This is a genomic window from Sphingobacterium sp. UBA5670 (assembly GCF_002420705.1).
Taxonomy (GTDB): domain Bacteria; phylum Bacteroidota; class Bacteroidia; order Sphingobacteriales; family Sphingobacteriaceae; genus Sphingobacterium.
Genome location: NZ_DIIM01000002.1, coordinates 173,015 through 219,917 on the forward strand (window position 1 = coordinate 173,015; position 46,903 = coordinate 219,917).

Sequence of the window (46,903 nt, forward strand, 5' to 3'; positions counted from 1 at the left end):
AATACGCGGACCTTTGCCACAAAAGTGGAAAAAGTAAAAACAGTGCCAGATCAGCTGAAGCTAAAAGGGAATGAAAAGCCTTACGATGAACTTTCTTACAAGGACCTCATTTGGAGAAATCGTTTCATTCAGATACCTGTTTTCCGAAAGGAGAGGATCCGTTTTTCGGATGATGTAAAATCAGATTCTATTTTGCGGTTTGCCAATGGCACCGTGATCGTGAAAAAGGTGAAAATCCCCAAAATTAAAACAAGTGATAACATATTTGTCCAGTTGATCGAACAATCAAAGGGCGATGCCTACGATCGTACAGGTTCGGTATTTGTGATCCCGGTCAACAAGTCGCAGAGCTTTCTGGATGGTATGAAAAACGGGATGAACACGCTTCCGAAGTATGAAAACGGAAATGGTAAAACCTATCAAGGGATTGTGAAAACAGCTTCTTTTGAGCCGATTGTTGAACTGATGCGCTTCTTTACACCTTTTGGTGTTAAGCAGTTTAACTATCTTCAGTTAAAGGATAAGGTTTGGCAGGATTCGGTCCTTTATCGCCAGGATGTGTCTGAGTTGGCGGGTATGCTTAGTGAGCAGGAAGTCTATATTGGTGCCTTCATTGGCAACTACGATAAGAACGGACATGAAGTGAGTGTGGAATTAACCATCCATCCGGGGTTTGATGCTGAGTCGAAGGGTAACTTGAAAAAGACCATGTCTTTGTTCACCACTACCAACGTGATGGAAATGGGAGGCCAGGAATACGGATCTATGTTTGATCAGGAGAAAGGTGTTACTGTTGCGTTTCATTTGGATCAGGACGCTAAAAACGTGCAATTACGCTATATTACCACAGGACATGGAGGCTGGGGAAACGGTGATGAGTTTGTCCCTAAAGAAAACCGTATTTTTCTGAACGATTCCTTGCGCTTTAAATACACGCCTTGGCGCAATGATTGTGGCTCGTATCGCTTGTCGAATCCAGCTTCAGGCAATTTCGCTACAGGTCTGTCATCTTCAGATCTAAGCCGTTCCAATTGGTGCCCGGGTACGGTGACGCCGCCGATCTACATTGATTTGGGTGATTTAAAAGCCGGAGATTACAAGATGCAGGTGCAGATTCCACAGGGAGCCCCGGAAGGGACAAGTTTCAGCAGCTGGAATGTGACGGGTACCTTGTTGTTCGATTAATCACCGTTCATTGCTGTATTGGTCTCGATTCCTGTCTCAGGTCAATACAGCAATGATTTTTTCTGAAAATGTCTGATCCCATTGGCTAGAAAGAAGCTTATTTCGCTTTCGTTGCTGTCGGTGTCTGCGAAGTCATGAAGGTTTTGTTTGTCATACGACATTAAAGGGGGTAAGCGGTTTCGCTTTTTGTCTCTGATAATACGAAATAGGTCTGAACAGTGTTTACCTGAGGCAATACGGCCAGCCGATGCCGCAGAAAAATATGATAGGCATCCATATCTTTGGTTGCAATGCGCAACATAAAGTCATAAGAACCTGCCATTTGATAGCATTCCATAACCTCCGGAAATTTAGCTACCTCTTTTTCAAATTCATTTAACACTTCAAAAGTGTGCGCTTTGAGAAAGACCTGGGAAAAGGAGATCAGTCCAATGCCGATCTTATGTCGATCCAGAATTGCGACTGTTTTTTTGATATAGCCAAGTCGTTTAAGCTTTCTAACCCGCTCATGCACAGCTGCTATAGATTTGTTGAGTTCAAAAGATAGTTCTTTATTGCTCAGGGATGCATCCTGCTGCAGAAGACGTAATAATTTTACATCTATTTCATCCAATTCCATAATCTGAATATTTTCGGTACAGTTGTAAAAATACGCTATTGTTCTGAATTATTTATTGACTTGTGTAAGTTTTAATTTAATTTTTCTTGAATTTATTGCATTGTATTGAATATTATCTTGTCAATGGTCAATTTTGCAACAGAATAATCATTTATAAGAAATGGCTGAACAAGAATTATTAAGTGCATGTTTGTCACCAGCGTTGGACAAGAGATTCAAACATCTGTGGAGATTGGTAGGAAATACGCCTATGCTGGAATTACAGTATACTTACAAAGGTAAACCGGGAAGGATTTTCGTAAAATGTGAGAACTACAATCTAACGGGCAGCATAAAAGATAGGATGGCGCTATATATTTTGTATAAAGCCTATATGAATTGTCAGATCCGTCCAACGGATGTTGTCATTGAAGCAACAAGCGGGAACACAGGTATTGCTTTTTCAGCAATCGGTAAGGCCCTCGGTCATCAGGTAAAGATTATTATGCCGAACTGGCTGAGTAAGGAACGTACCGATATTATTCGGAGTATGGGAGCTGATATTCATTTGATAAGCAAAGAGGAAGGTGGATTCTTGGGAAGTATCCGTTTAAGTGAAGAGCTTGCGGCGCAAGGTGGTGTTTTTTTGCCGAGACAATTCGAAAACCAGTACAATGCCGAAGCGCATGAGAAAACCACGGGTTACGAGATTGTCAAGCAGTTAGAAGAACAAGGGCTGGTTGCAGACGCTTTTGTGGCAGGAGTGGGCACAGGTGGCACCGTCATGGGTGTGGGCCGGGCCTTGCGAAAGGTAAATCCAAGTGTCCGTGTACATCCGTTGGAACCGGCAGAAAGTCCTACGTTGACGACAGGACATAAAGTGGGCTCACATCGTATACAGGGCATATCCGATGAATTTATTCCTGCGATCGTGGATTTGGATGAACTCGATACCGTCGTATGTGCGAATGACGGTGACTCTATTATCATGGCGCAAAAACTATCGCGGCAATTGGGGCTGGCTGTTGGTATCTCATCGGGAGCAAATGTGATCGGAGCAATTAAATTGCAGCAAGAGTTGGGTGATGAGGCTGTAGTGGTCACTCTATTGTGTGATGATAACAAAAAATACCTAAGTACTGATTTGGTGAAAGAGGAGCCAGTAAAGGCGGGGTATCTTTCTACGGATGTCGATTTTTCAGGTTTTCAACCGATTTGTAGGCTGCCAAATCCAGTATTTGGCGCTTAAAAAGATTTAGTTTCATATGTTTATAGTTAACTCGGGGAGTCTCTAGCTCCTCGGGTTTCATTTATTCAAAAACCAATTTATACCTAAGAAAAACAAAAAATGAAAGTCAATTTCAAATTATTAATCCTTTTGCTGTTGCTGATTGCGCCTGCATACATGTTTGCAAAAGCAGATACAACGAACAATTTGGAGGGGGTTGAATTTACTGATGGTACAATAAGTCCAGACTCCCTGTCTTTTGAAGAATCTCCGGATACCGCTACAGTAAAAGCCGACTCGGTTAAGTCGGCGGGCCAAGCGGGAGCTAAGGTACACAAAGCCGTGCCTGAAGGAAAAAAGTCGCTGTGGAGTATTTTTATTGCGGGACTGATAGGCGGTTTTGCTGCTTTATTGATGCCTTGTATATTTCCTATGCTGCCATTGACAGTAAGTTTTTTTACCAAACAGGCCGGGAGCCGCGCAAGCGGTATCAGTAAAGCCTTGTTGTACGGCTTATTTATCATTATCATTTATGTTGCATTAGGAATGATTATCACGATCGCATTTGGATCTGATGCGCTCAATGCACTGTCGACAAATGGTGTTTTCAACTTCATCTTCTTTTTGTTATTGGTTGGATTTGCAGCTTCGTTTTTTGGTGCATTTGAAATTACCTTACCGAGCTCTTTCGTCAATAAAATGGATGCTAAATCAGATAAGGGCGGTCTGGTCGGCTTGTTCTTTATGGCCTTTAGCTTGTCGTTGGTCTCATTTTCATGTACAGGGCCAATTATAGGAACCTTGCTGGTGGAGGCAGCCTCAAAAGGTGAACGCTTAGGGCCAGCAATTGGGATGCTAGGATTTTCGATTGCCCTGGCAATTCCTTTTGGATTGTTTGCCATGTTTCCTTCCATGCTTAAGTCCTTGCCTAAATCCGGTGGCTGGTTGAATAGTGTAAAGGTTGTATTGGGTTTTTTGGAACTTGCTTTAGCGCTGAAATTTTTATCCAACGTCGATTTAGCTTATCATTGGAATTGGTTGGATAGGGAGGTGTTTTTGTCCCTGTGGATTGCCATCTTCGCTTTAATGGGACTTTACTTGATTGGCAAGATTAAATTCTCCCATGACAGCGAGCTGAAATTCCTATCTGTTCCGCGAACTATTCTGGCTATTGTTGTTTTTTCTTTTGTGGTGTATATGGTACCGGGATTATGGGGGGCACCTTTAAAATCAATTTCTGCTTTTTTACCGCCATCGGCGACACAGGATTTTGATCTATCTTCGGGTGTGGCTGCCAGTGCGAGCGCTCATTCAGATGGAAAAGTCAAGAAATATGCGGAGATTTTCCACGAACGCGGTACACCAAAAGGATTTGATCCTTACTATGACTACGATCAGGCCCTTGCGACTGCGAAAGAATTGAACAAACCGGTTATCATCGATTTTACAGGGTGGAACTGTGTCAACTGCCGTAAAATGGAAGCAAATGTATGGACCGACCCAGCAGTAGCCAAATTGCTTAAAGAAGAGTTTGTCATGGCTGAACTTTTCGTAGATGACAAGACAGAACTGGCGCCTAATGAACAATTTGTTTCAAAATATAGTGGTAAAAAGATCAATACTATCGGTAAGAAAAATAGTGATTTTCAAGCGGCTACATTTGATAGCAATTCACAGCCGCTGTATGTTATTGTCGATCCAGCCGGTAAAGTGCTGGTTCCTCAAAGTGGGGCCAACTATAATATTGAGGAATACAAAGCATTCTTACAGGCTGGTGTGGATGCCTTTAAACAAAAAAACTAACCATCGTCATATGCTAATTTTATCCTCCTTGTTGTAATAGGCCAGGGGGATTTTTTGTTTTTAAGACATGGCTTTTTGTGCTTCTACTGTTCATGCTGCTTTTGGGAATTGGCTTCGTACTGTGTTCGGACCATGTTCGGATCTTTCCCCGCTATTTTATACAAAAATCTTGATGGAAAGCGGTTAGCTGATGCTAGGCAAACTGCGGAACCTTCATGATTTTACGGGTACCAACAGTAAAGAAAGCGAAAGAAGTTTCTCCCTAGCCAATAGCATCGGACACTTTCAAAAAAAAGGCCGTGTCACACTCTCCTTGACACGGCCCAAATTATACTATAATTTATGGAAACTATTAAAAATCAAATTTGACACGAGCTCGAATACCCCAAGCCGGTGCATCGACGTGATCAAGATAGTTTAGACGTTTTACGTAGTCTACACGTAATATTTTAAAAATGTTGGATAGACCTATACTTGCCTCCATATAAGGTTCTGAACCGAAGGTATAGGAGCTCTGTACGCCATCAGCATTGTGCTGCCAGGTAAATACCTTTGAACCGTAATTCGGATCGTCAGGATCGTTTTCTTTACGCAGTCCACCATATACTCCTTTGAAACTAAATACTTCGCGCAACTTAAGTTTTTTGATCAATGGAATTTTGTTCAGCAGAAAACCATTCATGTAATATTGTACATTTATTGACGCATTATGGTCACTGACAAACTCAAGGAAGTTCATCAAGTTATATGAGTTCAATTGATAGGCATAAGTCTGGTTTGCACGATGGATTGTCAAGAAAGGGAATGGGATTTCTTTCCCTGCGATATAATTGCCTTCGGCAGTCACATCAGCATAACCAAATTGGCTCAGATAAAAACGTTTGAATGCACCGATATTAAAGTTGTGATAATTGTATTCACCTTTGGCCAGTCCTTTGATGCCGGCTGTGTAATTGAACGTAAAGATCGGATATTGATTGAAGATAGGTGTCCGATAGATTTTTCCCTGATAGAACTCTTCATGCGGAGCATATCTAAAATTGACAGATAATTCTGTCGAGTTCAATTCATTAAACAGTCTGCTTTCATTGTTGGCATCTACCATTTGGTAGGTCAGGCTTCCGGCAGGAGTCTGTCTGTTGATATTGAATGCTGCTCCAATAGCTAAGTGATTTAAAAATTCTTTTTTATACTCTAGGCCGTAATTTGTCTCATAGATGTAACGGTCATTATCGCCGCGTTTGAAAGACAACAGGAAGTTATCTTCCTGAATAAACTCCAGTTTTTGTCCAGGAATCTTGGTGTCTTTTTTATAAGAAGCCCTGATATAATGCATCGGGAAGGAGTAGACCGATTTGTTGTTGAACGCATAGGTTCCACTGAAAAAGTATTTCCATTTCTGATCCTTAAAACCATAAGCTGCATAAGATTCAGCATAGAAACGCTTGCTGAAAGACTCTGTGGTACGTCCGCCGACACGTAAACGAAAACCTTCTACCGGATTAAAACTATAGAATGTATTCACAGGACCAATTTCTACTGGCCCAGCTTGTTTGTATCCGGATAGCAATAGCGCAGCAATGTCCATGAATGTACGGAATGAAGGAATCTTCTGTAACGTGTCAATATTATGATAGATATTCAGTTCATTTTGCGCAAGAGCGAGTGGGCGTTGAGTTTCAAATAATGTCTTTGTCGCTTTCTTGTTTTCAACATTATAGGCGATAACCGTGGACGGGCCATCGTAGATGCTATCAGGTTGCTGAACACCGACCTTATAATTGTTGTAATCTACTGTTCGGCTTCCGCGGATACCCATTCCTTTCTCTGTTAGGGAGAAGTCTATCCCTAAAGTGCTCGTTTTTAGATAAAAACGGCTTTTGCTGTCTTTGTCAAATTTCAGTTGTATCTGTAAGTCACGCACAAAGTTTAAGTTGATGTCATCAGCAACGGTCATGTTGGCTCCCTGAACAGCATAATTGCCGTCTAAAGTAACATACAGCTGGCCTTTGAATAACATGTCAGCCTTATTGCGCGGAAAGAAACTTAACTCAACCAGCCAAGGCTGTACAGTTTTAATAGTATCCGTGATAAAGAATTTGTAAAACGTTGGAGCTGAGTTTGCGATTGGACTCAAAAACTGATTTGTAACCAGTGAAATGTTATTGTCGTAAATATCAACTTGCTCATACAATTTATTGAAGTAGGCGGTAAGACCGTCGTTATCGATAAATTTGGGATCAAATTGCGCGCGTTGGTCACCGAGTATATATTGTTTGGTTTTGCTCGGATCTTTACGGTAGTATACCTTCGACATTTTTTCTTCTATGAAAGCAGGAAGCACGTACTTGTTGGCGGTTTTCGCTGAGTCGTCCGTTTCAAAAAGAAATTGATAGTTTTTGAATATTTTTTTATTGACAAATTTCTCCGAAAGATTGCTTAGCCCTAAGGACATCTTCTCGTATTGGTCAAATTCAGCATATTGCTGACCTGAAAGCCTATTTTTTTCCTTGTTCTCGATGACCTTGCGAATCAATGCGACGGCAGGATTGTCTTTGTTGCTATATTTTTTCTTTTTGGCCTTAACAACGACTTCTTCCAGCATGTTGTCCTGTTGATCCATGAGGATTTCTTTTGTTTGCGTTGCATCATTCGTAACAAAAGCATCTTTACTGTCGTACCCAATGTAACTTGCTCTGATTTTCACATACGATGTCGGAAAGACCAATTTAAATTCACCGTTTGCATTTGTTGAAGTGGTGGTTCCTGCAGAAGCGGGGGCGCCAACGACAGCTACAGTAGCATAGGGGATGGGAGTCTTGGTCTTTGCATCTTTAACTGTACCGGTCACGGTTTTGTTTTGGGCAAAAGCCAAAGACACCGTTAGCACGAGTGTTATCGAAAAAAAGAGTTTACTTATGAAGGTTGTTGCGTTTATTTTAGCTTCCATTATATTGCTATAATCTTGAAAATTCAAAATTGTTTTCTTGTCTCTACTTTATTTTTGACTTTATAGGTATTAAAATCAAAAAATCAGTGAACAAAGGAAACAAAAAATTAAGAATAATTAAAATTTTATTGTAATGTAATAAAGGGAGGTATTTGATTTAGTTATCTTTGTAAACTAGTGTTTTTCAGTTATTTGTGGTTAATTATTGATTTAGGTCAATAATTTGCCAATTACTTTTTGACTTGCCGATGATTTTCCAATGGATTATTTGTTGACTTTTGTAACGATATAGTCAACGTTATTAAAAATCCGGTTCAATTTCAAAGGTCATTTCCTTTTTAAAACGGGGGTGAACGAAGGTAATTGAAGCGGCATGTAGGTGTAACCTGTTTGCTTTTGTACCATATAAATCATCCCCGACGATCGGGGTATTTAAGCCATTTGGGTGTACAGCGTGCATACGGAGCTGGTGTGTACGTCCTGTTAATGGGTAAAATCTGACTCTTGTTCGTTTGTTTTCTATCGCAATTTTTTCCCATTTCGTCTGTGCGGGTTTTCCATAGGTATAGCAGACCATCTGACGGGGCCGATCATCCAGATCTACCCGAAGTGGGAGATCAATGAAACCTGACGCTGCCGCTACAACGCCATCGAGTAAAGCAATATATGTTTTTTTTATCGTATGTTGTATGAATTGATCTTGAATGAACTGATGGGATTCTTTGTTTTTGGCAACTATCAAAAGGCCAGAGGTGGACATGTCCAGCCGGTGGATAATAATTGGACCCGCATTGGGGTAACGTTGCAGAATCCGGTTATAAACCGAGTCTTTCACATAAATGCCCGGAACAGATAGAAATTCTGCCGGCTTATTGATGACAATGATATCCTCATCTTCATAAATCTGAGGGAGTTCTACATCCAATGTTGTTTCCTTTTGCATCGGATTGGGGTCAATAGCCAATCCTTCCAGCATATAGCCTAAAATAGGTTCACATTTTTTTCGGCAAGCAGGATAGTAGTTTTGGTGTCTGCGTATTTCAGATGCTGGCGAACAGCCCCACCAGAATTCAGCCAAAGCAAGGGGTGTCAGTTCATTTTCATAAGCATATTGCAAGAGTTTGGGGGCAGCGCATTCCCCAGATCCAGCGGGAGGTGTTGTCTTGTCGAAATCATGGAATACTGCAACAACATTTTTGCGCTCACCTTTAGCATTACAGAAATTATAGTTGTCGAAAAGCTGTTTCTGCAGGTTTCCTGACCGTGTTTTTCGTTCCTCTTTCAATGCGGCAATTGCAGACAGCATCTGCTGTAATTGGTTACTTTCGGCCTCCAGTGCAAGATGCATATCATATTGAAAACGCTGCAGCTGCTGTTTGTCTTTTAAACTTTGACTACGCATATCTTCCATGAGCAGTTCATAGTCTTCATCAGATAGACTTGCCCGCAACCGCGTCCGGGTTTCTTTGCGCTCTTTTTTTTGAACTCTTAACTTTGTTTTTAATTCATCCAGGGACTTATCCCAGGTGCCTTTTAGTAAATCAAGATGACGCTTTGTACTGGCCAGTTCATCACTTTTTTCCAGTTGTTCAATTTTTCGGTTAAGTGTATTGAGATGCACTTCTTCGTTCAGAAAAAAACTGTTTTCTTCGAGCATGTCGAAGATAGGCGGAACGAAATACCGATGTTTGTTACTTCCCGCCAATTTTCCCGACACGGCAGCAAGGTAACCCAGTTGGCCATGCTGGTTTTTGACAACAAGGACACCGAACATTTTTCCAATAGCCAATCCTTCCGACTTTTCATCGAGACCAAAATTATGGCTCCAGTCTTCTTGATTTTCGAGATAATGTTGAAGTTCTTTTGCAGCAATGACGGCGAGTGGGTGTGGTTCATAGCAAAATGGAAAGGTAAATCGCGCCGGAAGTTCAATACCTGAAATATCTTTTTTGAATGTATGAAAATAGGTGTTGTTGTCCATAGTGCCCACAGTTTTCCCTCGAGATAAATATGTCGACAAAAGTACAATATTCTGTCCTTTAAATCACATAAAGTAGGACGTTTTATCGGAAAAATGTCAATTTATGGAGTTCGGCCTGCTGTTTCATGAACAAGAGCTTTTCAATAGTTATTTGGGGCAATTGACATAAATTTTTGCAGGTAGCCTTATTTGGTTTTTACCGCATTTTTGGGTAAATTTAAACAAGCGATTCATACATATAGTTAACAAAAGAATAGATATTGAAATATCCACGATTGCAAAACTTAAATACCGATAAACGTAATCCGGATATTCCATATGGCCTTTTAAAGAACAACGCGAGTATAACGAGTTCATTGGGACCAATGAAAATTAAATACTCTCAATAATTATTTAAATATGAAAACTTCAATTGGAATTAAAGATGCAGACTTGAAAAAAGTTGCACAGTTGCTAAATGTGCTATTGGCAGATGAACACATTGTCTATATGAAGACACGTAATGCGCACTGGAACGTGGAAGGTGCGGATTTTCATGCCGCTCATTTATTTTTAGAATCTCAATACGATGAACTGGCTGAAGTGATCGATGAAGTGGCAGAGCGCGTGCGTACACTGGGTCATTACGCTGTAGGCACATTTGATAAATATTTGAAGCTGACGCGCTTAACCGAATCTACATCGGAGAAGACAGATAGCCAGTCTTATTATAAAGAATTGCTGGCTGACCACGAAGCTATTGCAATGTCAATCCGTGCGGACCTTGCGGTGGTTGAGGACACAGCAGATAATGGTACGGAAGACTTTTTGGTCGGTCTGTTGGAAAAGCATGAAAAAATGGCTTGGATGCTCCGTGCGCATTTTGTCAAGTAGCTGTAGCCATTTATCTACAGTTGCAGGAAAAGATCCCACCTATAGGAATAGGCGGGATTTTTTTTTCTGTTTTGTTGCCGACGCAGGATTAATTTTCTATCTTAAAGAGGAATTAAGCCTTCAGAAACATTTTAACATATTACAACTATGCTTGAAGACGACAACCTAAATCAAACCACACTAAATGAGGAGGAAAATGATGGTACTTTGGAAAGTATGCATCATGTGAATAATCCGGTATTGGATCTGCCAAAAATTGAAAAGAAGTATCTGGAAGCTATCGTAGCCCACAATCAAAATGATAAGTCCTATTATTTTTCTGATGGTAAAGCGAAGGTGGAAATCAAAATCGTAACCGATGAAATTGTTCGGGTCAGGCTGGCACCCCAGGGGACATTTTTGGAAGACTTTTCCTATGCACTGGCCAAGAAAGACCACCGCGTCAGTATACATCAATGTAGGGAGGAGGCAGACCATTACCTAGTCCACACGAACACCATTTCCTGTAAGATTAATAAAAATGACTTTTTGATTTCTTTTTCCGACCGTGCCGGTAACCTGTTCAATGCAGATTTAGCACCGATGCACTGGGAAGAGAACCCCGATTTTGGCGGTTATTATGTTTACAGTACAAAAGTTGCTTTTGAAAGCGAGGCATTTTACGGACTCGGCGATAAGGCGACGAAATTGAATCTTAGAGGGAAAAGACTTAAGAACTGGAATTCAGATACCTACGCTTTTGCTTACGATCAGGATCCACTTTATAAAACTATTCCGTTTTATATTGGTTTAAAAGATGGTGAAGCCTATGGGATTTTCTTTGACAATACCTTCAAAACCTATTTTGATTTCGCGGCAGAAGATCCGGGAAAAACAAGTTTTTGGTCCGAAGGCGGAGAACTGCAGTATTATTACATTCATGGTCCGCATATTATCGATGTGATCCGTCGGTACCATACGTTGACAGGTACACATTATCTGCCGCCGCTGTGGGCAATCGGGTATCATCAATGTCGCTGGAGCTATTATCCCGAAGCCAATGTCCGTAAGGTTGCCGAGGAATTTAGAAAGCGGCAAATTCCATGCGATGCCATTTATCTTGATATTGACTATATGGAGGGGTATCGCTGTTTTACCTGGAATAAACAGTATTTTCCAAATCCTAAAAATATGATCAGCGATTTGGCAAATGACGGTTTTAAAACGGTTGTTATGATCGATCCGGGTATCAAGGTGGACGAAAACTATTGGGTATTCAGGGAAGGGAAGGAGAATAGATATTTTTGCCGTCGGGGGGATGATTATTTTATGGAAGGATTTGTATGGCCCGGGCGTTGTCAGTTTCCTGATTTTACCAACCCGGAGGTTCGCCAATGGTGGGGAACACTTTATCAGGGACTTGTCGAAGATGGTGTTGCCGGATTCTGGAATGATATGAATGAACCTGCTGTATTTGGGCGGGGAACTTTTCCAGACGATGTACGCCACCAGTATGATGGGCACCGGGGCTCGCACCGAAAGGCGCATAATATCTATGGCATGCAGATGGTCCGAGCGACCTATGATGGCCTTAAGAAATTATATAAAAACAAAAGGCCTTTTACAATTACCCGGGCTGCCTATGCTGGTACGCAACGTTATTCTTCGGTTTGGACGGGCGATAATCTGGCAAGCTGGGAGCATCTCAAATTGGGGACTTTGCAGCTACAGCGTCTGTCTACTTCCGGGATGTCTTTTTGCGGAACGGATATCGGCGGATTTACCGGGGAGCCTGACGGCGAATTGTTTACGAGATGGATGCAATTCGGTGTCTTTTCGCCTTTTATGCGTGTGCACTCTGCCGGCGATACGCGCGACCGCGAGCCATGGAGCTTTGGTGAAGATTGGGAAAAGATCAATAGGAAGTTTATCGAGCTTCGGTATAAGCTTTTGCCTTATATCTATACTTGTTTTTGGGAACAAACGAAATACGGTTACCCGATCTTACGTCCCATATCGATGGTCGAACAGCATATCCCGACCAATTGGCAGCGGGAAGAGGAATTCTGTTTTGGTGATAAGATTTTGGTATCGCCGGTATTGCAGCCTGGCCAAAAGAGCAAGATCGTTTATCTACCTGAAGGGAATTGGTTTTATTATTTCAGCAATGAAACCTACGTTGGCGGCAAAGAACATACGATAGCCACTCCATTGGATGAAATGCCGATGTTTGTTCGTGGTGGATCTGTTATCCCGGAGTATCCTGTCATGCAATATACTGGAGAAAAGAAGATTGAGGAGTTGCAGTTGAATGTTTACTTCGCCGAAGGGGTAACCCGTTCGTATGTGTATTCAGATCATGGCGATACCTTTGCATATGAGCAGGATATTTATCTCGAGAAATGTTTTACAGTATCGGGACTTAAAGATTCCTTGTCGATCAAGCAAACCAGCGATGGTCTTTTTACCGAACGGTACGAACACTATAAATTACAGTTAATTGGTCTACCATTCCAGATCAGGAAGGTCAAGACGGATGGTATAGAAACAAAAGTACAACAGGATGAAAAGGGGCGATATTGGATTAATGTCGCACGAGAATTTGATAACATATTGATAGAAGGTTAAAACATGGCCAATGAAGTAATTCCGCATAGTCTATTTTCTGAATTTGATGTCGCCTTATTCCAGTCGGGTAAGCACTTCAAATTATACGAAAAGTTCGGTTCACATGAACTGGAAGTGAACGGTGAAAAAGGCGTTTATTTTGCGGTTTGGGCTCCAAATGCAAAATCTGTTTCGGTCACCGGTGACTTCAATTTTTGGGATAAGGGGCGCCATGCGCTTTATGTGCGTTGGGATGGTAGCGGAATCTGGGAGGGATTTATCCCAGGACTGGGAAATGGTGAAGCATACAAGTATGTTATTCAGACCTATTCGGGCGAGCAGCTTGAAAAAGGTGATCCATTTGCGTTCAAATGGGAGGTTGCACCAAAAACAGCTTCAGTAGTTCACTCGACTTGGTACGAATGGAATGACAAGCAGTGGATGAAGGAACGGGTTCTAAAAAATCGATTGGATCAACCGTGGTCGGTCTATGAAGTACATCTGGGTTCTTGGTCTCGGGATCCCGAAAGTCCGGATACCTTACTCAGCTATCGCGAAATTGCCGTTCAGCTAGTATCTTATGTCAAGGAAATGAATTTTACGCACGTCGAATTTATGCCTTTGATGGAACATCCCTATTATCCTTCCTGGGGATATCAGATAACGGGGTATTTTGCTGCGAGTTCGCGTTACGGTTCCGCGCAAGATCTGATGTATCTGATCGAGGAATTGCATGCTGCTGGCATAGGTGTGCTTTTGGATTGGGTTCCTTCTCATTTTCCGGGAGATGCCCACGGTCTTTATCGATTTGATGGAACTAGCTTATACGAGCATGAAGACCCACGGAAAGGTTTCCATCCCGATTGGCAATCTTATATTTTCAATTATGGGCGCAATGAAGTGCGGTCTTTTCTGATCAGTAATGCATTTTATTGGCTGGACCGTTTTCATATTGATGGCCTTCGGGTGGATGCTGTGGCGTCGATGCTGTACCTGGATTATAGCAGAAATGAAGGTGAGTGGATTGCAAATGAATTTGGCGGAAATGAAAATTTAGAAGCTGTACAATTTTTAAAGGAGCTGAACGAGGCGGTTTATGAACATTTTCCGCATGTGCAGACAATTGCTGAAGAATCGACTTCCTGGCCGAGCGTTAGCCGGCCGACATACGCTGGTGGACTGGGATTCGGAATGAAATGGATGATGGGTTGGATGCATGACACGCTGGATTATTTTAAAGAAGATCCGATTAATCGAAAGTATCATCATGACCGGTTGACATTCGCTACGGTATATGCTTTTCATGAGAATTTTATGCTGCCACTTTCCCATGATGAGGTCGTTTACGGAAAACAATCGTTGATTTATAAAATGCCTGGAGACGAATGGCAGAAATTTGCCAATCTCAGGGCATTGTATCTCTTTATGTATACCTTTTCGGGAACTAAATTGTTGTTCATGGGCGGTGAATTTGGTCAGACCTCAGAATGGAATGTCAATCAGTCGCTTGATTGGCATCTATTGGAGTTTGCTCCGCATCAGGGTATGAAGCAATTTGTTTCGGATCTAAATGGTGTGTATCGTACGCAGCCAAGCCTTTTTCAAAAAGCTTTTGATGCTTCGGGTTTTGAATGGATCGATGCGGGTGACCGCGAAAATTCAGTTGTGGTTTATTGGCGGAAGGGATTTGATGCTTGGGACGACACCGTTGTTGTCCTCAACCTGACACCTGTGGTGCGGGAGCATTTCCGTATCGGACTTCCCTATGCAGGCGAGTGGGAAGTCGTTTTGAGTTCTGATGAACTGAAATATTTCGGCTCTGGAATTAACAATCCAGCTTTCCATAGCGAACATCTGCATTGGATGAACCATGTACAGTCGGCCCAATTGCATTTGCCTCCGCTAGGTGGCTATGTTCTCAAAAGGAAAAAAGAGGTCAAGGAAGTAAATCCAATTCAGCAAGGAGAGCGTATTCCTGTATAAAATATTGGTTGTAAAATTTCACGGTGTAAAAGAAGAATGAAAGTATTTCACTTGAGTGTTGAATGTTATCCTGTGGCCAAAGTAGGTGGTCTAGCGGATGTTGTGGGTGCATTGCCCAAATACCAAACCAAGCTCGGTTGGGCGGCGGCGGTTGTCATGCCTTGGTATGACCGGCCGTTTGTTAGGGATCATGATTTTAGCCTAGTTCACGAAGGTACATTTTACCAGGGATCTGAATTGTTGAACTATGGCGTATATAAGGAAAGCCAAAATACACTAGGGTTTGAACTTTATCTGATTAAGATTCCCGGTAAACTTGACCGCGAGGAAGTATATTGTTATCCGGATGAAGGAGAGCAATTTATTGCTTTTCAACATGCTGTTTTAAATTGGTTCAAGGAAAAAAACATTATTCCAACCATTGTGCATTGCCACGATCATCATGTTGGTTTAATGCCTTTTTTGATGAAATACAGCAATGATTATAATTTTCTGGCGGATGTTAAGACAGTAGCCACCGTACATAATGGGCAGTATCAGGGCTGGACACATTGGAGCAAAGCTATTTTACTGCCAGCGTTTGATAGCTGGAAATGGGGGCTTCTGGACTGGGATGGCTTAATCAACCCGCTCGCCGCATTGATTAAATGCTGTGATGCGTACACAACGGTATCCGAAGGTTATTTGGAAGAGCTCTATGTGGAAGCCAATGGTCTGCAACATTTGTTTTATGATGAACGGCATAAATCGGTTGGTATTGTCAATGGGATTGACTGGGAAATCTGGGATCCCAAAATCGATGATACACTAATGGAAAATTACGGTACCGAACAAGCTTTTGCGGGGAAGTTGAAAAACAAACAGGCCCTGGCACAGCAATACAAGATTAATCCCAAGCTACCGTTGCTGGTTTTTATCGGTCGTTTTGCAACGGAAAAAGGTGCTGATTTGCTGCCCGATATAATTTTGAATCTGACAGCGGAATATCGCGACAGATTGAGTATATTTATACTGGGTGCCGGAGACCCAGCTATTCAGTCGCGTGTGAAATCACTCGTCGATGATGGAATTGAAAATTTTGATGTGTTCTTTGGTTATGATGAAAATCTCGCCCATTGGCTGTATGCCAGTGCGGACTTTCTTTTAATGCCTTCCCGTGTTGAGCCCTGTGGGCTGAATCAGCTTTATGCGATGAAATACGGTACATTGCCTATTGTTCATCGGGTGGGGGGATTGAAAGATACGGTAATCGATCTGGAAAATGATGGATACGGTGTTGGTTTTGATGGTCTGGCAATAACTGAAATTACGGAAGCTATTGCACGGGCTATAAATTTTTACGAAAGTAAAAAGCAGTTTGAAGGGAATCAACGTAAAATGATGTGCTTAGATTTTTCTTGGGATAAATCTGCAGCGAAGTATATAAGTCTATATAACCAAATAATTTAATTTGATATGTCACGTCACAATGTAGTAGCTATCGTCTTGGGCGGAGGAAGGGGCTCACGTCTGTATCCATTGACCGATCAACGGTCTAAACCAGCAGTTCCTATTGCCGGGAAGTATCGCCTGGTGGACATTCCCATCTCGAATTGTCTCAATTCGGGTTTTAACAAGATTTTCGTGTTGACACAATTCAATTCTTCGTCGCTCAACTCCCATATTAAGAATACGTACAACTTTAGTATTTTTAGTAAAGGTTTTGTCGATATCCTGGCTGCCGAACAGACCAATGATGGTGATAAATGGTTTGAAGGTACAGCTGACGCCGTGCGACGTTCGTTCCGTAAGTTGGCCAGCATTGATTATGACTATGTATTGATTTTATCAGGAGACCAGCTGTATCAAATGGATTTTGATGCTTTGATTGACTTCCATGTTGAAAATGAAGGTGACTTGACTATTGCGACTATCCCGGTAAATGGCAAAGATGCGACTGGTTTTGGGATATTGAAATCGGATGAGAAAAACCATATTACCTCTTTTATTGAAAAGCCCAATGGTGAACAGCTGGTTGACTGGAGTTCAGAAGTGAGCGACCATTTAAAGAGTGAGGGGCGGGAATACCTGGCTTCTATGGGGATCTATGTTTTTTCAAAAGGCGTTCTGAAACGCATGCTTGAAGAAAATCGGGGAATGGATTTTGGAAAAGAAATTATTCCAGATGCAATTGATACAAGTCGGGTGCTCAGTTATCAATTTGAGGGCTATTGGACTGACATCGGTACAATCGGATCTTTCTACGAAGCCAATATTGGTCTGACTGATAATATCCCAGCCTTTAACCTATTTGACAAAAATACTGTTTTCACGCGCCCCAGGATGTTGCCGCCATCGAAAATTTCGGGGACAACATTAATCAATTCGGTCATTTCGGATGGCTGTATTATCCAGGCCGATAAAATAGATCGTTCTGTAGTAGGAGTACGCTCAAGGATCGGTACAGGTTCAGTGGTGCGCGGAACCTATATGATGGGATCCGATTATTACGAAGATCTCGTCGATATGGAGGATGCAAAGCGGAAAAATATACCAGTGGTCGGTGTTGGAGAGCGCTGTTATATCGAGAACGCCATCTTGGATAAAAACTGTCGTATCGGTAACGATGTCCGTATCAATGGCGGACCTCATCTGCTGAATGCTAATCATCCAACTTATACCATTTGTGACGGAATTGTGGTGGTCAAAAAAAATGCAGTTATTCCAAATGGAACGACTATAGGATTGACAACCCTCTAAAAATTTATAGAACAAGGGAGATAATATATTGTTATTATTGCAAGTTATTTTAATAAAAGTATGATGAAATGCAAGTGATCTGCAGGCAGAATCTGTCTGTAGTTGGAAAGAGTCATTTCATGGTACTGTCTTTGCTTTCTAAAAGCATTTTATTTTAATAAAATCGTATGCAATTGAGACAGATTATCTCCCTTTTTTTTATGCTATTTGTCTTGGTAGGTTGTGATACCTCCTTGATGGTTCAGGGTAGCGGTGTCTTGCGTGATGCCTCGCGGAAATTTGAGCTCCGCAATGGAGATCGAACAGTCGTTTATATCCCAATGCGGCATTTGGGAACACGTGTATACTATGATCAGATCCAGCGAGCTGTAGATTCACTTCAAAAATCGGGCTATGTTGTTTTTTATGAAAGTATCGCCTATCAGGTGGACAGCGCGGCACAGCGAGATCTCTATGATCGCAAATTCCGTAAGCTGACAGGCAATCGCCTCGGCTTGCAGCAATGTATTGAAACTCCGGGCGATACCACAAAGGTTCTTCGCGCACCGATGTATCGCAAACTCGGCCAACGCATTATTAGCCAGCCCGATTATTCCTTTTTCCTGGTTAACTATGAGACAGCAGTCAATGCGGATATTCCTAAGAATAAACTTCTTGATGAGTTTGAATACCTGTATGGCACCATTACACTTGATCCATGCGATTATAAAACGCCGCTCAATGAGCCTTATTCATGTAAGCCTGCAAAAACAAGCTTAAAGAATAAGTTCGATCGGGAATTTGTGATGAAAAAAAGAGAAGAGAATCTGGCTTCTTTAGTCGCTGATGCCCCGCAGCAGAAGATTTTAATCTTATTTGGAACCTCCCATTTTAAAGGCTTTTTGCGTAATTTGCAAGCTCGGGATCCCAAATGGATCAAGATCAAATAATATGATAGGAAAACTCTTCATTGTACTGCTTATACCAGTCACCATTTATGTCGTTTATTATTTATTAAATCGTACGGCCAAAAATAGCAAGGCCATCAAACGTGTGCTAAGCGACGAAGGCAAGGAAATTTTAGAAAAGGAAGTTGCCTATTACCGTAATTTATCGGTTGCCGATAAGGCAGAATTTGAAGCGCGCTGCCTAAAATTTTTGGATACCGTCAAAATCGAAGGTGTAGGTGTAGAGGTGGAACTAAAGGATTATATGATGATTGCGGCCAGTGCAATTATACCAATTTTTGCTTTTAAAAAATGGACCTATCCTAACTTGACAAATATTATGGTGTATCCCGCACAATTCAATACGGCCTATGAATTTGAGGGGTATGCCGATCGAAATATTATGGGCATGGTCGGAGAGGGTGCGATGAATGGACAAATGATCCTATCTAAATCAGCCTTGGAATATGGATTTAAGAATCCAAAGGATGGACAGAATACAGCGATACACGAATTTGTACACCTGATCGATAAAACTGACGGTACTGTGGACGGTGTTCCTACGCACTTGATGGATAAAGCTTCTGTGATTCCGTTTATGAATTTGATACGGGAAGAAATTGCCAAAATAAAGGAAAATAAATCCGATATCGATGTGTATGGAATGACCAATCCAGCGGAATTTTTTGCGGTTGCCTCGGAATATTTTTTTGAAAACCCGGATAAATTCAAGTCTAATCATCCGGAGCTTTATAAGGCACTTTCTGAAATTTTTGAACAAAGTTAGCTATCGATAAATAAAATTTTAGTATTTTTAAGGCAAACAGAAGTTGTTTGCCTTTTTTCTGCGAGCACCCGCTCCAAGGCTGGACAAATGCGCATCGCTTCACAAAAGTTTTGTTAATTATAACTGTTATGCCTAAAACTACAATTTATTCTACGATTGCCCTGGCTTGTATGCTGTTTTGTGGCAATAATCATGGCTTTTCCCAGCAGCATTATGCGACCGGGACCACTTTTACGGAAATGGCCGATCCGACAAAGGACACCTTATCCAATTGGTCGAATGTTAAGTCAGGACTGCATGCTTCGTTTGTATCGATAGACAAACGTTATCCCAAATCTGTTAATCCAAATCTGACCGTGCAAAGTACCGCGACAGTGGATGCATGGAAAGGTGAACAAGTATCGGCACAAGTACTGTTATGGACCAATGCTGCTGCTCCAAATGTAGCGGTATCTGCGAGTGCGCTTAAATCTGCGGCAGGTAAAGTGATTGGCGGCGATGCGGTACAGGCGCGTTTTGTCCGTTATGTCATGACCGACGAATTTGCAAGTGGCTGTGGCCACCGTAAACCGGAAGATTTTAAAGCTGCTCTTTCTGCGGATATGCTGGATGACCTAAAAAGCTATGATCTTGAAGCGAAGAAAGTGCGCCCTGTATGGATTACCGTAAAGGTTCCAAAGGAAGCGACGGCAGGACAATATAAAACGACAATCTCTGTTCAGCAGAATGGTCAAGTGAAAGAGCAGTTACAGCTCGTTGTCAATGTACAAAATCATGTGTTGCCACCATCTTCGGAGTGGACCTATCATTTGGACCAATGGCAACATCCTTCTGCAGTTGCCCGCGTCAATCAGGTGAAGATGTGGAGTGATGAACATTTTGAAGCATTGAAACCAACGATGAAGCAATTGGCTGCTGCGGGACAAAAAGTTATTACGGCGACCTTGAATAAAGATGCCTGGAATGTACAGACATACGATCCATATGCTGATATGATTACCTGGAAGAAGGCAAAAGATGGTTCTTGGACCTATGATTATGCTGTTTTTGATCGATGGGTAAACTTTATGATGGATCTAGGAATCAATAAACAGATCAATTGCTATTCGCTGTTACCATGGAACAATGAAGTACATTATTTCGACGAGGGCAAGAATGAGCTGGTCAATGTTATCGCGAAACCGGGAACAGCTATATTCGAAGAATTATGGACACCTTTCTTAAAAGATTTTAGCAAGCATATCACCGCAAAAGGGTGGTTGAAAATCACCAATATTGCGATGGATGAAAGGGGTCGGGAAGAAATGGATCCGGCGATAGCCTTGTTGGAACGTGTGGCACCTGAATTTGGGGTGGCTTTCGCTGATAACCACAAAAGTTACCAGCGCTATCATAAGAGTACCGATATCAGTGTTGCCGCGGGCGATCCTTTTGATCAGAAAGACCTAATTGAGCGTCGTAAAAAAGGATATATCACGACATTTTACGTTTGTTGTTCAGACGAATTTCCAAATCAATTTACATTCTCTGATCCGGCAGAATCCACCTATATGGCATGGTATGCGCTAGCAGCAGGCTTCGACGGTGCATTGCGTTGGGCATTTAACTCCTGGGTGGAGGATCCTCTGCGTGACTCAAGATTCCGTACATGGCCTGCAGGGGATACCTATATTGTTTATCCACAGGGAAGAAGCTCCATCCGTTATGAGCGTATGCTGGAAGGTATTCAGGATTATACCAAAGTCGGTATACTCAAAGCAAAGTTGGAAAAGGCAAAAGATCAAGCTAATCTAACAAAGCTAAATGCAAAAATTGCCAAACTAAATACTGCTAAACGCTATGCAGACTGGAATAAAGATCTCAATGACGCAAAGAATTTTGTCGATGAGCTGTCCAGGCAAATTAAATAGAAAGGTTTAAACCTTAAGGTTTTACAAAAAGCTGTTCCAATTAATTTTGGAGCAGCTTTTTTATTGATCGCTGGTGTTCTTCATTCTCGTTGGTTTTTTGTTTATAAGTAGATTCACTGCAGGTTGTACTAACAGCGCTATGGAATATTTATTTTAGACGCCTTCCTGATGGGGACTCGATATTAATCAGCAAGCAATCATTCCCAAACCATTACTCTAGATTATTGTTGTTATAAAGTAGCGACAGCTTAAACAGTACAACTTCTTAAACAGTACAACTTCGCTTTATGACATTCTAAAATTATAATATGGGTATGAAAAATGTAGCACATCAGATTGTTGACCTTTTAAAAGATGCGGGAATTCAGCGTATTTATGCCGTAACGGGCGATAGTTTAAATTTTTTCAACGAAGCTGTCCATGAAGACGGGACCATGCAATGGATACATGTCCGGCATGAGGAGGCTGGTGCTTTTGCGGCAACCGCGGAGGCTGATCTGCATGGAATTGCGTGTTGCGCCGGAAGTAGTGGACCCGGACATGTGCATTTGATCAACGGTGTCTATGAAGCACATAAGACCCGTGTACCCATGCTGGTGATTGCGTCCACTTGTGCAACATATGAATTTGGAACCGACTATTTCCAGGAAACCAATCCGATTAAATTGTTTGACGACTGTTCATGTTATAACCAAATGATCACTCGACCAGAACAGGTGCAGCGTATGGTTCAGAATGCACTACAACAGGCCATCTCCAAGCGGGACGTTGCGGTAATAGGTCTGCCAGGAGATGTATCTGAAATGGAAGCTGTGCAGATGAACACCTCATCGAAGGTGTTTTTTACAGAACCACAAATCAGACCTTCAGAATTGGAAATTGGACGCCTCGCTCAATACATCAACCAGGCGGAAAAAGTAACTTTATTTTGCGGTGTTGGGGCAAAGAAGGCGCAGAAGCAAATTGTTGAATTAGCACAAAAGATACATGCGCCAGTGGGCTATTCATTTAAAGCAAAGTTGGATATCCAGCGCGACAATCCCAATGAAATCGGGATGACAGGTCTTTTGGGAACGGCCTCCGCATTCCAAAGTATGCATCATTCAGACCTCATTTTACTATTGGGTACTGATTTTCCTTACAAGGATTTTATACCCACCAATAAAACCATTATACAGATTGATATAGAAGGCGAGAAGCTAGGACGTAGGTCGATCGTTGATTATGGTTTAGTGGGCGATATTGAGCATACGATAAAGGCCGTATTACCTTTTGTGGAAGCGCGTTCGGAGACTAAATTTCTCGAAAAACAGCTTGATGCCTATGCGAAGGTCAAGGAAGACCTTATGATCTATGTTGACGATTCAGGAAGTGAATGTGCTATTCAACCTGAGTTTGTCGCCCATACCATCGATCAAAAGGCCAGTGATGATGCTATCTTTTTGGTCGACACAGGAATGTGCTGTGTTTGGGGGGCGCGTTATATCAATCAGCAGAAAGATCGTATCATGCTCGGATCCTTTAATCATGGATCGATGGCCAACGCAATGCCAATGGCTATAGGTGCGGCATTGACACATCCTGAAAGGCAAGTGATTGCTTTTTGTGGGGATGGTGGGCTGTCTATGTTATTGGGCGATCTTGCCACAATAAAACAATACAACCTGCCGATAAAAATAATTGTTTTTAACAACCGAGCACTCGGTATGGTCAAGCTGGAAATGCAGGTGTCAGGTCTAAAAGATCAGGAAACGAATATGGTTAATCCAGACTTTGCTATGGTGGCAAAGGCGATGGGAATTCGTTCCTATACCGTGACTCAGCCCGAGGATGTCGATGGCGTAATTACGGAGGCCTTAGGCTTAACAGATGAGCCTGTTCTTATCGATATCTATACCAATCCCAATGCGCTGGCTATGCCACCAAAGATATCCTTCGGTCAAATGAAAGGTATGACGGAAAGTATGGCAAAGTTAATGTTATCTGGTCATTTCGAAGAAGTGTGGGATACCATCAAGTCTAATTATAAACATTTGAAATCGCTTTAATCTATTGATTAAGCAAGTGTATATAGAAAAAAATCCTCTTCATACAAAAATATGGAGAGGATTTAAGTGATAAATTAGCGTAAATTCATTGATTCCCAGTATTGGGCTGTCCATGAGTTTTTAGTCGGGATTGTAAGGTCATGTTCTCTCAACATTGACGTTGAACAAACCAAAGGCTTTTAAGTAATTCTTCTTTACAGCGCCTAAGTTTTTCAATTTTTGATTCGGAAGAAATTGTAACTTGCTCTTTAACAATAATAGCCAAGTCTGTTTCAATGGACAATTTTGTGAGTGATGTACATCCACTATCAAATTTCTTAAAGCTTACATCTTTCATACTAATATTGGTTAAGAATTCCTGAATTTTATACTGTACAATTTACTAATAAAAATTAGCTTTACAATAAACGAGTAATAATTTTATTGTTACTAAATTGTTTATTTTTAATGGCTTACCCTTATCTAACTTATAAACAATATTCACCACTTTTTTGTTTTCTCGATTTTTAAATTTTAAATGTTAGTTATTTAAAACAATATTTCTTTTGAATTGCTATATCATAGTGTCATAAAATAAAGGATATGAAGGCAATCAATATAGGATTAATACTGTTGATGTGCAGCACGGCCTGTCATCAAGAGCAAAAAAAGCAAGACACTACAGCTGAAAAAAGCGATACAGAAAAGATCGATCAGCAGCTGTCGGATACGGCAAGTTACGCGCATGGCAAAAATAATTACCGATATCTCAAGAACGGGGATACCATTTCATTGGCGATCACCATTGAAGGGGATAAGGTACATGGGGATCTGCTTTATGCGTGGAAGGAAAAGGATCGCAATAGCGGACATATTGATGGTGTATTGAAAGGGGATGTTGTAGTCGCAGATTATACCTTTTTATCTGAGGGGCAGGAATCTGTTCGGCAAGTTGTATTTAAGCTGTCCAAGGACCGTGCGCTTGAAGGTTATGGCACTATGGAAGAAAAGGCAGGCAAAATGTCTTTTGTTGATCCGCAAAAGGTGACATACGATGAGAAATTTCCGTTAGAAAAAGTAAACGCGAGCGATTGAAAATAGTTTCGGTATAAAAATAATCAGACCGGCCAATAGCGCGGTTAGGCTGCTTATCATGACCGCAGCTGCAGCAATATCTTTGATTCTTTTGATGTTTGGATTGTTTTCCGTGCACACGAAATCAGAGAGGTTTTCCAATGCAGTGTTTAGCAATTCGCAAACAAATACCAACCCGATCGAAAAGATGACGGCGAGCCATTCGTATGTACTGATTCGGAGTACATAAGACAAGAGGAGAGCAGCAACTGCGGCGACACAATGGACCCTAAAATTGTGCTCTTCCTTCCAGGCTATTTTCAAACCATTATAGGCATAGCGGAAACTCTTTAACCGAGCAAGGAGTGAAAAGTTGTTTTTGGCCATAGCATCCTGATATTTCCTGTAAATATAACCTTTTCCAACTGTCTTGTCTCGCTGTATCTTTCTGAAATGCTTGACGATCTGTATTTTCAATCTCACAGGGGATAAAATTTTCTGCTCTTGTCTACTGAAAAGACCTAATTCGCTGCATTGAAATCCTAAGGTTAGTGAAATTCAATCGCTAAGGATTAACTGAATTCAATATTCAATTTCCGGCAGTTAGCTGTATTCTGGCTCTGATGGCTAGCCGGATTCAACTTCTGAAGGAAGATGTTTAGTTTGTCGCGTTTTTTATTGTAAATGACCTGTATTTTTGATTAAATTGCTGTATGATCTATGATTTTGATAAAATAATTGTCCGCCGTGGTACTGATTCGGTTAAATGGAATCAGCAGGATTATGAAGATTTGATTCCACTATGGGTAGCTGATATGGATTTTCCGGCTGCGCAACCTATTGTGGATGCATTGGCACAAAGAGTTCAGCATGCTGTATACGGTTATGCCAAAGTTCCAGAGGCCTTTTATCAGGCTGTTTTAAATTGGTTTTCTCGCAGACACCGCTTTGCGATACAGCAGGAATGGCTTCTTCCTGTAATCGGTGTGGTACCGGCGCTGTCAGCTTTGGTCAAAGCACTTACAGAGCCAGGTGACAAGGTATTGATTCAGGAACCGGTATACCATTGTTTTTTTTCCTCGATCGAACGTAACCAATGCGAGGTAGTTTCCAATGATCTGATCTATCGGGACGGTCATTATGGGATCGATTTTGAGGATTTCGAGTATAAGGCAAGTGATCCGAAAGTGAAATTATTTATTTTATGCAGCCCGCATAATCCTGCTGGAAGGGTATGGACGAAAGCCGAACTTGAACGCTTGGGCGAGATCTGTCTGCGCCATCAGGTTTTGGTCATTTCAGATGAAATTCATTGTGATCTTGTTTTTGACGGACATACGCATATTCCCTTTGGAACATTGAGTCCTGAACTGCTCGCTCATTCCATTACCTGCATTGCACCAAGCAAGACTTTTAATTTGGCAGGACTGCAGGTCGCTACGATTGTTGCTGCTGATCCTGAACTTAAGAAGAAAGTCCAGCAGGCATTATTGGTCAACGAAATCGCCAGTATAAGTCCTTTTGCCATTACGGGCCTGATTGCAGCTTATGATGAAGGGGAAGAATGGCTAGATCAGGTGCTGGCTTATATCCAGGCGAACTATCTTTATTTGAAAAGCTTTATGGCTGAACATCTTCCTGCTTTGCAGGTACTTCCCTTGGAGGGAACCTATCTCGCATGGGTAGATTGTGCTGCCTTGGGAGTTTCTAGCCGAAAGTTGGGTGAACTGTTGTTGACTGAAGAACATGTTCAAGTCAACGTTGGGGCGATGTATGGAAAGGGGAGTAACGACTTTATTCGCCTGAATATCGCTTGTTCGAGGTCGGTATTAGCAGCAGGTTTGCTACGGTTGAAAGCTGTTTTCTCCACTTTACTGCAAGGCGGAAAACTTTAGGTCTTACTCTAGCGACCTAAGGGTTCTTTCTGGTCAATAATCTCAAACAATGTCAGAAAAAAAGCAGCTGTACCGGAAGCGTTACAGCTGCTTTTTAGTTTTAATCCGGCTGCGAATTAAATCCCCATTTCTTTTAGAATAAAATGTGCATTGTCAATTTTATCGGCAACCCAAAGCACATAGCGAATATCGACACCAATGGATCTGCTATAACTTTCGTTCCAGGCGAAATCATTGATTGTTGCATCATAAGCGCGGTCAAAATTGACACCAATTAATTCACCATTTTCGTTCATGATCGGAGATCCTGAATTACCGCCAGTGGTATCCATATCGTATAGGATATTTACCGGAACAGAACCTAAATCTTTCTGAAGGTAAGGGCCAAAGTTTTTATTCAGGTAAGCTGTTTTGATTTCCTGCGGATAGTCAAATTCTGCCAAGCCTAGATTTCCTTTTTGAATAATCCCTTCGATGGTTGTAAATGGCTTCATATAGGTTGCATCAGCAGGTGAGTAGCCCTTGATGTGGCCATAAGTCAAACGTAACGTTGAGTTTGCATCAGGGATAAAGTTCTTTGCCTGAAAAATTTCTTTGACGGCTACATAATCACCCATTAATTTATTGAGTACGCCCTCGCGTCTTTTTTGCTCAGCCGCAAAAGTCACAATGTCATTGTTCAGACCAGCCTGGAAGTTCAATAATCTGTCGTCGAATTTTTGAAGCGCATCCGCATTTGCTAAAACGGTATTCAGTACATAGTTTTGATCAGCAAGTTTGGTGCTATTGATAATTTCTGTGGCAAATCCCGGTGCCGTTTCACTGTTTAGTTGCAGTGTTTGAATAGCTGGCAATTGATTTTTACCTTGAAATGCGGCGGCATCCTGTAGCATTTTAGTCAGGATACGTTGATCAGCCTGTTTGTTGTAGCTTTCATAAGCTTCTTTAATACCCGTTTTAATCTTTTGGATATCGCGGTCGAAAAGCGCTTTTGCAGCTTGTGAAGTCTTTTCTTTCCCTAAAGCAATTTTTAATGCATTAATATCACGCGCGACTTTCAATAGGCTTGTGCTATTGTAAATATTATTGATCCAAAGTTCTTTCAGTGCATCTTGATTGCTGACCTGATAATACGATTCAATGTCAGCCAATAGACTGCCATACTTGTCTTTTAGTTCCGGTTTGCTCAGGATAAATGCAGCCAGTGCTTCATCCTCCTGCTTTTTGGTCGCCAGCAAGTCAATACCACGTAGTCCTTTTAGTTTACCGCGGTAATTTTTTAGAACATTGGCATTGCGTTTTATCCGTGTTGCTAGTGATAAAGCGATGTCGGTATTGTCTTTACCGGCTTCTTCCATTTGTTTATTTTGGAAATCATAGAGATTGGAAACATACGGCAATAAGTACTCCTGCTGATATTGGATATACTGTGCGGGCCGGTGTCGGAATGTTTTTCCGGGATATCCCAGGATAAAGGTAAAATCATTCTCTCTGACCCCATTTGCATTTACTTTAAGGTGTTTTTTCGGCTGATAAGGGACATTCTCTTTGGAGTAAGGTGCAGATTTTCCGTCTTTACCAACGTATGCTCTTAAAAAGGAATAGTCTCCGGTGTGGCGAGGCCACACCCAATTGTCGGTCTCGCCACCAAACTCACCGATATTCTGACGTGGAATATAGACTAAACGGACATCTTCGATCGTTTTATAGCGAAATAGGACATAGCTCTTGCCGATAAACATTTCGGACACCTCGGCTTTAATCGTCGGGTCCTGTTTTTCAGCCTGCTTAACTAACTCCTCCTGCTTACGTTTGATGGTGTTGATGCGTTCCACAGGATCGCTGATGTTCGCGACGGCATTTAAAATTTTATTGGATACATCCTCATACGAATCCGTAATTCTTATTTTTAATCCTTTCGCTTCAATTTCCTGCTCCTGATTTTGTGCGACAAAGCCATTTTTTAGGTAATTGTTGATCGCTGTACTCGCTAACTGAACAGCAGAGAAGGCACAATGATGATTGGTAATAATCAATCCGCGATTGGAGACAAATGATCCGGTGCATCCGCTGACTTGAACCAGCGCGTCTACTAATCCAACCTGACCTGGGTTGTATATATCCTTTTCACTGATCTTTAACCCAGCTTTCTTTAGTCCAGCTTTGTTCAACTCGCTCAATGGATACATTCCTTCATCAGGATTAGCCTTACTATAAGGACTGTTTGCCATGGTTAAGAATAAAGCTAGTGCAATTGTCGTACTATTAATAAACTTCATAGGATTTAACTATCAACTGTTGTAAATCTCCAAATTTAAGAAAAGGTTTTTGATGAAATCGATTTTTTATGCTAACTAATGTAACAATAGTGGATAGGCATTGGCTTTTTGGCAAGGTATTTATTGTATAATGGGCAGGCCAAATATCCATTCAGCTTTTTAAATTATCAAAGGATTTGATATGGGTTTACGACAGGATTCGTAATTTTGTGCTTTAAAGATAGTAAGATGACCTTAATCCAACTGGAATATATTATAGCTGTTGATACCTACCGAAGTTTTGTTGCAGCTGCTGAAAAATGTTTTGTCACGCAACCTACGTTGAGCATGCAAATACAAAAACTTGAAGAGTCTTTAGGGGCGAAGATCTTCGATCGGAGCCGCCAGCCTGTCATTCCTACAGAAATCGGTGAGAAAATTATTCTTCAGGCTCGGTTGGTGCTCACGGAAAGCAGAAAGATTAATGAGATTGTACAGGATAAAAAAGGCGAGATTGAGGGCACGCTAAAGGTGGGGGTTATTCCGACGATCGCTCCATATTTACTTCCGAATGTACTGACCACATTTATGGAAAAATACCCGAAGTTGCAATTGCAGATCTGGGAATATACGACAGAGCGAATTGTCCATGAACTGAAGGTCGGACTTTTGGATTGTGGTGTATTGTCGACACCTCTAAATGATCCGGGCATCTTAGAATCTCCGCTGTTCTATGAGAATTTTGTCGCTTACATTTCTACCAATAGTCCTTTGTTTGGGAAGAAAGTACTGAGTGGCGATGATATTGCGGACGATAAACTCTGGCTGCTCAATGAAGGACATTGCATGCGCGGTCAGGTGCTCAATATCTGTCATCACAAACACAATCAGGATCTGACAGGACGATTTGAATATAATACCGGTAGTGTGGAAACGCTGAAACGTATGGTTGATATCAACGACGGCATTACGATATTGCCTGAACTGTCGATCTGGGATTATTCCGATGAACAATTGGATAGGATCCGTTATTTCAAATCACCGGAACCTGTGCGGGAGATTTCCTTGGTGACGACGCAGAATTTTGTAAAGCGACATGCGATTCAGGCGTTGGAGAGAGAAATATTGGCTGTAGTACCGGATAAATTCAAAACAAAAAAGAAGAAGGAAGTGTTGAGCTTTCAATAGAAGATATGAGAAACCTCAAGGGACGTTTTTTTAGGAAAATAGATCAGATCAATCAATGGCGAATGAAGAAAGTTTCGAACAGAAATTTTATCATTCTATTGGCCTTTTTGGTTGGAATTGTTGGCGGTATTATGGCATCTGTCCTGAAAAGACTTACCCATTTTATTGCAACAACTATACAGGACGATATCGATTGGAAAGTAAAATACTCGGTGTACTTGATATTTCCATTAATTGGGATTTTACTCAGTGTATTTTTTGTCCGGAAGTTTCTGAAGGGGAAGAAGATGGAGCACGGAATCACACCAATTATCTATGCCATCAGCCGGAAAGGAAGCCGTTTGGACCCGAGCAATATCTATTCGCAGGTGGTGACCTCAGCCATTACGGTTGGGTTTGGTGGTTCCTGTGGTCTGGAGGCTCCAGTTGCTTTGGGAGGATCTTCTATTGGTTCGAATATTGCCCGCTTTTTTGGACTACAGTATAAAGAGGTAACGATGTTATTGGCCTGTGGGGCAGCGGCGGGAATTTCAGGAGCATTCAATAGTCCTTTGGCAGGAATGATTTTTGCGATCGAGATTTTACTGCCTGAGTTTTCCATTCCAGTGTTTATCCCTTTACTGATATCATCGGCTTTGGCTTCAGTGGTGTCTCGGGTACTTTACAATGAACCGCTATTCAGTACGTTCAATTCCGATTGGCAGGTTTCGGCATTATTGTTCTATTTGTTATTGGCGGTGCTGATCGGTCTTTATACCATTTACTTTGCCCGTGTTTCCAGAAGTGTCGGGAAATGGTTTTCAAAAATTAAAAATCCCTATAGCAAAGTCTGGGTCAGCGGTATCGCCTTAGGGTTGATGATCTTTGTCTTTCCGGCATTGTATGGCGAGGGCTACATTACGATTCAGCAGATTCTCAATGGACAGTTTAATTCAATTGTTAAGAATAGCTTGTTTTCAGACTATAAGGATATTGGATTAGTAGTCTTTGGCTATACCATATTGACGTTATTCGGGAAATCCTTTGCGGCATTATTTACGCTAAACGGCGGGGGCAATGGGGGTGTTTTTGGTCCGAGCCTGGTGATGGGCGGCTTGTTGGGCTTTGCATTTTCTTATGGCGTCAACCTGACCGGAATTGCCGAATTAAATGTGCCAAATTTTGTGGTAGCGGGCATGGCCGGGGCTTTGAGCGGTATTATGCATGCGCCATTGACGGGCATATTCTTGATCGCAGAAGTGACCGGAGGCTACACATTAATGGTTCCATTGATGCTGGTCTGTTCAATTTCCTATCTGATCAATCGGTCTGTTTTAAAGCATTCAATTTATACCAAGGTACTGGCAGAGTCTGGAGATCTCATTTCTTATGAGGATAAGGATCGATCTGTGTTAAGCATGATGCGCATAAAATATGTATTGGAAACGAATTTTGTAGTCTTACGTCCCGATGAAACACCTAAAGTACGGCAAACGGACATCATCCATAGTAAACGCAATATTTTCCCGGTGGTTGATTACGAAGGCAAGTTTATGGGGCTGCTCTATAGCGAGTTTCTATTTTCTGTCCTATTGGGTGAAGTAGATGGAGGAGACACTCCTTTTGAAAAATTAGCTCAGAAGCCCAATGATACCGTAGGAATCAATGAAAATATGGAGATTGTGATGGCCAAAATGAATAAGGACGATACTTGGATACTTCCGGTTTTGGGCGATGAAAATAAATATATGGGTTTTGTTTCCAAATCGAGCGTGTTTAACAAATATCGGGCATTATTAATACGCCAGGGCCATTACTTAGAGTAATTTGAGGGGGATACTCGTTGAAATAAGTTTCCTTTGGTCAGTCTTAGACCAAAGGAAACTTACCGAATTTTCTTAACCGCGCAAAGCCATAATTTTAGTGACATATTTCCCGATTATATCAAACTCTAAGTTGACTGTACTGCCCACTTCAACCTGTTGTAAGTTGGTGTGTTCAAGTGTATAGGGAATGATTGCGACGGAAAACTGATCGTCTTTAGAATCTACGACCGTCAAACTAATGCCATTGACAGTAATGGACCCTTTTTCTACAGTGATATTTTGTTTGGAAACATCGTATTGGAAGGTGAAAATAAAACTCCCATTTTCGTCTTTCTTTTGGATACAAAGGGCGGTCTGATCGACATGACCTTGAACGATATGTCCATCAAATCTTCCGCCGGCCAATGTACAGCGTTCAAGATTGATCAAGTCACCTACCTTTAACTGAGCCAGATTTGTCTTCTGCAAGGTTTCATCAATTGCTGTAACTTTATGAAGGTCATTGTTCAATCCCACAACTGTGAGGCAAACACCATTGTGACTTACACTTTGGTCTATTTTGAGTTCATTGGAAATAGGGGAACTGACGTAAAAATGGATATTGCTTTTCTCCTGTTCGATATTTTCTATTTTTCCTAAGGTTTCTATGATTCCAGTAAACATGTTATTTTTTTTTTGATTGATTCAAAGTTACTAAATAATTAACTGAAATATTCATGTTTAGATCCTACAAATACGGCTGTTGTAAAGGCCTGTGCGGAATAGTTGAAGTTAGTCCCGTATGTCGACAGGAAGGGCCATTCCTTTTCTCAGGAAAAGAAAATAATAAAAGAGAGTGGCAGCTCATGCATTGATAAATATAACTAATGCAAGGGTTAAATATGGTAGTAGAGCGTATTTGAATGTAGGTAGTCAAAAAATGACCCAAGGAAAAATGCAAAAAGATTGTAGTGTATATTGTACACTTACTATTCCTTTTGTGGCGGCTATCTTAAAACAAATTTATGGGAGTTGAAAAAAAATATAACAAAATTTTTGTTTATATCATTTGAAGCACTATCTTTGTCCTAGGTTTAGGTTGATTGCCTCTTACAAAGAGGTATTTATAAAAGCTTAGCAGGTCGCCCGACCGAATGCTAAGCTTTTTTTTGTTTCCAATTTTTTTAAAATGATTACCTGGTTAGTTTTCTAATAAACAGTTGTTTGTATTTTTTAGTTTGGTCAGAGGCTGGATGTGGCGTATTGGTCGAAAGTGGTTAACCATTGAAAGCCTACCATGCGGACGGCATATTGATCTATTTCAAGGTTAGGATATGGTGTATTTTAGATTAAAAAATAAATCAATTATTTTTTAATCATCTTATTGGCTACAATCTCCCATTCTTGTATAGGGGCAGGTCGGTGTTCTTTGGTGACAATTTCATCAAAATGCGGCATCATTTGCGGGTATTGGGCCGCTAGATCCATTTCTTCCCAAGGATCTGTGGTCAAATCGTATAATTGCCATTTAGCTTTAGGATTCTTCTTTAAATCGAGTTTTACAGCTTTCCAATGTCCTTCCCGTATGGCGATCTGGCCACCTTTTTCGGGGTATTCAAAATAGAGATACTGATGATGTTCCTGTTTATTCTTTTGCCTCAGCCAAGTGGGGTGTGCAAAAGGGTCCCCCATCCGAGCAGGATGAGGGAAAGTCCAACTTTTATTTTCATTTTTGACGTTCTTCTTCCAACAATTGTTTGAGTTCAATGACTTTTTCGGGATATTTTGAAGCAACATTATGTTTTTCACCGATATCGTTTTTGAGATCATACAATTGGTCTTCGGGGAGACTTCCTGTTTCCGTGTCCGTTAATTTCATGTAAGGGGTACCTTTACTTGGAGCAATATATTTCCAGTCGTCCTTTACAATAGCCAATGTCTGTGCATGCTGAACCATACTCGTGCGGCCCTTATTATCTTGACCTGTTAAGGTTTTCAAAAGTGGCTTGCTGTCTTTTGCTTCGTCGGTTTTTAGTGGGATGTCCAGTAATTGGGCACTTGTTGCCAAGAGATCTATTTGGCTGATCAATGCATTCGAAACTTTCCCCTGTGCAACACCCTTACCACTGACGATAAATGGTACCCGGGTTCCACCTTCGAAGATACTATATTTACCGCCGCGCAGTGGACCAGCAGGTAAGTGGCCATTTTGTTGGGCCACAGCGCCGTCCATATAGCCATCGTCGAGTACTGGCCCGTTGTCGCTGCTGAAAATTATAATCGTGTTTTTGTCAAGTCCCAAAAGTTGCAATTGCTGTTGAATTTGTCCGACGGTCCAATCTAACTGCAGAATAGCATCGCCGCGATAACCAAGTTTGCTCTTCCCTTTAAATTGTGTTGCCGGCATACGGGGTACGTGCGGTTCTGTTAAGCAGAAGTACAGGAAGAACGGTTTGTTTTGATGCGTGGAGATAAAATCCTGGGCTTTGTGAAGAAATGTTGTGGAGACTTCTTCATCCACCCATCGCGCACGCGTGCCTCCACTCATATAACCGATTCTTCCGATGCCGTCTGATTGTGTCCCTGACCGGGGGAGGAATGCATTTTGAGCAATTCGGGATGCTCTTTGCCTGTAGGATCTTTGCCGATTTTCTTTTCGTAATCGACCAGGATCGGGTCATTGACATCCGCTGCGACGACCTGATCATTTTCGAGGAATACGGTTGGGACGCGGTCTGCCGTTGCAGGAAAAATAAACGAATAGTCAAAACCTACATCATTAGGCCCTGGTTTTATGGGGGCATTCCAGTCTTTTTGGACCTGATTGCCAAGTCCCATATGCCATTTTCCAACAATAGCCGTCGCATAGCCCGCATGTTTGAATACTTTGGGCAACGTAATTTTATCCGTTGGAACGATCAGTTTGGCATCGCCGGGCAGGATACCTGTACCTTCCTGACGCCAGGGATACGTTCCGGTCATCAATGCAAAACGAGAAGGGGTACAGGTTGCTGATGTACTATGTGCATTGGTAAATCGCGTTCCGCTTTGGGCAAGCTTATCTAGGTTGGGAGTTTCGATTTGTTTGGCGCCATAACTGCTTAAATCACCAAAACCAAGATCATCTGCATAAATATAAATTATATTTGGTTTGCCTGCCTTTTGGGCAAAACTAACGAAGGGGAGCGCAACGAAAAGGCTCGAGGAGAATAATAAAGTGAAAGATAGTGACTTCTTCATATACTTTAAATTATGTTTAAAGGGTATCATTAATGGTTAAGGGTATCGTTGGACAATTAACGATACCCAAGGTACTATTTTAAATTTGGATTTATATTAACCTCATTCTGTGGAATTGGCCAATATTCATCCTGACCGGCTTTAAAAGACTTGCTGGTTACGTACCAGCGATTATATGGGGCTTTGCCTCCGCCTGCTTTTGTGCGGAGATTTTTTGTACCTGTAAATGGAGCCCCTTAAAAATCACCTTCCAAAACATCTTTTGCAATGCCGCAGCGCAGCAGATTCCAGTAGCGCAGGGCTTCCAGTGCAAGTTCAATACATCTTTCGTTACGCAAGGTCGAACGCAACGCGGTACTGCTTTGGACGTTAATGGCTGGCATATTAACGCTGCTTCTTTTCTGACAGCATGGTAGCTAATGGGGCTTACCAGCATTGATTACAACGACAGCCATTAAAATAAGGAGTATGCCTAGCCATTGGAATCCCGAAACGACTTCCTGCAGAATCAGCATCGCAGAAAGCGTTGAAATGGGAATTTCCAGACTTGAAATAATATTCCCCATTGCTATTCCAGTTTTTGGGATTCCTTTTGTGAATAGCAAAGGGGGAAGGATCGTCCCAAAAATCGCAATCAGTAATCCCCAAGCCAAGGCATGAATTTGCATGTGCCGAATAATATCAATATTCCAAAAAGCCACAATCAGCAGCAGTCCGCCGAGAACCAAGAACTGGCTGCGTACAGGACTTGGTAATTGCTTCTCTACAGAACTAGAAGCGTAAATTGCCAAGGCATAGCTTATTCCTGCCCCGAAACCTAGCACGATTCCTCTATAATCAAAATTATTGTCGTTTTTAAATAGATTGCTTGCTAAGGCTGTGCCCAGCAGAACAATCAGGACTCCTGCAATCTTGCCCAGGGATGGAAACTTTTTCAAGAGTAATGCTTCTGCAACCAAACTGATCCAAATGGACTGCATCAATAGAATGATGCCCACTGATACAGGGATGTATTGGATGGAGAGGTAATAGAGCGTTGTGGTCAGACCCAATGAAGCACCCCATGCCATCAGCTTAAACTTTGCAGCAAATTTGACTGGTCTTTTTTCTTGGGCATTTGGTTTTGTTAGTAGATTAAATACCAGCAAAAAGAGAAAACCAAACATAAACTGCAAGAAGGTCAACAAGCTGGTATGTATGCCTAAATGGTTGGCATATTTTACGATGGTTGCGAGGAGTCCGTAGCTACACGCTCCAGCGGCAACATAGAGCGTCGATTTATAGTCCTTCATTTTGAAAATAGTTTTGGAATAAAGCCAATTGCTGTGATAATGATTTGCTCCAGTAGGCTGTATCATGTCCTCCTTTTGATTCTATATAAAGGTGCTCGATGTTTTTGTCGGTCAGATGCTTGTGAAATGTTCGGTTCATTTCCAGCATTTGTTGGTCCTGCGTTCCACAATCGATCATATAGTGCTGCTTATTTTGCATCATCCTATCTTCATTGCTATAAATCCGTTCGCTGTCGTTCAGATCTTTTAAATCTCCGAGTACTTTGTCTACCTGATAGCCTTTATATCCTTTTCCGAAGCGATCGAAATCTATGGCACCACAGGAGCTTCCGACGATTGAGAATGTCTGCGGATAAGCGATGCCAATGTGGAGGGCACCATAGCCACCCATGCTCCAGCCGAGTATCCCCCGAGCGCTTCTGTGCTGTAAGGTAGGGTAGTGCTGGTCAATGTAGTTGACTAGTTCGACAGCGATAAAAGTTGTGTATTGTGACCCCGGGTCTATGGGGCTATCTACATACCAGGAATTGAAATTTCCATTTGGCAGGATATATATGGTCTGAAATGTTTTTGCTTTTTGTACTAAGTCCGGAATGTCCTCCTGCACAGTACGGTTGGGGTTGCCACTATAGCCATGAAGAATATAAACCGTTTTATAATTGATCCCTTTTTGCATGTCGGGTGTAATTATAATGGTTTCGATATTTTTGTTCATTTTGTCACTATGGACTTTTGTCCTGATAACCTGTTGCGCAGTGAGCGGTAGGATAAGGGCGTAAAATAAGATGGTGAGTACTGTTTTCATATCTTAAGAATTTGTCTTTATGGTACAAAATTCCAAAGTATATTATTCAAAAACATGTACAAATGTTGATGGAATTATGATTTTAATTCTTTACGGATACGACTCAACTGCGTTGGAGTTACGCCGAGATAAGAAGCTATGTGGTGCTGTTTGAGCCTTTTGAAAAGAGCTTGATTTTGATGGAGCTGCAGGTAACGCTCTTTGGCAGACTCCCATTTGAGGCCGATTTCGAGCGGTTCTTTTTTTACGACCCAGTTCTTTTCGAGATAAGCAATCTGAAAGAGTGCTAAATCGTGCCGAGTTATAATAAGTTCGCGGAAAGCTTTGGCCGAATACTGGATCAGTTCCACATCTTCAAGTGCAATAATATTGAAAGTACTGGGTTTTTCTTCGATGATTGCAGCAGTGGAAGCACAAAAGCTGTTTTCTTCGAAAAACATTTTGTAGATGATATTTCCATCAGCATCAGGTTTATAATAGCCTAATAATCCCTTACATACAAAATAATAGTATTTCGTATATTCTCCGGCGCGTAGAATGAGTTCATTTTTTTTGAAGGGTTTTACTTGGCAGATGGTCTTCAAAACTTCTGTCGTAGCTGGGCTAAGCGCCGCATAGCTATTCATTTCGAAGAGGAGTTTTTCTATCATCAGGAGCAGCTGTTACTTTTTTAATGCCGGGTCAAGCCGATGGACAAAGTTAGTGAAATGATTGCATGATTAGCCCTTCTTAGCGGATGATAACTTGGAAATTAATGATTTTTACGCTATTCGTGGATGTAATACTCCGTTCCATTCAGGCCTACATATATTTCTTTATCCAAATCGCCACGGTAGCCGATAAAAAGAGGATATTCCCGATCCCGTAATGGATTATTATAAAGTTCCTCTATGTTCGCATATTTTGCTTTGATAACAATCTGATTTGTTTTACTATTTTTTATTCCCTTGAGGAGCGTATGTTCATTGGTGAAATCTGTATAAGGTATTTTTTTTCTGTTGGGGCGAAAAACCAATTTAACTCCTTCTTCAATCAAATCCTTATTTTTTTCGCGAAACTCTTGTATGGAGTGCTCCTCCGGAAAGATTGTTTTTCCAGTATGGCTATCTTTGATTTCCTGTAAGAGCGTGTTTTGATCTATGCTGTTGCTATAATAAACCGTTGAATTTTTGTACAGATAAATTGTTGTTTCACCCCTTTTAAAATCGGCAGCGCTGTACTTATATACTCTTGCGCCTGATTTATCGATGCGGTAGCGTTCGCCATTGAATTGTACCCATGCGTAGTCTTTTGTTCCAAATTTAATGATCTCGGGATTGTTTACATGGAAAAGCTGAAAGTTATAATCAGCTTCGAATAGGTCAGCTTTTTCAAATATTGCTTTTATCTTCACGTTTAGGGCTTTGTCACAGTAACCATATAGGCTATCACCTACGAGTACCGGAATTAAATCTGGATAGGCTAAATCTGTGGACGCTGAGTTATCTTGGGCAAGATTGGGCATGCTCAACAAGGTCAAAATAAATAATATAAAATTTTTCATCGGTTATGGTGTTTAATGCGCATAGCAAAATTATTAAATTAGCATTTTTGAAAAAATCCATGAAAATAGGGGTTTTCATAAGGCTCATCTAAACATTGACCGATTAGAATTTGGTATTGTAAAAGAATTGTTAGATTTGAAGACCGATACGGAATTTTACGGTAAATCCGCAGAATTCGAAAAAATTAAGGGAGAAAGATTGGGAATATGACGCATGTTTTGACAAATTACCTGTTGTCCACAGGAAAACTGTCTATGGAAGAAATCAGCTTTTCTGTACAGTTTTTCAAGCCGACCTACTTAAAAAAAGGTGATTTTTTTATCCGTGAGGATGAACCCTGCCGTCATGTTGGATTTATTGCGAGCGGTGCTGTAAAAGCATACGCTTTAGATAGGGAAGGAAAAGAAAATATAACCTGCTTTAAGTTTGAAAATGAGTTTGCCACTTCCTTTCCAGAGTTTGTTGCACAAAAAGAATCAAGAAGGAGTATTAGGGCAATCGAAGATAGTGTGATCTGTAGCATAAGCTACGCCGATTACTACTATTTGCTTCTTCAGGTGATTGCTTGGAATGGAGTTGTAAAATCTTTGATGGAGCGGGAGTATAGTCAAAAGGAAAGTTATCTGCTAAATTATAATAATAGGTCGGCTCTAGACAAATACCGCCGTGTACTATCTAGTGAGCCGATGCTAATCCAGCGGGTAGCCACACAAGATCTGGCATCGTATTTAGGAATTACACAGCGATCGCTTACCCGGGCAAAGCAGCAAATATTCCGACTGGGTATCTTAGGACAAATGTCCTTTTATTCATCTGTTCTGCAGTGTAGGTTTGTACAAAAAATTATGTTACGTCAAATTGCTCCAGAAGTATTTCAGCTTTCACTGCTGCCACGAAACAGTATTAATTGTTATATTATCGAAGGTGTATTGGTCGACTCCGGAATACGGAACTCCTATAGCACCATCAAGAAAACGCTTCAGGAAATCCCCGTTTATCAGCATATACTTACCCATGCCCATCCGGATCACCAAGGCTGTTCGGGTCAACTATGTGCTGAATTTGCGATACCTTTACTATGCCATCCAGATGAAGTTTTTAGGACAGAAACGGGATTGGTCACTAAAGACTACCCTGATCGGAACCATTGGCTTGCAAAGCTTCAGCAAAAATATTGGTCAGGCCAGGGGCATCGCGTGAATCGTACGGTTGTTGAAAAAGATATGATCGGAAGCTTTCAGGTCATAGAAACACCCGGACATTCTGCTGGGCATATTTCTCTGTTCCGCGAATATGATGGTGTACTGATCATCGGTGATGCAGCGACAAATATGAATTTGCTTACGACAAAGTCCGGTTTGCACCTTCCTCCAAATTTATTCACTTCAGATCAACAGCTCAACATGAGATCGCTCCAGAAGTTAGCAAAACTGAATCCGGCTATTATCTGCTTTGGTCATGGACCCGTTATGACAAATACAGGGCGGAAATTTGAGCGGTTCGTAGCTGAATGCAGCAGTAAGTTTAGTTTGCGAGGAAAAGTCAGTTTGAATCCCGACTAGCTAAAATAAAAAAAGCTAATCTTGCGATTAGCTTTTCTCTTGTGATCCCGCTGGGATTCGAACCCAGGACCCATACATTAAAAGTGTATTGCTCTACCAGCTGAGCTACGGAATCTTACTTCTTTCTTTTGAACTACCGTTCCTTGTTTGAAGTGATGCAAAGATAGGGTTAATCCCTATTTCTCGCAAGTATTTGTGTGATAAAAATGCGTTCTAGCTCTTTAGGGCTTCATTTTTAGTGATTTATTTTTTCTTTTAGGAGAGGAATTCCCGGTCTTCATCCGATAATTGGGATTTCCGGTCGTTGTTTTCTTCGCCCGATTCGTCCAAATCTTCCTGTTCATACACCTGCTGTTTCTTTTTTTCGATTTTTAGGAGAGATATAAATGCGATCCCGGCAATAAAAAAGGCCAATAGCAGCTTCCATAGTGCGATCTGTGTTGCCCCGAGAAAATTGAGCTGGACCGATTGCGGATTCTTAACACAGACAACTGTGATGATAACTGTTATGAAGATTAAAAAGATATTACGCATGTTCCTATAAACTATATGTCGTTATTATAACAGCGAATATAGGGAATATCTGTTTTTAATCGATGTTGATCTTTGCACGATTTAAGCGTAGGGAATTTAAGATAACTGAAACTGAACTGAAACTCATTGCAGCGGCAGCAATCATCGGTGACAGTAGAATTCCAAAAGATGGATATAATAGTCCGGCCGCTAATGGAATGCCAAGTATATTATAGATAAAGGCAAAACTTAGGTTTTCCTTAATATTACGAATGAGTTTGTGACTCAGTACTTTTGCCTTGGCAATTCCAGTAAGATCTCCTTTCAATAAAGTTAGTGAAGCACTTTGTATCGCGACATCTGTGCCGGTGCCCATGGCAATGCCAATATCGGCCTGAGCAAGGGCAGGGGCGTCATTGATCCCATCGCCGGCCATGGCTACTACATGACCTTTTTGCTGCAATGCGTGAATTTCCTGCAACTTGTCTTTGGGCAGGGCATTGGCCTTGAAATGCTTGATGCCGACTTGTTCGGCGACAGCTCTCGCCGTATGGATATTGTCCCCTGTCAGCATAATCACATCGACATGATGCTGTAGGAGGTATTGAATTGCCCGCTTCGAAGAAGCCTTTATTTGATCTGATATACTAAAGTATCCCAATAAGTTATTCTCTTTTGCAAGGAAGGACACCGTTTTTCCCTTCGATTGCGCATCTTCGGCCATTCGCTTGATGTCATGAGAGATTGTTATGCCGATAGACTCCATCAACAATTGATTGCCCAGTGCTATGCTATTTCCAGCTATGTTTCCCTTGATTCCTTGCCCGGCAACATTTTCAAAATCGGAAACTGCAAGGTCCGTTTTACTATTTTCTTTTTTTGCTCTTTCGATAATAGCATGACCCAAAGGATGTGTACTATTGGCATTTAACGCGGCGGCCAACGACAATATCTCGTCTTTGCTGCTGGACGAGTTCGGCTGAATATCATCAACAGTGGGTTTTCCTTCGGTGATGGTACCTGTTTTGTCTGTTAGAACCACATCGACCTGATTCATTTTCTCGAGTGCGCCAGCATCTTTGATGAGGATGCCATGTTTCGCACCTTTACCGACGCCAACCATCACGGACATCGGTGTAGCGAGCCCCAGTGCACAAGGGCAAGCAACAATAAGTACGGCAAGTGCATTGGCAAAACCGAATGCTAAAGAAGCAGAAGGAGCCCAAAGCCACCAGGTAAAAAATGTCAAAATTGCTATGATAATGACAATCGGAACAAATATCTCGGAGACTTTATCTGTTAATCGCTGAATGGGTGCTTTGCTTCTGCTTGCATCATTGACCATTTGAATAATCTGAGCCAGGAGTGTATCTGAACCAATGCGCTCGGCTTTCATGAGGAAGCTTCGGTCGCCATTGATTGTTCCGGAACTGACATGATCGCCCGCTTGTTTTTCCACTGGAATAGGTTCGCCAGTCAGCATAGATTCGTCAATGCTGCTGTTGCCATCTGTAATCTGGCCGTCTACAGGAATTTTGTCGCCAGGTTTTACTTTGAGTATATCACAAATTTGAATTTGATCTATGCCTATTTTTTTATCTACTCCATTTTCTACGCGCGTAGCTTCGGAAGGACTCAGCTTGATCAGTTCTTTGATTGCTGAATTGGTTTTGGAATGTGCTTTAGCTTCCATGACTTGGCCTAATAATACCAGTGTTAGAATGACGGTAACGGACTCGAAGTAAAGCGCAATGTAGCCATGATGATTTTTTAATTCTGCAGGAAAGATCTGCGGAAAAAATAGGCCAACCAAACTATAGACAAACGCAGCTCCTGCACCAAGTGCAATCAGACTAAACATATTAAGCCGCCAGGTTTTGAAAGATACCCAACCCCGTTGAAAAAAAGACCAGCAGGTATAAAAAACGACGGGTATGGATAAAACCAGTTGTATCCATCCAGACCAGCTGGGCGGAATGATTTTACCTATTGGATTACCCGGAAGCATTTCGCCCATGGAAAGTATAAATATCGGGACTGTAAATAAGATAGAGACCCATAATTTCATGCGTAAATCACGATAGGTATGATCGTCGGCCTCATCATTCCCATTGGCTATAGGGACCAGGTCCATGCCGCATATGGGACAATTTCCCGGATGATCTTGCACAATCTCCGGATGCATGGGGCAGGTATATTGAAGATCTGTCTTTAACATGGGGACTTTTTCCAGGTTCATGCCACATACAGGGCAGTTTCCTGGTGAGTCATAAAGCTTGTCGCCCTCACAATGCATAGGGCAATAGTATTTATCAGCAGACGTATTACCATGTGCTTTGTCGGCTAGAGATGCTGTCTTTGATTGATGCGTAGTATTATGATGGTTGTGGATGTGACTATGGGGTGTAGGAACTGCTGTATTTGACTGAACGGGCAGATTATGTTGATGTTTCTGATCGCTTTGTGAGACTGAATCGTGTTTCACCAAATGCATGCCACATACGGGGCAGTTTCCTGGTGAGTCATAAAGCTTATCGCCTTCGCAATGCATGGGACAGCCGTATTTATCAGCTGTTTGCTCCACCAAGGATAGACCGGATGGTGTATCAATAGGATGCTTATCTGATTCGCTGACCCGATATGGCCCCAATGTGGATATTATTTCCTGTAATTGTTGTAGCGGAATATGGTTCTGAGCGGCTATTGTCATGGCAGGTGGATCCAGAGTGACAGTGGCATGTACTCCAGGCAGCTCGTTCAATTTCTGTTCGATCGTTGTTCTACATCCATCGCAGGACATGCCGGAAAGTTTATAGTGGTGTTGCATAGCGTTGTCTTTGTTGAATAAAGCTAAAGGTTATATTGGAAGGAATTTTACACTATTATCAGAATTTCTTGTAAAATTTCCCCTTAACAATCTGTCTTTTTGGTAGGCGTCTATCGTGTCGACAGAACTGGTTTTATCACCTTTAGATGGCGGAAAGTGATGTCAAAAGAATTCTACCCAAATCACGCTATGATAAACAAAATCGCGGCTCGTTTTGTTTGCTTATGGGGTAAGCAGGATACGAGGATATCTCTGAAATTAAGATAAAAGCATCACTTGCGGGTGTTTGATCAAGGTACTAACCGTTACGTTATTTTTCAGGATTTCTTCGTGAAAAGGAGCAGGAATCATCAGCTTAAATGTTTTTCGAGCAGTTTTTATGATGAATAGGGCACCATGAACGACCTGTTTATCGTCTATGATCAAGGTGTGTTGTTTTGCCAATTGGCTTCCCAATTTTTCCTTTTCGATGAGTTGTATAAGTTGTTGCATTGTATCGGAATATTTAGCCAAAATTACCAAATACTTAGCATTTTTTGTTTTTTTTCTAATCATTGCTATTTGAAATTTATCCAGTGCTTTCAAGCTTTTATTGTTTTTTTTACAGCTAATAATCGTTTTAGCAAAGATAAGTTTCCAAAATTTGGCGCAATCGATTGCGTATTTAATCTGCTAAAATGCTAAATATGAGAAGGATGTATTTGCTAAAGTTTGTTTAACTTTTTTAGCTTTGTGCAACAAATATCCAATAAAACAACATTATGAGTGGTATAACTACACTAGGTCAATTTATCATTGAAAAACAGGCCGATTTTCCGTATGCTAAAGGGGAGCTTTCTAGGCTATTGCGCGATATTGGAATCGCAGCAAAGATTGTAAATAGGGAGGTTAATAAAGCGGGATTGGTTGATATTTTAGGCGATGCAGGACAGGTCAATGTGCAGGGAGAGGGACAAAAGAAACTGGATGTTTACGCGGACGAACAGTTTATTAAAGCGCTTCAAAGTGGGGGAGAATGCTGTGTAGTTGCCTCAGAGGAACATGAAAATCCGGTTTACATCCAATCAGGGGTTTCCAAAAACGCCAAATATATTGTCTGTATTGACCCATTGGACGGTTCAAGCAATATTGATGTCAATGTCTCTGTGGGAACGATTTTTTCTATTTACAGGCGAATTTCCGATACTGGTGTATCTTGTAACAGCAATGATATTTTACAGCACGGCACGAAACAGGTTGCCGCGGGTTATGTAATCTACGGAAGCTCAACGATGTTGGTATACACGACGGGAAAGGGGGTAAATGGCTTCACATTGGACCCTTCTATCGGTGAATTTTGTTTATCCCATCCCGATATGAAAATTCCGGCTGCAGGTCAAATTTACTCGATTAACGAAGGAAATTATTCCAAATTTCCAAACGGTGTCAAACAGTATATAAAATATTGCCAAATGGAAGATAGTGCAACACAACGTCCGTATGCATCGCGTTATATTGGCTCAATGGTGGCTGATATTCACCGCAATCTACTCAAAGGCGGGATATTTCTTTACCCAACAACTTCTGCCCACCCGAATGGGAAACTTAGATTGATGTATGAATGTAACCCTATTGCCTTTATCATCGAACAAGCTGGAGGCAAAGCTTCCAATGGATCCCAGCGTATTTTAACTATTGAGCCCAAAACTTTACATCAGCGTTCTGCTGCATTTCTGGGGAATACCGAGATGGTGGAATTGCTCGAAGATTTCCTGAAAAAATACAGTGATTGATTCTGTAGTGATTCGATGACAGGTAAGATTCTTTAGACCGTAAGAATTATTTATCTTTGCACTCAGAAAATGGCTTCATTATTGCGAAGCCATTTCTTTTCATCATTTGTTGTATGTTACGTTTTTTAGTTTTTATTTCGTTTGTTTCAGTAGTATTTTTTTCTTGTAAGGATAATCCTCCGACTTATGGCGACGTGTTGGCAAAGGGGTTTGAACAGAAATCTTATCACGATTTTGATACGGCTGCCTATGTGAAAGTTTTCCATGAGGTGTATGGTAAGGAAAAATCTAAATTGCTTAACCCGAGTTGGATGAAGGAATTATCTGATTCTACTGAAGGGATGACTTTAATCGCAGAACATCTGTTTGATGGCAGCATCGATACGATGTTGACATACTTTGAACGAAGTGAGGAACATGGCATTCGTACTAGTTATTTTCATACAGCTGCGATTAAGGAAACCTTGTTTTCGCTTCGTAAGTTGAAAGCCAAAGATGTTTCGGAGGCCTACCCTTTACTGGCTAAGCTTGATCTATTGAGTACAGACGGGCTTGTGGCTTATGTAAGTAGCCTAAAATATGGTGTGGTCAATCCTAAACGTCTTTATGGACGATATTTTGTTCCTCAAAAGCGTATGAACTATAGTAAAGTTGTACACTTGTTGGACAGTGTGAAAATTGGAACTGCCTTGGCCGATATCCAACCTAAAAACCAATACTATGCTAAATTTCAGGATCTGCTGCAAAATGGAAATCTATCTAGTGCGCAACGGAGCCAAGTTCTGATGGTATTGGAAAAATTGCGTTGGATGGGAGCGGATTTTCCAGAAAAATATGTCTTTGTGAATATTCCTGAACAGCGGTTGCATATTATGGAAGACGGAAAGACAAGTCAATTGATGAATGTATGTGTGGGTGAAACAGAAAATCCTGCCTATACGCGAAAAGGCGAGAACCATGAAACACCGGTTATGCAAGGCATGTTGGATGCCATGCAAGTAAATCCTGTATGGAACATCCCAAATAGTATCGTCAAAAAAGAGTTGTTGTCAAGCGTTCGAAACAATCCGAACTATCTGGCATCCCGCAATATGGTGGCGTATTACAAAGGTAAACAAGTGGATCCTGCAACGGTCAACTGGAATTCCGATTCTGTCGAGAACTTTCGTTTCAAACAGAACCCCGGTTCGGATAATTCCCTTGGAAATGTGAAATTTTTATTTGAGAATCCATATTCCATTTATCTGCACGACACACCTGCGAAACAAATGTTTGGACAAAGCAATCGCGCTGTCAGTCATGGCTGTGTACGGGTAGAAAAACCTGTTGATTTGGCATCTTACCTCGTCAATAATGAAAAGCAGGCAGAAAAAATTGCAAAGGAAATTACGACAGATTCGATCTCGAAGTCGCGTTGGGTAACTCTTAAACGCCAGATGCCAGTTTATATCACCTATTATACAACCTGGTTGAATGACGACGGAAAAATTGTTACGTATCCTGATATCTATGGTTACGATCCACGCTTGAAAGAGGCATTAAAGAAATATTGTACTAACTAACAAAAAAGGCT

General features: G+C 41.4%; 37 protein-coding genes and 1 tRNA gene (1 of these 38 only partly in view). 19 read left to right on the forward strand and 19 right to left on the reverse strand.

The window, feature by feature from the left end:
* Positions 1 to 1,185, forward strand: partial view of a GLPGLI family protein gene (locus B3C94_RS01735; protein WP_293898014.1) — the 3' portion only. 492 nt of this gene lie to the left of the window's left edge; the window shows 1,185 of its 1,677 coding nt (coding positions 493-1,677); its start codon lies beyond the left edge, outside the window; its stop codon occupies positions 1,183 to 1,185.
* A gap of 160 nt (positions 1,186 to 1,345) precedes the next feature.
* Here the strand turns inward: B3C94_RS01735 and B3C94_RS01740 are convergent, their stop codons facing one another.
* Positions 1,346 to 1,804 (reverse strand): Lrp/AsnC family transcriptional regulator, encoded by a 459-nt coding sequence (locus B3C94_RS01740; protein ID WP_408733542.1) that lies wholly within the window; start codon positions 1,802 to 1,804, stop codon positions 1,346 to 1,348.
* Between the two features lie 160 nt (positions 1,805 to 1,964).
* On the opposite strand from B3C94_RS01740, the gene B3C94_RS01745 reads away from it, so the two are divergent.
* On the forward strand, positions 1,965 to 3,032 hold the full coding sequence (locus B3C94_RS01745) for a PLP-dependent cysteine synthase family protein (protein ID WP_293898017.1): 1,068 nt from the start codon (positions 1,965 to 1,967) through the stop codon (positions 3,030 to 3,032).
* 99 nt (positions 3,033 to 3,131) lie between these two features.
* Positions 3,132 to 4,814 carry a protein-disulfide reductase DsbD family protein gene (locus tag B3C94_RS01750; protein WP_293898020.1) on the forward strand — a complete coding sequence of 561 codons (1,683 nt, stop codon included), beginning with the start codon at positions 3,132 to 3,134 and terminating at the stop codon, positions 4,812 to 4,814.
* A gap of 352 nt (positions 4,815 to 5,166) precedes the next feature.
* Here B3C94_RS01750 and B3C94_RS01755 read toward each other — a convergent pair whose 3' ends face one another.
* On the reverse strand, positions 5,167 to 7,764 hold the full coding sequence (locus B3C94_RS01755) for a DUF5686 and carboxypeptidase-like regulatory domain-containing protein (protein ID WP_293898023.1): 2,598 nt from the start codon (positions 7,762 to 7,764) through the stop codon (positions 5,167 to 5,169).
* A 301-nt stretch (positions 7,765 to 8,065) separates the two neighbouring features.
* A complete protein-coding gene (locus B3C94_RS01760; RefSeq protein ID WP_293898026.1) occupies positions 8,066 to 9,745 on the reverse strand; it encodes an RluA family pseudouridine synthase in 1,680 nt (559 codons plus the stop codon).
* Positions 9,746 to 10,144: 399 nt separating this feature from the next.
* On the opposite strand from B3C94_RS01760, the gene B3C94_RS01765 reads away from it, so the two are divergent.
* The 9 genes from B3C94_RS01765 (at position 10,145) to B3C94_RS01805 (ending at position 23,597) form a co-directional block, all read left to right on the forward strand.
* Positions 10,145 to 10,618: a Dps family protein gene (locus tag B3C94_RS01765; protein ID WP_293898029.1), complete on the forward strand. Its 474-nt coding sequence runs from the start codon at positions 10,145 to 10,147 to the stop codon at positions 10,616 to 10,618.
* 147 nt (positions 10,619 to 10,765) lie between these two features.
* Positions 10,766 to 13,225 (forward strand): glycoside hydrolase family 31 protein, encoded by a 2,460-nt coding sequence (locus B3C94_RS01770; protein ID WP_414712629.1) that lies wholly within the window; start codon positions 10,766 to 10,768, stop codon positions 13,223 to 13,225.
* Between the two features lie 3 nt (positions 13,226 to 13,228).
* Positions 13,229 to 15,187: a 1,4-alpha-glucan branching protein GlgB gene (glgB, locus tag B3C94_RS01775; RefSeq protein WP_293898032.1), complete on the forward strand. Its 1,959-nt coding sequence runs from the start codon at positions 13,229 to 13,231 to the stop codon at positions 15,185 to 15,187.
* Positions 15,188 to 15,223: 36 nt separating this feature from the next.
* Positions 15,224 to 16,636, forward strand: a complete 1,413-nt coding sequence (locus B3C94_RS01780) for a glycogen synthase (RefSeq protein WP_293898034.1) — start codon at positions 15,224 to 15,226, stop codon at positions 16,634 to 16,636.
* Between the two features lie 6 nt (positions 16,637 to 16,642).
* Positions 16,643 to 17,926 (forward strand): glucose-1-phosphate adenylyltransferase, encoded by a 1,284-nt coding sequence (locus tag B3C94_RS01785; protein ID WP_293898037.1) that lies wholly within the window; start codon positions 16,643 to 16,645, stop codon positions 17,924 to 17,926.
* Positions 17,927 to 18,093: 167 nt separating this feature from the next.
* The gene (locus tag B3C94_RS01790; RefSeq protein WP_293898041.1) at positions 18,094 to 18,855 is read left to right on the forward strand and encodes a hypothetical protein; all 762 of its coding nucleotides are present in this window, start codon (positions 18,094 to 18,096) and stop codon (positions 18,853 to 18,855) included.
* A 1-nt stretch (position 18,856) separates the two neighbouring features.
* The gene (locus B3C94_RS01795; RefSeq protein WP_293898044.1) at positions 18,857 to 19,639 is read left to right on the forward strand and encodes a zinc-dependent peptidase; all 783 of its coding nucleotides are present in this window, start codon (positions 18,857 to 18,859) and stop codon (positions 19,637 to 19,639) included.
* 128 nt (positions 19,640 to 19,767) lie between these two features.
* Positions 19,768 to 21,549 carry a DUF4091 domain-containing protein gene (locus B3C94_RS01800; protein WP_293898047.1) on the forward strand — a complete coding sequence of 594 codons (1,782 nt, stop codon included), beginning with the start codon at positions 19,768 to 19,770 and terminating at the stop codon, positions 21,547 to 21,549.
* Positions 21,550 to 21,863: 314 nt separating this feature from the next.
* A complete protein-coding gene (locus B3C94_RS01805) occupies positions 21,864 to 23,597 on the forward strand; it encodes a thiamine pyrophosphate-dependent enzyme (protein ID WP_293898050.1) in 1,734 nt (577 codons plus the stop codon).
* A gap of 148 nt (positions 23,598 to 23,745) precedes the next feature.
* Here B3C94_RS01805 and B3C94_RS01810 read toward each other — a convergent pair whose 3' ends face one another.
* Positions 23,746 to 23,934: a hypothetical protein gene (locus tag B3C94_RS01810; RefSeq protein WP_046675853.1), complete on the reverse strand. Its 189-nt coding sequence runs from the start codon at positions 23,932 to 23,934 to the stop codon at positions 23,746 to 23,748.
* Positions 23,935 to 24,179: 245 nt separating this feature from the next.
* Here B3C94_RS01810 and B3C94_RS01815 point away from each other — a divergent pair, with 245 nt between their 5' ends.
* Positions 24,180 to 24,671: a hypothetical protein gene (locus B3C94_RS01815; RefSeq protein ID WP_293898057.1), complete on the forward strand. Its 492-nt coding sequence runs from the start codon at positions 24,180 to 24,182 to the stop codon at positions 24,669 to 24,671.
* Here the strand turns inward: B3C94_RS01815 and B3C94_RS01820 are convergent.
* Positions 24,645 to 25,133, reverse strand: coding sequence for a diacylglycerol kinase (locus tag B3C94_RS01820; RefSeq protein ID WP_293898060.1), 489 nt, complete (start codon positions 25,131 to 25,133; stop codon positions 24,645 to 24,647). The two genes, B3C94_RS01815 and B3C94_RS01820, sit on opposite strands and share 27 nt — an antisense overlap.
* 230 nt (positions 25,134 to 25,363) lie before the next feature.
* Between B3C94_RS01820 and B3C94_RS01825 the strand changes: the two genes are divergently transcribed.
* Positions 25,364 to 26,545: a MalY/PatB family protein gene (locus B3C94_RS01825; RefSeq protein ID WP_293898063.1), complete on the forward strand. Its 1,182-nt coding sequence runs from the start codon at positions 25,364 to 25,366 to the stop codon at positions 26,543 to 26,545.
* Positions 26,546 to 26,661: 116 nt separating this feature from the next.
* Here B3C94_RS01825 and B3C94_RS01830 read toward each other — a convergent pair whose 3' ends face one another.
* A complete protein-coding gene (locus B3C94_RS01830) occupies positions 26,662 to 28,824 on the reverse strand; it encodes a S46 family peptidase (RefSeq protein WP_293898066.1) in 2,163 nt (720 codons plus the stop codon).
* Positions 28,825 to 29,052: 228 nt separating this feature from the next.
* On the opposite strand from B3C94_RS01830, the gene B3C94_RS01835 reads away from it, so the two are divergent.
* Both B3C94_RS01835 and B3C94_RS01840 read left to right on the forward strand, forming a co-directional pair.
* Positions 29,053 to 29,991 carry a hydrogen peroxide-inducible genes activator gene (locus B3C94_RS01835; protein ID WP_293898069.1) on the forward strand — a complete coding sequence of 313 codons (939 nt, stop codon included), beginning with the start codon at positions 29,053 to 29,055 and terminating at the stop codon, positions 29,989 to 29,991.
* Positions 29,992 to 29,996: 5 nt separating this feature from the next.
* A complete protein-coding gene (locus B3C94_RS01840) occupies positions 29,997 to 31,796 on the forward strand; it encodes a chloride channel protein (RefSeq protein WP_293898072.1) in 1,800 nt (599 codons plus the stop codon).
* A 72-nt stretch (positions 31,797 to 31,868) separates the two neighbouring features.
* Here the strand turns inward: B3C94_RS01840 and B3C94_RS01845 are convergent, their stop codons facing one another.
* The 9 genes from B3C94_RS01845 to B3C94_RS01885 form a co-directional block, all read right to left on the reverse strand.
* Positions 31,869 to 32,459 (reverse strand): riboflavin synthase, encoded by a 591-nt coding sequence (locus B3C94_RS01845; protein WP_293898075.1) that lies wholly within the window; start codon positions 32,457 to 32,459, stop codon positions 31,869 to 31,871.
* Positions 32,460 to 33,140: 681 nt separating this feature from the next.
* On the reverse strand, positions 33,141 to 33,467 hold the full coding sequence (locus B3C94_RS01850) for a hypothetical protein (RefSeq protein ID WP_293898078.1): 327 nt from the start codon (positions 33,465 to 33,467) through the stop codon (positions 33,141 to 33,143).
* A gap of 34 nt (positions 33,468 to 33,501) precedes the next feature.
* Positions 33,502 to 34,323 (reverse strand): sulfatase-like hydrolase/transferase, encoded by an 822-nt coding sequence (locus B3C94_RS01855; RefSeq protein WP_293898081.1) that lies wholly within the window; start codon positions 34,321 to 34,323, stop codon positions 33,502 to 33,504.
* Positions 34,320 to 35,015: a sulfatase-like hydrolase/transferase gene (locus B3C94_RS01860; RefSeq protein WP_293898084.1), complete on the reverse strand. Its 696-nt coding sequence runs from the start codon at positions 35,013 to 35,015 to the stop codon at positions 34,320 to 34,322. Before B3C94_RS01860 ends, B3C94_RS01855 begins: the two co-directional genes overlap by 4 nt.
* Positions 35,016 to 35,251: 236 nt before the next feature.
* Entirely contained in the window at positions 35,252 to 35,398 is a 147-nt protein-coding gene (locus tag B3C94_RS01865) for a hypothetical protein (protein ID WP_293898087.1), read from the reverse strand.
* Between the two features lie 33 nt (positions 35,399 to 35,431).
* Positions 35,432 to 36,307, reverse strand: coding sequence for an EamA family transporter (locus B3C94_RS01870; RefSeq protein ID WP_293898090.1), 876 nt, complete (start codon positions 36,305 to 36,307; stop codon positions 35,432 to 35,434).
* Complete coding sequence (locus tag B3C94_RS01875) at positions 36,294 to 37,112, reverse strand: alpha/beta hydrolase (protein ID WP_293898093.1); 819 nt, start codon at positions 37,110 to 37,112, stop codon at positions 36,294 to 36,296. The genes B3C94_RS01870 and B3C94_RS01875 overlap by 14 nt, the downstream gene beginning before the upstream one ends.
* Positions 37,113 to 37,186: 74 nt before the next feature.
* Positions 37,187 to 37,762, reverse strand: a complete 576-nt coding sequence (locus B3C94_RS01880; RefSeq protein WP_293898096.1) for a Crp/Fnr family transcriptional regulator — start codon at positions 37,760 to 37,762, stop codon at positions 37,187 to 37,189.
* A gap of 116 nt (positions 37,763 to 37,878) precedes the next feature.
* Complete coding sequence (locus B3C94_RS01885) at positions 37,879 to 38,655, reverse strand: hypothetical protein (protein ID WP_293898099.1); 777 nt, start codon at positions 38,653 to 38,655, stop codon at positions 37,879 to 37,881.
* A gap of 207 nt (positions 38,656 to 38,862) precedes the next feature.
* On the opposite strand from B3C94_RS01885, the gene B3C94_RS01890 reads away from it, so the two are divergent.
* The gene (locus B3C94_RS01890) at positions 38,863 to 40,218 is read left to right on the forward strand and encodes an MBL fold metallo-hydrolase (protein WP_293898102.1); all 1,356 of its coding nucleotides are present in this window, start codon (positions 38,863 to 38,865) and stop codon (positions 40,216 to 40,218) included.
* A 42-nt stretch (positions 40,219 to 40,260) separates the two neighbouring features.
* Here the strand turns inward: B3C94_RS01890 and B3C94_RS01895 are convergent.
* From B3C94_RS01895 to B3C94_RS01910, 4 genes are all read right to left on the reverse strand, one after another.
* Positions 40,261 to 40,333, reverse strand: a tRNA-Lys gene (locus B3C94_RS01895).
* Positions 40,334 to 40,473: 140 nt separating this feature from the next.
* Positions 40,474 to 40,752, reverse strand: coding sequence for a hypothetical protein (locus tag B3C94_RS01900; protein WP_293898105.1), 279 nt, complete (start codon positions 40,750 to 40,752; stop codon positions 40,474 to 40,476).
* 55 nt (positions 40,753 to 40,807) lie between these two features.
* On the reverse strand, positions 40,808 to 43,558 hold the full coding sequence (locus B3C94_RS01905; RefSeq protein ID WP_293898108.1) for a heavy metal translocating P-type ATPase: 2,751 nt from the start codon (positions 43,556 to 43,558) through the stop codon (positions 40,808 to 40,810).
* Between the two features lie 258 nt (positions 43,559 to 43,816).
* Positions 43,817 to 44,050: a hypothetical protein gene (locus tag B3C94_RS01910; RefSeq protein WP_293898111.1), complete on the reverse strand. Its 234-nt coding sequence runs from the start codon at positions 44,048 to 44,050 to the stop codon at positions 43,817 to 43,819.
* A gap of 269 nt (positions 44,051 to 44,319) precedes the next feature.
* Between B3C94_RS01910 and fbp the strand changes: the two genes are divergently transcribed.
* Positions 44,320 to 45,330 (forward strand): class 1 fructose-bisphosphatase, encoded by a 1,011-nt coding sequence (gene fbp, locus B3C94_RS01915; RefSeq protein WP_293898114.1) that lies wholly within the window; start codon positions 44,320 to 44,322, stop codon positions 45,328 to 45,330.
* 113 nt (positions 45,331 to 45,443) lie between these two features.
* Positions 45,444 to 46,892 carry a L,D-transpeptidase family protein gene (locus B3C94_RS01920; protein ID WP_293898117.1) on the forward strand — a complete coding sequence of 483 codons (1,449 nt, stop codon included), beginning with the start codon at positions 45,444 to 45,446 and terminating at the stop codon, positions 46,890 to 46,892.
* Positions 46,893 to 46,903 lie beyond the last annotated feature (11 nt).

Bases quoted from the DNA above. Each gene is read 5' to 3' on its own strand.
- B3C94_RS01740 (WP_408733542.1), bottom strand. From the start codon at position 1,804: ATGGAATTGGATGAAATAGATGTAAAATTATTACGTCTTCTGCAGCAG.
- B3C94_RS01745 (WP_293898017.1), top strand. From the start codon at position 1,965: ATGGCTGAACAAGAATTATTAAGTGCATGTTTGTCACCAGCGTTGGAC.
- B3C94_RS01750 (WP_293898020.1), top strand. From the start codon at position 3,132: ATGAAAGTCAATTTCAAATTATTAATCCTTTTGCTGTTGCTGATTGCG.
- B3C94_RS01755 (WP_293898023.1), bottom strand. From the start codon at position 7,764: ATGGAAGCTAAAATAAACGCAACAACCTTCATAAGTAAACTCTTTTTT.
- B3C94_RS01760 (WP_293898026.1), bottom strand. From the start codon at position 9,745: ATGGACAACAACACCTATTTTCATACATTCAAAAAAGATATTTCAGGT.
- B3C94_RS01765 (WP_293898029.1), top strand. From the start codon at position 10,145: ATGAAAACTTCAATTGGAATTAAAGATGCAGACTTGAAAAAAGTTGCA.
- B3C94_RS01770 (WP_414712629.1), top strand. From the start codon at position 10,766: ATGCTTGAAGACGACAACCTAAATCAAACCACACTAAATGAGGAGGAA.
- glgB (WP_293898032.1), top strand. From the start codon at position 13,229: ATGGCCAATGAAGTAATTCCGCATAGTCTATTTTCTGAATTTGATGTC.
- B3C94_RS01780 (WP_293898034.1), top strand. From the start codon at position 15,224: ATGAAAGTATTTCACTTGAGTGTTGAATGTTATCCTGTGGCCAAAGTA.
- B3C94_RS01785 (WP_293898037.1), top strand. From the start codon at position 16,643: ATGTCACGTCACAATGTAGTAGCTATCGTCTTGGGCGGAGGAAGGGGC.
- B3C94_RS01790 (WP_293898041.1), top strand. From the start codon at position 18,094: ATGCAATTGAGACAGATTATCTCCCTTTTTTTTATGCTATTTGTCTTG.
- B3C94_RS01795 (WP_293898044.1), top strand. From the start codon at position 18,857: ATGATAGGAAAACTCTTCATTGTACTGCTTATACCAGTCACCATTTAT.
- B3C94_RS01800 (WP_293898047.1), top strand. From the start codon at position 19,768: ATGCCTAAAACTACAATTTATTCTACGATTGCCCTGGCTTGTATGCTG.
- B3C94_RS01805 (WP_293898050.1), top strand. From the start codon at position 21,864: ATGAAAAATGTAGCACATCAGATTGTTGACCTTTTAAAAGATGCGGGA.
- B3C94_RS01810 (WP_046675853.1), bottom strand. From the start codon at position 23,934: ATGAAAGATGTAAGCTTTAAGAAATTTGATAGTGGATGTACATCACTC.
- B3C94_RS01815 (WP_293898057.1), top strand. From the start codon at position 24,180: ATGAAGGCAATCAATATAGGATTAATACTGTTGATGTGCAGCACGGCC.
- B3C94_RS01825 (WP_293898063.1), top strand. From the start codon at position 25,364: ATGATCTATGATTTTGATAAAATAATTGTCCGCCGTGGTACTGATTCG.
- B3C94_RS01830 (WP_293898066.1), bottom strand. From the start codon at position 28,824: ATGAAGTTTATTAATAGTACGACAATTGCACTAGCTTTATTCTTAACC.
- B3C94_RS01835 (WP_293898069.1), top strand. From the start codon at position 29,053: ATGACCTTAATCCAACTGGAATATATTATAGCTGTTGATACCTACCGA.
- B3C94_RS01840 (WP_293898072.1), top strand. From the start codon at position 29,997: ATGAGAAACCTCAAGGGACGTTTTTTTAGGAAAATAGATCAGATCAAT.
- B3C94_RS01845 (WP_293898075.1), bottom strand. From the start codon at position 32,459: ATGTTTACTGGAATCATAGAAACCTTAGGAAAAATAGAAAATATCGAA.
- B3C94_RS01850 (WP_293898078.1), bottom strand. From the start codon at position 33,467: ATGGGGGACCCTTTTGCACACCCCACTTGGCTGAGGCAAAAGAATAAA.
- B3C94_RS01855 (WP_293898081.1), bottom strand. From the start codon at position 34,323: ATGAGTGGAGGCACGCGTGCGCGATGGGTGGATGAAGAAGTCTCCACA.
- B3C94_RS01860 (WP_293898084.1), bottom strand. From the start codon at position 35,015: ATGAAGAAGTCACTATCTTTCACTTTATTATTCTCCTCGAGCCTTTTC.
- B3C94_RS01865 (WP_293898087.1), bottom strand. From the start codon at position 35,398: ATGCCAGCCATTAACGTCCAAAGCAGTACCGCGTTGCGTTCGACCTTG.
- B3C94_RS01870 (WP_293898090.1), bottom strand. From the start codon at position 36,307: ATGAAGGACTATAAATCGACGCTCTATGTTGCCGCTGGAGCGTGTAGC.
- B3C94_RS01875 (WP_293898093.1), bottom strand. From the start codon at position 37,112: ATGAAAACAGTACTCACCATCTTATTTTACGCCCTTATCCTACCGCTC.
- B3C94_RS01880 (WP_293898096.1), bottom strand. From the start codon at position 37,762: ATGATAGAAAAACTCCTCTTCGAAATGAATAGCTATGCGGCGCTTAGC.
- B3C94_RS01885 (WP_293898099.1), bottom strand. From the start codon at position 38,655: ATGAAAAATTTTATATTATTTATTTTGACCTTGTTGAGCATGCCCAAT.
- B3C94_RS01890 (WP_293898102.1), top strand. From the start codon at position 38,863: ATGACGCATGTTTTGACAAATTACCTGTTGTCCACAGGAAAACTGTCT.
- B3C94_RS01900 (WP_293898105.1), bottom strand. From the start codon at position 40,752: ATGCGTAATATCTTTTTAATCTTCATAACAGTTATCATCACAGTTGTC.
- B3C94_RS01905 (WP_293898108.1), bottom strand. From the start codon at position 43,558: ATGCAACACCACTATAAACTTTCCGGCATGTCCTGCGATGGATGTAGA.
- B3C94_RS01910 (WP_293898111.1), bottom strand. From the start codon at position 44,050: ATGCAACAACTTATACAACTCATCGAAAAGGAAAAATTGGGAAGCCAA.
- fbp (WP_293898114.1), top strand. From the start codon at position 44,320: ATGAGTGGTATAACTACACTAGGTCAATTTATCATTGAAAAACAGGCC.
- B3C94_RS01920 (WP_293898117.1), top strand. From the start codon at position 45,444: ATGTTACGTTTTTTAGTTTTTATTTCGTTTGTTTCAGTAGTATTTTTT.